Genomic DNA, 41,218 nt, shown 5'->3' with positions numbered 1-41,218 from the left:
AGCGCCGACCCCGGTTGGGGTCGGCGCTCGGCGTCCGGTGGGAAGTGATCATCGCTCGCAGAGGGTCGCGTCGAGGGCGTCGACGACGATCCGATACTGCTTCATCAACCGCTCGTTGTCGTCGGGCGACACGACCGCCCACGGCAGCGAGGTGACGGCGATGGTGACGGCCGTGCCGTCGGGACCGACCGCGTTGCGCGTCTGGGTTCCGGGGATGTCGCCGCCATGGCCCCAGGCCACGCCGCCGCAACTCAGCGGGTAGCTCTGCAGGCCCAGCCCGTAGCCCGCTCCCGGCCACAGCTCGTCGCCGGCCGGAACCGTGGTCTGCATCTCGGCGAGGGTCTCCTCGTTCAGGAGTTCACCGTCGAGCAGGGCCTTCATGAAGACGTTGAGCTCGTGCGGCGTCGAGACGAGCGCACCGGCGGACCAGGCGAACGAGGTGTCGAGGGCCGTGATGTCCAGGAGGTCGCCGACGGTCTTCGCGTGGTACCCGTGGGGGTGCTCACCGCGCAGCTCGCGTTCGCCCGGCGCCGGGAAGTACGTGTGCTCGAGGTCGAGCGGCTTGACGATGCGCTCGTCGATCTGCTGGGCGAGCGCCCGGTCGGTGACGCTCTCGACCATGAGCCCCAGCACGAGGTAGTTCGTGTTGCTGTACGCCCACCGCTCCCCCGGCGCGAACACGGCCGGCTTGGCGAGGGCGATGTCGAGCATGTCGCGGGGCGAGGTGTACCGCTCCTGTGCCGCGAACGCGTCGGCGGCGATCTGGTCGGCGTACTCGGGGAGCCCCGCCGTGTGCTGGAGCAGCTGACGGACCGAGATGCGGGTGCCGTCGATGCCGTCGCCGGTGATGAGCCCAGGGAGGTAGGAGTCGATCGGGGTGTCGAGCGCGACCTTCCCCTCCTGGACGAGCTGCAGGACGACGGTCGAGACGAACATCTTCGTGTTACTCGCGATCCGCACCTCGCCGTCGACCGGGGCCGGCTCGTCGGTCGCGAGGTCGCCGATGCCGGCCGCGACGTCGATCGCCTCGCCGTCCGGCCCGATCACTGATGCGAGTGCCGCGGGGTAGCCGGCGTCGACGAGCGACTGCATCCGGTCCTGCAGCGGGCCGGATTCCGAGCCGGTGCCGGCGGTCTGCTCCGTGGCGCTGGAACAGGCGCTCAGGGAGACGGTTCCGGCGAGCAGCGCGGCGGCGGCCGAGACGGCGATGATCGTGCGGTGACGGGTCTGGTGCTGCGTCTTGGTCTGCGTGTGGGTCTGGGTCTGGTCGTTCATGTGGGTGATTCCTTTCAGATGTCGCGGCGCGAGAGCGCAGCGGATGCGGCCACGGTGAGGGCCGCGGTGAGGGCCACGAGGGCGAGGATGACGACGATCGGTCCGAGCCCGTCCGTTCCGCCGTGGATGACGCCCTGGGCGAGGGCGACGGGCAGGAACTGGGTCCAGACCGGCACGATGCCGCCGGTGATCAGCTGGATCGAGGAGACGACGATCGGTTCGAGGATGAGGATCGCGATCATCGTCAGAACGCCGGCGAGCTGGGTGCGGACGATGAGTCCGACCGCGAGTCCGATGACCGACAGGGCGGTGACGGCGAGGACACCGAGCCCGAACCGTGCTGCGAGGTCCGGGAGTCCGAGGACGAACGGCGTCCCGGTCGCTGCCAGGGTGATCACGAGCGTGACCAGGCTGACGAGGGCGAGTACGACACCGAGAGCGGCGCCGACGACTGCGACGGCGCCCGCCTTGGCTGCGACGATGCGGAACCGCTTCGGCGAGGCGAGGACAGCGCCGACGATGCCGCCGTAGCGGTCGTCACTCGTGCCGGCGAGCACGCCGAGCAAGGTGATCGCCAGGAGTGCGACGCCGATGGAGCCGCTGCCCATCGACGCACCGAGGGGGTTGAGCGCGTCGAGTTGGACGGCGCGGGAGGCGAGGTCCAGGACGGGGAAGTCGCTCCCGAGAGCGTCGAGGCCAGGGCCGATGTCGCCGTCGGCGAGGGCGGGCATGAGCGTGACGAAGGCGAGTTGCGTGACGATGAGTCCCACGACGGCGACCGCCGCGGTGACCTTCGTCGCGGTCGTGGTGACGAGACCGATGAGTTCAGCGCGGAACATCAGCGCACCTGCCCGTTGTTGGTGAGCTGGGCGGTTCCGGTGACCTGGAGGTAGTACGCCTCGAGGTCGCCGCCCGATGCGGCGAGGATGTCGCCCATCGACGACTCGGCCACGACGCGCCCGTCGGTGATGACGACCACGTCGTCCGCGATGTCTTGGACGTCGGAGAGGAGGTGGGACGACAGCAGCACCGTTCCACCCGCGTCGGCGAACGCACGCAGCCGGAGTCGCAACCACTGCATGCCCGCAGGGTCCAGGCCGTTCGACGGCTCGTCGAGGATGAGCACGGCCGGCTCGCCGAGGAGCGCTGCCGCGATCGCGATGCGCTGACGCATCCCGAGCGAGTACCCGCCGGCGGGGCGGTCGGCGTCGCGTGCCATGCCTACTTCGGTGAGGACCGCGTCGATGCGGGAGGCGTCGACCCCGATCCGTGCGGCGGCGATGCGGAGGTGCTGCCGCCCGGTGCGAGCCGGGTGGAGTCCGCCCGCGTCGAGGACGGCGCCGACGGTGCGCGCCGGCTGCTCGAGCTCGCGGTACGGGCGACCGAGGATGAGGCCGTCCCCCGCGTCAGGACGGGCGAGTCCCAGCAGCAGGCGGATGGTGGTGGTCTTCCCGGCGCCGTTGGGGCCGAGGAGTCCGACGACCCGGCCGGGGCGGCGGTGAAGGACACGTCATCGACGCGGGGGCGACCGTGGAAGGTCTTGCGGAGGCCGCGAGCCTCGATGGGATGAGTGGAGAGGTTCATGGATCCAGCCTCGGCGCAAGCAGTTCCGGGCACCCCCGCCTGCCGCACAGTCCCGGGCTGGCCGAACGGACAGTGATCGACGACCTCTAGGCTGCTGGCATGGACACGGCTGCTCGGATGCATGATCGACGTCACCGTCTCGCGCCGCGCGCGACCGTCGTGGCCACGGTGGTCGTCGTGGTCGCCGGTTTGCTCGCCGGCTGCGCGTCGTCACCGTCGCCGGACCGGACGACGGCGGCATCCGCCGCGGCATCGGACTCCGCCACCCGCTCGGGCACCGGTGAGATCCGGCACGAGCTCGGCCCACTCACCGACCGCTTCCCGCAGCTCGCCACCGCGCTCTCGGCGACCTGGATGTCGGGGACCATGGGCGACGAGCGGGTTCCGGGCCCGAGCACGTACTGGATCGACGCGGTCGTCGTCCTGGACGAGGCCGGGTTTGCGGAACTGCTGGCGCTCGCCCCAGGGGAGGCGGGCTCGGGCGCGAAGGCGGAGCTCCCGGACCTCGATCCCGGACTCGACGACGCGCTGCCGCCAGGACCGTTCGTGCGTTCGTCCGCTCTCGACGACGCCTTCTCGCAGGACGGCCGCTCGACGCAGGTGTTCCTCGACGATGCGACCAGCTCGGTGATCCTCACGAGTCGGTTCCAGTAGCGGCGGCGTTGCCGCGTCCGCGGGCTCGCACGTTCTGCGGAGAATGACCACCGCTTCACAATCGCGGGCTCGCGGGTTTGACTGGACGCATGTCCGAACCAGCTGACACCACCGTCCCCGAGAACTCCGACGACCGCATCGCGGTGCTCTTCGACATCGACGGGACGCTCGTCGACTCGAACTACCTGCACGTCGACGCCTGGGATCGCGCGTTCGCCGATGCCGGCAGGCCGGTCGACGCGTGGCGGATCCATCGCTCGATCGGCAAGGACGGCGGTGAGCTGCTCGAATCGCTGCTCGACGGGTCCGACGAGGTCGAGCAGTACGGCGAGCGGGCGAAGGAGTTGCACAGCGAGTACTACCTTCAGAACACCTCCCGGCTGCGGGTGATCGGCGGTGCGCGCGAGCTGCTCGGCGAGTTGGCAGGCCGCGGGATCGCAGTCGTGCTGGCGACCTCGGCTCCGGAGAACGAGCTCGAGATCCTGCGGGAGCTGCTCGACGTCGACGATGCGATCTTCGCGGCGACCTCGTCCGGCGACGTCGAGACCGCCAAGCCGGAGCCCGACATCGTCGAGGTCGCACTCGATCGCGCGGGCGTGCCGGCGTCGCGGGCGGTCATGGTCGGCGATGCCGTCTGGGACATCGAGGCGGCCGCGCGGGCCGGTGTGGAGTGCATCGGGGTGCGCAGCGGTGGGTTCGGCGAACAGGAGCTCCGTGACGCCGGTGCGGTCGCGGTCTACGGTGACGTCGCCGAGCTGCTCGCGAACCTCGACGACAGCCCGATCGGCAAGCTCGCAGGCTGACTGGGGGTGTGAGCGCGGGCTTGAGCGCGGCTCAGCTCCGCGTGGCGCGGCTGCGGAACCAGCGGGCGAGTTCCTGCAACGCGCGCATGGTGGCGGTCGGGTCGTCGCGGTCGAGGTCGTCGAAAGTGTCGCGGTAGCCGTCGAGGTCTGCGGTGGAGCCGGTGTCGGCGCGTTCGAAGCCCATGGTCCAGGCGGCGAACTGGCGTTCGCGGATGGGCTCCTCGAACATCACGCGGATGCCGGTGTGGCGTGGGTCGGCCGCGAGGGTGTCCATGAGCTCACGGACGGCGGGCTCCGGTCCTTCGAGGACCTGGAGGAACCGGCTGTCGCGGTAGACGAGCATGCCGGTGAGCTGTGCGCGGGCGTTGTTCTCGCGGCAGACGGCGAGCAGGGCGGTGAGGTCGTCGTCGCTGAACGGCTGTGTCGCCGTGCTCGCGTACACGAGTGACAGCATCTGGTCTTCGTCGGTGCCCACGTTTGGAGCCTACCCGGCGGGGTGCGGAGGTGGTCCCGGAAGCAGCTCCCCGCGCTGCGTGCCCTCAACCCGAGTGCCCTTCGACAAGCTCAGGGACCGAAACGTTCTGGGCACACCTCTTCCGGTCACTGAGCCTGTTCTCCCCGGTCACTGAGCCTGTCGAAGTGCCCACGAACACGCCCCATCGTTCCGGGCACACCCCTCCCGGTCACTGAGGCAGCGCAACCCGAGTGCCCTTCGACAAGCTCAAGGACCGAAATGCATCCGAGCACACCTCTCCCGGTCACTGAGCCTGTCGAAGTGCGCACCAGGACCCCTCATCGTTCCGGGCACACCTCTCCCGGTCACTGAGGCAGCGCAACCCGAGTGCCCTTCGACAAGCTCAGGGACCGAAACGGTTCCGGGCACACCTCTCCCGGTCACTGAGCTTGTCGAAGTGCCCACGAGGAACCCTCAACGCTCCGGGCACACCTCTCCCCGGTCACTGAGGCAGCGCAACCCGAGTGCCCTTCGACAAGCTCAGGGATCGAAACGGTTCCGGGCACACCTCTCCCGGTCACTGAGCCTGTCGAAGAGCCCACGAGGAACCCTTCGACAGGCTCAGGGACCGGCGGGAGTCAGAATGGGGCAGGGTCCGGTTTCGTTCGATGGTGTTTGCCGTCGGGTGTCGTCCACTCGAGGACCCCGCCGGGCCCGTGGTCGAGGTTCCATCCGGGGAGGTGCTTCATGCGATGGTGATGCCGGCAGAGGCAGGCGAGGTTCCCGACATCTGTGGTCCCGCCGTCCTCCCACGCGACCGAATGGTCGAGGTCGCAGGCCCTGGCGCGCCGCCCGCACCCAGGTGCCCGACAGGTGCCGTCCCGCAACCGCACCGCCCGTTGCAGATCGGCCGGAACCCGGTACCGATTCCGCCCGACCGACAAGACCGCGCCGGTCTCGGGTTGGACGAGGATCCGCGTGAAGCTGGGGGCGTTGACCGCGATACGTGCGGCGGTCTCCGGGTCGATCGGGCCGTAGCCATCGAGCATGCCGGGTGCGTCGGAGACGCCGGCCATGGTGAGCGCCGGGACGGTGATCTGCACGGTCGGCTTGATGTGCTCCTGCACCTCGATGGGGTGCGGCAGGACTGGGCTGGACATCACGTCTTCCGGGGTTGTGCCGGTGAGTGCGAGCGCCGCGAGGGCGTCGGCTTGCAGTTGTGCGCAGGTGCGGGTGTCGCCGGCCTTGCGTGACTCGGCCGCGGCCGCCTCGACGCGCTCGACGATGCCCTGCGCGATCGGTGCCGTCGGGAACAGGTGCACCCACGCCATGCCGTCCGCCGCGGGCTCGAACTCGACCCGACGGTCAGCCTCCGAACGGGTTGCGCGTGCGGTGATCGATTCCGGGTGGAGGCGCTCGCGCAGAACGCGGGCACGCTTCCGGAGGTACGCATTGGTGGATTGTTCGGCGACCGGCAGGACCTCGGCGAGGAACACCGCTCGCCCTGCGGTCGGGACGTCGCAGAGCTGGTCCGTGATGGTCTGCGCATGCCGCGCCGAGATACGACCGGCCTCCAGCGAGGCAAGCACAGCCGGCGCTTCGTTCACGAGCAGTTCGGCGTCGTTCGTCGCCCGCTGCACGGTCCGCTCGGGCGTGCGGGTCGCCATCGCGAGGGCTGCGCAGGTCGACCGGCGCGAGAGCGCCTGCCGTTCCGCCGGCGGGAAGATCGCCGGAACCGTGACGTCTGCGAAGGCGTCCGCGTAGGCGGCAGAGCGAGCGAGCAACCGAGCCTCCTCGGCGTCCAGGTTGGCGCGACGCCGCTGGATGTCCGCGTAATGGTCCGAGAACTCCGCGAGGCGCGCGGCGTACTCGTCGCTCGCGCGGATCGCGGTGGTGGTGGTGGTGGTGGTGGTGGTCTCGGCCATGACTCCAGTCCACCATGGACCACTGACATTTCAGATGCTGAGTGGTCTCGGATGTGGAAGTCTCTCCGCGTGCCCTTCGACAGGCTCAGGGACCGGATGGGGTTGCTCGGGGACCGGAGTGAGTGCGGGTGCACCTCTCCCGGTCACTGAGCTTGTCGAAGTGCCTACGAGTGTCCTTCGACAGGCTCAGGGACCGGATGGGTGTCGCTGGTCTTGGACGCTTCCTCGTGCGCCCTTCGACAGGCTCAGGGACCGGATGGGGTTGCTCGGGGACCGGAGTGAGTGCGGGTGCACCTCTCCCGGTCACTGAGCTTGTCGAAGTGCCTACGAGTGCCCTTCGACAGGCTCAGGGACCGGATGGATGTCGGTGGTCTTGGACGCTTCCTCGGGTGCCCTTCGACAAGCTCAGGGACCGGAGAGGGTCACCCGGAGACCGGAGTGAATGCGGGTGCACCTCTCCCGGTCACTGAGCTTGTCGAAGTGCCTGCGAGTGCCCTTCGACAGGCTCAGGGACCGGCGAGGGTTGCTCAGGGACCGGCGAGGGTTGCTCAGGGACCGGCGAGGGTTGCTCAGGGACGGGCGAGGGTTGCTCGGGGACCGGAGGGACTCCGCGGCTCCCAGTCCACTCACCGGCCCATGAGCGCCTTCACGACCGCGATCGCGGCAGGCCCGTCGAGCGACGGATGACCCGCCCACTGCCCACCGGTGACGGATATCTCCGTCTCCGGCAGCACCACCGTCGTGACGATCACCGCGGCGACTCCGGTCTCGACCGTCGCGCTGTAAGCGGTCCCTCCGGCAGCCTCGATGGTCGTATCCGGGATCGGCGTGAGCGCGGCGGCGGCGAGCTCATCGGCCGACAGCGCCTCGCTCGATTCGGGCGAGACGACGACCTCCACCGACCGGATGTCCGCCGCATCGATCGTCCCCTCCGGCGCCTCCCAGCCGCAGACGGTCCCGTACTCGTCCGCCCCGTTGTCCTCTCGTGCCACGAGTCCCTCGATGTACGGCGCGACGGCCGCCTCCACCGCCGCGCAGTCGACCTGCAGGGACGATCCGTCTCCCGAGCCCCCGCTCGACGACTCCGCCGGCACCGACGCAGCGGGCGATGCACTGCCGGCGGAGCCGCCAGCGGGCCCACTCCCACCAGTGCACGCCGTCAGCGCGAGCACGATCGTTCCGGAGACGAGAAGCGGCAGTCCTGCCCGCTGCAACAGACGCATGATGTCGACGATATGGGTTCCGGAGTAGTGTCCGGAAGAGACCGACGGGAGCAGCGCGATGAAACCGACGACCCGCACCGACAGCGATCACGGCGACCACACCGTCGACCACACCAGCGACCGCGACTGCGTCATCGCGGGTGGCGGCCCGGCCGGCATGGTGCTCGGCTACCTCCTCGCCCGGGCCGGCCTCAGCGTGACCGTGCTCGAGAAACACGCCGACTTCTTCCGCGACTTCCGCGGCGACACGATCCACCCGTCGACCATCACGTTGCTCGGCGAGCTCGGCCTGCGCGAGCGGTTCCTGCGGCTGCCGCTCAACCGGTTGCAGACGATGGACGCCGTGATCGACGGCCTGCGGATGACCATGGTCGACTTCCGCACCCTGCCAGCACCCGACCGGTTCCTCGTCCTCGCGCCGCAATGGGACTTCCTGAACTTCCTCGCTGAGGAGGCCGCCGCACTGCCGAACTTCGAGCTCCGCCTCCGCACCGAGGCGACCGGCCTGATCGTGGAGCAGGGCCGGGTCCGCGGCCTGCGCGCGACCACGACGACCGCCGACGCCCCAGCGACCGAAACCGACCCAGCGACCAGCACCTCCACCGACATCGAGATCCGAGCCACCCTCACGGTCGCGGCGGATGGACGCACCTCTGCCCTCCGCGACGCGGCCGGACTCATCCCCGACGAGAGCGGCGTCCCGATCGACGTCCTGTGGTTCAGCCTGCCGAAGCCGGCCGACCCGCCACCCCCGACCCTCGCCTACCTCTCGCCGCGCGGCATGGTGCTCACGATCGACCGGGGTGACCGGTACCAGTCCGGCATGGTCATCCGGAAGGGCGGCGCGGAGCGGCTCAGAGCCGAGGGTATACCGGCGCTTCGCCAGAGGATCGTGGATGCCGCACCCGTCCTGCGTCCGGTGGTCGACACCCTGACCGACTGGGACCAGGTCAAGCTCCTCTCGGTCCAGCTCAACCGCCTCGACCGCTGGTACCGCCCGGGCTTCATCGCCATCGGCGACGCCGCGCACGCGATGTCACCGATGTTCGGTGTCGGGGTCAACTATGCGATCCAGGATGCGGTCGCCCTGTCCAACGCGATCGCCGGCCACCTCGCCGAGGGGGACGCACCATCCCACGTCCTCGCTGCCGTCCAACGTCGACGCGAGCAGCCGGTCAGGATCATGCAGCGCGTCCAGCGGGCAGGGCATCGGGTGATCTCCCGCACGACCACGGGCGCCCACATCGCGCCGCGGTGGGTGATCCGGCTGATGCGGCTCGCCAGCCCCGTCGTCCGACCGCTTGCGGCGAGGTTCATCGGGATCGGGATCAGGCCCGAGCACGTCACCAGCCCGAGGCGCGAAGCGTAGAAGAAGCGGGCACGGAGCCTCAACCTCCGACGAGGGGACGGCCGCTTGTCGGTAACGTGGACGCCGCAGACGCGACCTGAGCGTCTGCGCCGGCGCTGCTCCTCAACCTGGCGCCGGCGCGGCTGTGGGGCGCCGCTTCCGCCGCGCCCCACACCCCCCACCCGCATTCCCGACCGATGCGCATCACTCGTAGCGGAGCGACTCCACCGGATCGGCCTTGGCGGCACGGGCGGCGGGCAGCGTTCCGGCGAGGAACGCGATCACCATGACGACCAGGACGATGATCCCGAGTGACACCGGGTCGAACGCGATGAGGTCGAGGCCCGGCAGGTCGGCGAGGAGCGATCCGGACAGCGCGGCACTGATGCCGGTACCGGCGAGCACCGCGACACCGACGCCGATCGCACTGCCGAGGAAGCCGATGAACGCGGCCTCGAGGCTGAACAACCCGAAGACCTTGCCGCTACCCATCCCCATGGCCTTCATCAGACCGATCTCGCGGGTGCGCTCCTGCACGGACATGAGGAGGGTGTTCACGATCCCGAAGCTGGCCGCGAGGAGGGCGATGATCGCGAAGGCGTTGAGGACGAGGACGATCCCGTCGATCACCGTCTTGATGGTGCCGAGTTGGTCTGCGACGGTCGTGCCGGTGTAGCCCGCATCGGCCAGGCGGTCCTTCAGCGCCGTGACCTGCTCGTCGGTGGCGTCCGCGCTGAACCGGATGGACGCCTGCGCGTACCGCTCGACCTGGTCGGACGGGACGCCGATGTTCTGGGTCTCGTAGAGGAGGTCGGTGAGCGCGGCGTTCGGCACGATCGAGGCACCGGTGGGCGAGGCGAGGCTCTCCTCGGCGACTCCGACGACGGTCGCGTCCACGGTGTGCTGCGTGCGCTGCGCATCCGTGATCGCGACCGTGACCGTCTGCCCGACCGCGTCGGCGTCGCTTCCGAAGCCGAGCGGCTCCACATAGGAGGTGGGGAGCACGAGCTGGAGTGTGTCGGTGTCGTCGTCGGGCTGTGCACCGTCCAGCAGCGTGACGCTCTGCCCGGAGATGAGTCCACCGACACCGACGACGTACTTCGTGCCGCCGCCCGCCTCGATGTAGTCGGTCGAGATCGACTTCACGGCCTGCACGTCGAGGACCCCGTCGATCCCGCCGAGCTCGTCGAGATCGGTCGGTGTCAGTGCGACGACGGTCGATCCCGGCGCGCCGGCACCGGTGGAGGCGACCGCGTCCGGGTCGTACTCCTTCGGTCCGCTCGTGCCCGCACCAAGACCGCCGCCGGTGTCGGCCGTCTTGGTGACGGTCATCGTGTCGGACGCACCGACGCTCGACACCGTGTCGTCGATGTAGGCGTTGATGCCGGTGCCGAGCCCGTTCGTCAGGGTGAGCGTGAACGCTCCGACGAAGATCGCCAGGATGGTCAGGATGGTCCGGGTCTTGGACCGGAACGTGTTCGCGACGGCGGTCCCGATGAGGTCGACGGTTCTCATGCGGCCACCGCCTCGTCCTCGACGAGCAGTCCGTCGCGGATGAGGATCCGCCGATCGCAGCGTGCCGCCAACTCCTCGTCGTGCGTGACGACGATGAGGGTGATGCCGCTCTCCCGGTTGAGGGAGAAGAGGATGTCCTCCACGACGGCGCCGGTCGCCGTGTCGAGGTTGCCGGTCGGCTCGTCGGCGAAGATGATCCGTGGGTTGTTGACGAGCGCGCGGGCGATCACCGTCCGCTGCTTCTGCCCGCCCGAGAGGTTCACCGCGCGGTTCCGCGCCTTGTCCTCGAGCTGGAGCTGCGCGAGTGCGGCGAGCGCCCGGCGACGTCGGTCACCACGGCGGACGCCGGCGATCTTCATGGGGAGCAGGACGTTCTCGAGCACCGTCGCGTTGGCGGTGAGGAAGAACTGCTGGAACACGAACCCGAAGGTCTTGTTCCTGGTCGTGTTGAGGCGGCGACCGCGGAGGGTGCTCGTGTCGACCCCCTCGAGTTCGACGGTGCCGGAACTCGGTGCGTCGAGGAGCGCGAGCACGTGCATGAGCGTGGACTTGCCGGAGCCGCTCTTCCCGACGATCGCGACGCTCTCGCCGGCGTGGATGTCGAAGCTCACCCCCTTCAGCGCGTCGAACCGGTTCTGACCGCGACCGTAGGAACGCCGGACGTCCCGGACCGAGATGATCGGCGGCGCTGTGGTGCTCTGCATGGTGTCTCCTCGTCTGGGGCCGGGTGCTCCGGCACCAGTCCAGACTCGCGGCGACGACCGTCCGACGCGTCCCCCACCGGCGGACACCCGTGTACCGCGTCCGTGGTACCGCGGAATGCCACGTGTGGAGGAGTCGCCGGGCGCCGGTTCCCGGCAGACTGGGCCCATGACCTCCGCGACGCAGGATCACCGGGTGCGCGATCCGCATCCGAGACCCCCGGTGTGGGTGGGCGATGTGGTCGCCGCGGTCCTCATCATCGCCTCGGCGTTCATCCCGTTCCCCAACGCCGAGTTCCGGCCGGGCAGCCCGCTCGTCGTCGCCCTGGTCGTCGCGCCTGCGCTCCTGCTCCCGCTCCGTCGACGCTGGCCCATCCCGGTGCTCGCGGCCGCCATCGCCTGTTACGGTGCGGCGGCGATCACGGGGACCCTCGCTCCCGGCGTCGTGATCGCGGCCGCCATCGCGATGTTCGGGGTGGCCGTGCGCTCCGCGCGGCGGACGACCCTCATCACGGCCGTCGCGACGATGGTCGCCGTCGCCCTCCTCAGCCTCCTCGCGTCGATCGGCAGCTTCGATCCGCGCACGGTGCAGTTCGCGGTGCTGATCGCGTTCGCCGCCGCAGCCGGAGACGGGACGCGGTCACGCCGCGCATACATCCTGGCGATCACCGAACGCGCGGAACGGGCCGAACAGACCCGTGAGGCCGAGGCAAGGCGCCGGGTGACCGAGGAGCGGCTCCGGATCGCGCGCGACCTCCATGACACCGTCGCCCATCAGATCTCGGTGATCAGTCTGAACGCCGGGGTGGCGTCGAGCTCCCTGGAGTCGCGGCCGGAGAAGGCGAAGGAGGCGCTCGTCTCGATCCGCCGGGCGTCGCGGACGGTGCTCGGCGAGATCGGTGATCTGCTCGAGGTCCTGCGCAGCGACAGCGACGGCGCTGGCGCGGGCTCCCGGGGAACGCTGCCGCAGCCGGGACTCGACCGACTCGACGCATTGATCGCCGAGTTCACCGCCGCGGGCCTCGACATCACGACACGGATCGACCCCGACGCACCGGAGCTGTCGACCGCCACAGACATGGTCGCGTACCGCGTCCTCCAGGAGGGGCTGACGAACGCGCTGAAGCACGGTCCTGAGCGTCGTGCGCACGTGCTCGTGGAGGGCGAGAACGGGAGGATCGTCGTCAGCGTGAGCAACCCGACGACACCCGGGGTCTCGGGTGAGCAGGCCGACGCGGCGCCGACCACCGGGCACGGACTCCTCGGTATCCGCGAGCGCGTCGCCGCCGTTCGCGGGACCGTCGACGTCGGCGCGACCCCGGGCGGCTGGCGGCTGTCCGCGAGCCTCCCGACCGGCGAGCCGACGCACCCCGGTCCGACACACCCGACCCCGACGCACCCCGAGGAGTCCCCCGCATGACCACCGTGCTCGTCGTCGACGACCAGTCGCTCATCCGCCAGGCCGTCGCCGACATCCTCTCGTCGGAGTCGGACCTCGAGGTCGTGGGCGAAGCCGTCGACGGCGCACAGGCGGTGTCGCTCGCGCAGGAGTTGCGACCGGACGTCGTGCTCATGGACATCCGCATGCCCGTGCTCGACGGCATCGGTGCGACCTCGGCGATCTGCGCGGACCCCGAGCTCGCGGACACCCGGGTCCTCATCCTCACCACGTTCGAGGAGGACGAGAACCTCATCGCGACCCTGCGGGCCGGGGCGAGCGGCTTCATCGGCAAGGGCTCGGAACCGGAGGAGATCGTCCGCGCCGTGCGCGCGGTGCACGCCGGAGACGCACTCCTGTCCCCCGCGGCGACCCGAAGTCTCATCACGAAGTACGTCGTCGCCGCGGACGAACCGATGAGCCCGCGCCAGGTCCCCACCGAGCTGGCGCTGCTCACCGAGCGGGAACTCGAGGTGCTGCTCCTCGTGGCCCGCGGACGGTCGAACCAGCAGATCGCCGACGACCTCGTCATCTCACCGCACACCTCGAAGACCCACGTGAACCGCATCATGACGAAGGTCGCCGCCCACGATCGCGCCCAGCTCGTCATCCTCGCGTACGAGAGCGGCCTGCTGCGGCCGGGCGCCGACGACTGAACCGGTACTGTCGTCCTGTCCACGACGCCGTCCGGCGCGCGGGCCCAGCAGACGAGGAAGTGCGATGGCCGGATCCCCCACAGCCCGACAGGCGGCGAGCACGCTGCCGGCCCTCACGTCCGGGCCGCACCGCCGCCACCTCGGCCTGATCTCGATCGTCGCCTGTTTCGGCGGATTACTCTTCGGCTACGACACCGGCGTGATCAACGGGGCGCTGCGTCCGATGACCGCGGAACTCGGGCTCACGCCCATCACCGAGGGCATCGTCACGAGTTCACTCGTCTTCGCGGCCGCCGTCGGTGCACTGCTCGGCGGTCGGGTGTCGGACGCATGGGGCCGGCGGCGGAGCATCATCGTGCTGGCGGTGCTCTTCTTCGTCGGGACGCTCGTGGTCGTCTGCTCGCCGAACGTCGAGCTCCTCGTCGCCGGTCGCGTCCTCCTCGGACTGGCCGTCGGCGGTGCCTCCGCCGTCGTCCCGGTCTACCTGGCGGAGCTCGCGCCCTACGAGATCCGTGGGTCGATCACCGGCCGGAACGAGGTCGCGATCGTCCTCGGACAGTTGTCGGCGTTCGTGATCAACGCGGTCATCGGCACCGTGTTCAGCGAGCACACGAGCGTGTGGCGCATCATGTTCGCCGTCTGCGCCCTCCCGGCGGTCGCGCTGTTCGTCGGCATGCTGCGGATGCCCGAGTCACCGCGGTGGCTCGTCGACCACGGTCGCCGCCAGGACGCCCTCGACGTGCTGCGGACCGTCCGCTCCGACGACCGCGCCGTCGCCGAACTCGCGGAGGTGGAGGCGTCCATCACCGCGCAGCGCGACGAACACCGGATCGGGCTCGGGGCCGTCCTCCGCAACCCCTGGCTCGTGCGCATCCTGCTCGTCGGTGTCGGCGTCGGGATCGCCCAGCAGCTCACCGGGATCAACTCGATCATGTACTACGGGCAGACCGTGCTCGTGGAGTCGGGCTTCGACGAGAGCGCCGCGCTCATCGCCAACATCGCGCCCGGCATCATCGCCGTCGTCGGTGGCTTCATCGCCCTCACCTACATGGACCGACTCGACCGACGGAAGACGTTCGTCATCGGCTTCTCGCTCACGACCGCGTGCCATCTGCTCATCGGCTTCTCGTCGATGGTGCTCGAGCCTGGCGACCCGATGCGTCCCTGGGTCATCCTGGTCCTCGTGGTCGTGTTCGTCGGCTCGATGCAGACGTTCCTCAACGTGGCGGTCTGGGTCTACCTCGCCGAGGTCTTCCCGCTCCAGATGCGCGGCCTCGGCATGGGTGTCTCGATCTTCATGCTCTGGGTCGCCAACGGGTTCCTGGCGCTGTACTTCCCGTCCCTGGTCGACGGCCTCGGCATCACCGGGACCTTCTTCCTGTTCGCGGGTGTCGGCGCGCTCGCGCTCCTGTTCGTCGCCACCCAGGTACCCGAGACGCGTGGGCGGAGCCTCGAGGCGCTCGGCGAGGACGTGTCGACCGGCGCCATCTTCACCCGGAAGCGGTGACCTCCGACTACCCGGTGAGGTGGTCGATCAGGATCTTGGTGCCGATGAGGATCAGGATGACCCCTCCGGCGATCTCCGCCGGCTTGCCGAAGCGCTGACCGACGCGACGGCCGATGAAGACGCCCAGGAACGCGAGCACGAACGTCGTCAGTCCGATGAGGACGACGGCTTCGACGATGGAGCCGGGCAGGAACGCGAGCGTGATGCCGATGGCCAGCGCGTCGATGCTCGTGGCGAGCGCGAGGATGAGGAGTCGCCGGACGTCGATGCGGTCGGAGTCGACCTCGGTGTCCTCGTGGCTCGAGAACGCCTCCCAGAGCATCTTGCCGCCGACGAGGGCGAGCAGTCCGAAGGCGACCCAGTGGTCGACCTCCGTGATGTACCGCGCGAACTGCGTGCCGAGGAACCAGCCGACGAGCGGCATGACCGCTTGGAACAGGCCGAAGGTCCCGGCGATCACGAGCGCGTGACGCACGTTGAACCGCCGCATGTGCAGGCCCTTGGTGAGGGCGACGGCGAAGGCGTCGGCGGAGACGCCGAGCGCGATGAGGAGCAGCGGCCAGAACGTCATGTCGCGGGGTCTTCCTGTGATGCGTCCTGGACGCGGAGATGCGTTCGGGCGCCGTGCCGCGAGGACCCGTCAACGTTGCCAGCGTGGCGCTGCGGCGGCAAGCCGAGACGTCCGATTGCCAGCGTTTCGCCTCGCCTAACGCGGCTGTTCGGGCGACCGCGAGGCTTGCTTGATACAGCGTTTCGTGTACTGTCGTTCGCGTGACCGACACCATGACGCCGACCGCGACCCTGACGCACACCGCCGCGCTCGCGAGGCTGGGGCACGCCCTGTCGGACGAGACCCGGGCCCGGATCCTCCTGACCCTGCGCGAGGCACCGGCCTTCCCCTCCGACCTCGCGGACGCACTCGGCGTCTCCCGACAGGTCATGTCGAACCAGCTCGCCTGTCTCCGCGGCTGCGGCCTCGTCGAAGGCGTCAAGGAAGGACGCAACACCTGGTACCGCCTGGCGGACAGCCACCTGGCGCCGGCGCTCGACGACCTCCTCCGGCTCGTCCTGGTCGTCGATCCCGCCTGCTGCTCGGGTGAGAGCTGCAGCTGCGCATGAGCGCCGTCGGCCTGCCGAGCCCTCGTCTCCGAGCCCAGCTGAGCCCCGCCAGACGCGCGACGCTGCAGCGCCGCATCCGCTGGATCGTCGCGGCGACCATCGCCTACAACGTCGTCGAGGCCGTCATCGCCCTGTCCGCCGGGACCGTCGCCTCATCGGCGGCGCTCGTCGGCTTCGGTCTCGACTCGATCGTCGAGGTCCTGTCCGCCGCCGCGGTCGCCTGGCAGTTCTCGAGCCCCGATCCCCATCGCCGGGAACGGATCGCCCTCCGGGTGATCGCCCTGTCGTTCTTCGGCCTCGCCGCGTTCGTGAGCGTCGACGCCGCCCGCTCGCTACTCGGATTCGCCGAGGTCCAGCACTCGACCGTCGGCATCGTCCTCGCGGCGGTCAGCGTCGTGATCATGCCGGCGTTCTCACTCTTCGAGCGCCGGACCGGCAAGGAACTCGGATCCGCCTCCGCCGTCGCGGACTCGAAGCAGACGCTCATCTGCTCCTACCTGTCGGCCGCGGTCCTCATCGGGCTGGTCCTCAACAGCACCCTCGGTTGGGCCTGGGCGGACGGTGTCGCCGCCCTCGTCATCGCCGGCTTCGCGGTCCGCGAGGGTGTCGAAGCCTGGCGTGGAGACGCGTGCAAGCGGCCGGTCTCATCGCTCACCTCGGAGAACACGGACACCTGCGACTGCTGCTGAGCGCGCGCACCCTCCCACATGGCCGGGATACGCTGCTGGCATGCCTGCCGCCGACGACGCACCCGACGCTCCCGAGATCGAAGCCCTCCTCGCCGCAGCCGCGAACGACCGCTCGAACGCACCCGCGTTCCTGACGGCGCTCCTCGAGAGCACCGTCATCGTGGCGGGGACCGTGACCGACGACGGCATGGCGACCCTGGCGGACCTCCTCGACTCGGACGGCAGCTCGGTGCAGCCGTTCTACACCTCGAAGGCGCGCTTCCAGGAGACACTCCAGGTCGTCCCGTCGTTCGAACAGCACCTCCTCGCCCTCCCCTGCCGCGTCCTGTGGCAGATGACCCGAGGTGCGAGGCTGGTCCTGAACCCGCATTCCACGCACGGCAAGGAGTTCCTCCCGGGCGAGATCGCCCAGCTGCTCGACGGCGAGGCGGTGCTCACACCACGCGTGGTCGAGCGCGAGACCGAGGTCATGGTGGGACAGCCGGCTCGCGTCCCACCGGGGATGACCGAGACCCTGACCGCGGTCCTCGCCGAGCACAGCGAGGTCGACGAAGCGGTCCTGGGCTGGAAGGTCACCCCGCAGGAGGGCGGCACGTTCGACGAGTGCTACCTCCTCGTCATCGTCGGCACCCCGACCGCCCGTGAGACGATCAGCGGTCCCCTCGCACGGGCCCTCGCGACGTACTCGGCGAGCGTGCCGATCGACGTCATGTACGTGGCGCCGGGCGCGAAGCATCTCCTGAGTGGTGTCCCGCCGTTCCATCGCCGCAAGCGAGGGCTGTTCAGGCGACGATGAGCAGTGGGCTGAGTCGAACGGTGCCCGCGATCGCACGTGGCGCACGCGTCCTCACGATCGCCGCGCTGCTGGGCGTCCTCGCGGCGTGTAGCGCGCCGCCGTCGGGGGTGCCCACCGGGACTCCGACCGGATCCCCACCGAATGCATCGGCGGCGCTCCCACCCGCGCCGACGTCCACCTTTCCGGGGCTCGCCTGCGACGCGCTCGTCCCCGACACGGAGGTCGCATCCTTCCTGGGCGCCGCAGCCGCGCCGCAACCGCTCACCGTCGACGACGCCCCGGTCCTGCAGGACGGCGGGACCGTCTGCGCCTGGGCCGACGAAGCGGCCGACACCTCATTGACCGTCCGAATCGTCGGAGACGGCGTCGACCACTGGGCCACCTTCAACCACTGGTACGAGCACACCGACTGGAGCGACAGCGTCGGCGAGATCAACGGGACGATGTGCTCGGACGGCGCCTGCTCCGTCCACGCCCTCGACGGCGAGCGGTTCCTCGAGGTCGATGCGGCGGGGGTCGACGACCCGGCAGGGACGCGCACAGAGGAACTGGCTCGCGCAGCGCTCGCGGCAGCCCCGGTTCCGGCGCCCGCCGCACCCCCGTCGTCGGCGCCCACCTCGCGCTCGTGCGCCACGGCGCTGCCGGTGGATACCGCGGCGGCACACCTCGGCGCAGCCGCCACCGGCGCGAGCTACGTGAGCACCGCGACACCGAGCTACCACCTCGTGCAGGACTCGCTCCAGCGGGTCGGCGAACTCGACTGCCGACTGCTGTCCGCGGACTCCCGCGAGCTCGTCCGGTTCACGGTGCTCCCCGGAGGCGCGTGGGTGCTTCGCGAGGACAGTCCGGTCGGCGCCGTGGATGCGGCTGGGAGCGAGCACTCGGCGCACGCTCGACGTGGCGACGACTGGGTGCGCCTGCAGGCCCCCGGGGCGAGCGAGGAGACGACTCAGGCCCTGCTGGCCGAGCTGCTCAGCTGAGGTCGACGTGCGCTAGAACACCGGCCGGTCCGCGATGGACACGAGGACCGCGGCGATCACGGTCACGGCGGTCAGCGCGATGGCGACGACCCACTGCATCCGAGGCACCGCGCGTCGGATCACGAGGATCAGGTGGACGAGCAGCGCGAGCACCGCCACCGCGGCGATCACGGTGCCGACCACCGCCGGCTCGAACACCGCGACCTGTTCCGTCGCGATGCCGTCGGCACCCGGCGCCTGGTACCAGATCATCGTGGTCTGCGTCGCCGCGACCAACAGGCCGAGTGCGGCGATCACGAGCAGGGCGGACGCTCCGAGGATGCGTTGGACGCGGGACATGCCCCCAGTATGCCGACCGCAGGTCGCACACGGGCGAACGCCCCACCCACGGATCGTGGGCGGGGCGTTCGGTTCGTTCGATTCGGACGAGTGTGGATCCCGGGTCAGTGTCGATCGCAGCTCAGGCGTTGATCGACTGCGGGTGGTCGGTCGTGGAGTCGACGGCGATCTTCCGCGGCTTCGCACGCTCGCTCACCGGGATGATCACGGAGAGCACACCGCTGTCGTAGGACGCGGTGATGCCGTCGAGGTCGACTCCCTCGCCGAGGGTGAACTGCCGCAGGAAGTGGCCGCCACCGCGCTCGCGTGCGAGCCAGCGGACACCCTCGCGGCTGTCGGCCGTGCGCTGGGCACGGATGGTGAGCTGACCACCGTCGACGTCGACGTCGATGGATCCGGGGTCGATGCCGGGGAGGTCGGCGACCATCATGTACCGGTCGCCGTCACGGAAGAGGTCCACCGGCATGGGCCGGGGTGCGCGCACGGAGTCCAGTACGGAGGCCGCGAAGCGGTCGAGCTGGCTGATGGGGTCGAGGGTCATTGCCATGGGTGTTCTCCTTCCCTGTCGCCCGATGACGGATCGGGCTCATTGATTGTCAGTGCCCGGAAGTCTCAGATCCGGGGGTTCGGATCTGTACTTCGTGGTGTAGATTTTTTATACATCCGAAACCTGATCCAGTGCAACCCGTTCAAAGGAAATCTCAAGCATGGCCGATCGTGACGGCGCGACACCCGTGTACGGCATCGCCGTCGCAGCCCAGCTCGCCGGCGTCCCGGAGGCGTCCCTGCGGCTCTTCGAGAGCAAAGGCCTCCTCACCCCGTCCCGGACCGAAGGCGGCACCCGTCGCTACAGCGAGGACGACATCGAGCGACTCAAGCGCGTCACCGATCTCCGGGACAACGGGGTCAACCTCGCCGGTATCGCTCGCGTGCTGGACCTCGAGGACATCAACCAGGGGCTCCGCGACCAGCTCGACGCCGACCAGGACTGAGCGTCGGGTCGATCCCACCGCCGGCAGGTGGCAGCATGGAGGGATGAGCCTGCAGCGAAGCACTCCGTCCGCCCAGCACGTCGACGCCGCCGGGATCGAGGCGTTCATCACGGCCCTCGAGCACACGCCGAACGTCGAACCGCACAGCCTGATGCTCCTGCGCGGCGGGAACGTCGTCGCCGAGGGCTGGTGGGCGCCGTACTCGGCTGATCGGGTGCACCTGCTGTACTCGCTGAGCAAGAGCTTCACCTCGACCGCCGTCGGCCTCGCCGTCGAGGAGGGTCTGCTCGGACTCGACGACACGATCATCAGCCACTTCCCGGAGCTCGACGCCGAGATCACCGACCCCCGCAGCCGCGCCATGCGCGTGCGACACGTGCTCGCGATGGCGAGCGGCCACCGCGAGGAGACGATCATGCGGGCCGCTGCGATCGACCCGACGAACCTCGTCCGCGGCTTCCTGCTCCTCCCGCCCGACGAGGACCCGGGAACCGTCTTCGCGTACAACCAGCCCTGCACCTACACGGCCGCGGCGATCGTCCAGCGCGTCACGGGCGGGACGCTCACCGACTACCTGCGACCGCGGTTGCTCGAGCCACTGGGTATCGGCGAGTTCGACTGGCAGCAGGACGACGAGGGCTTCGAGCTCGGGTACAGCGGCCTGCACGCGACGACGGAAGCGATCGCCGCACTCGGTCAGCTCTATCTGCAGGGCGGCGAGTGGGATGGTCGACAGTTGCTGCCGGCCGCCTGGGTCGCCGAGGCGACACGATCCCACATCGCGAACGGCGACGACCCGGAGTCGGACTGGGCACAGGGGTACGGGTTCCAGTTCTGGATGGCCCGCCACGGGTTCCGCGGCGACGGCGCTTACGGTCAGTACTGCGTCGTCCTGCCGGAGCACGACGTCGTCCTGGCGATCACCGGGCAGAGTCTCGACATGCAGGCCGTGCTGAACGCCGCGTGGGAGCACCTGCTGCCGGCCTTCGGGACCGGCGAGGCCTCCGACGCGGAGCGCGGCGCGAGCACAACCGCTGATCAGGCGTTGCTCGAACGCCTGGCAGGGCTCGCCCTGCCGCCGCTCGACGCCTCGGACGAGACCGGCGCGGCTAGGTCCCTGCGCGAGCTCGCCGGACGGACGTTCGCGGCCGCCGCCGATACCGGCCTGGCACAGCTGACGGTACTCGAAGTGATGGCGGGCGAGGGTGACGACATCGTGCTGGTCGTGCACGAGGGCGACGACCGGGTGGAGTTCATCCCCGGTGTCGGCGCCTGGCGGATGCACGGACCGATCACGGCGAGTGCCGCCTGGGGCACCGGCGGCGAGGACGGAGCGCGGGTCCTCCGCGTCGATGCGATCTTCATCGAGACACCCCACCGCATGCACGTCGAGATCGACCCGGCGGCCGGCACCTTCGACGCCTGGTGGGAGACGACGCCGCTCCGGACCTCCCGTCTCGCCGAGGTGCAGCGGCCCAGCGCGGTCGTCGCAGGCGGGGGCAAGTCGTCCTGGTGAGCTGACGCTCGGGGACCGGAGCGTGCTCAGGGACCGGAATGTCTCCGGTGAACCTCTCCCGGCCACCGAGGCGCCCCAACCGAACTGCCCTTCGACAAGCTCAGGGACCGGAACATCCCCGGTGAACCTCTCCCGGCCACCGAGGCGCCCCAACCGAACTGCCCTTCGACAGGCTCAGGGACCGGAACATCCCCGGTGAACCTCTCCCGGCCACCGAGGCACCCCAACCGAACTGCCCTTCGACAAGCTCAGGGACCGGAACATCTCCGGTGAACCTCTCCCGGTCACTGAGCCTGTCGAAGTGCCCACGAGGACACCTCGTCCTTCCGCATGCAGATCGACGGCGGCATACCCCCACTACGCTCTGACCAGCGCCGTCACGACGAGGAGACCGCATGAGAGCCGTACGCATCACCGCACCGGACGAGGCCACCGTCCTCGATCGCCCGGATCCACAGGCCGGACCGGGTGAGGTCCTCATCCACATCGAGCGCGCAGGACTCTGCGGCACCGATGTCGCGCTCTTCCGAGGGACCATGCCGTACCTCGCCGACGGCCGCACGACCCTGCCGCTCCAACCCGGCCACGAGTGGGCCGGTCGGGTGGTCTCGGTGGGCGAGGGTGTCACCTCGACTGCAGCGGGAGACCTCGTCACCGGCGACACCTTCATCGGGTGCGGCGTCTGCACGCTCTGCACCTCGGGCCGACACCACCTCTGTCCCGACCATCTCGAACTCGGCGTCCTCGGGCAACTGGACGGCGCCCTCGCGGAACTCCTCGTCGTCCCCGAACGCGCGGTCCATCGCCTCCCGGCCGGGGTCGACGCGGACCTCGGCGCGATGGTCGAGCCCGCCTCCTGCTCACTCCGTGGCGTCCGGCTCACGGCGGTGGGCCCCGGCGACCGCGTGCTCGTCTGGGGCGCCGGAACCCTCGGCATGTTCGCCGCGCTCTTCGCCGCCGACGCCGGAGCCGGCGTGGCCGTCGCCGCACGGCGCGACTCCGACCGGAACTTCGTGGCCGGGTTCGGCCTCGAGACCCGCGACCCGGCCGACCTCGGCGACGAGCGGTTCGACGTGATCATCGAGGCGACGGGTTCGGCCGAGGTCACCCGTCGCCTGCTCGACAACGCCACCGCCGGCGTCCGCATCGCACTCCTCGGCGTGCCCGGCGGCGACGTCGGCCTCCCGTCCGGCAGACTCATCGCCCTCGACGCCACCGTCCACGCGGTCCTCGGCGGCTCAGCCGACATCGACGAGGCTGCGCGGCGGTTCGCGACCATGGGCGACACGGTCCGCCGATTGATCGGCTCCGTGATCACCCTCGACGACGTGCCACGGGTGCTCGCCGAGGGACTCCCCCGCGCGGCCGGCGGCGGACCGAAGACACAGATCCGCTTCTGAATCGCGCGGGGCCGGGACCGGCTCAGATCAGCCGAGACCGTTCATGCGGGAGCGGGCGAGGCCGACGACACCCACGAACGCACCTCCCAGCAGCAGGGCGATCGCGAGCGCGAACGGGGCCGCGTCGGCGCCGGTCCGCACCAGCGTGTCTTCACTCGCTCGATGTGACGACCCTGCACTGATGGCGGTCGCAGTCGAGGTCGCGGGCTCCACCTGCTGCCCGCCCGGAAGCGCAGGACCCTCGGGTACCCGGGGGTTCTCGGGGATCTCGGGCGCGACCGGCTCCGATGGGGCGACGACGGTGACGACGAGGTCCGTCGCAGCACCGGCGAGTCCACCGGCACGGGCTCGGACCGTCACCGTGTGTGTTCCCTCGGCGAGCGACTCGGTGGGCCGGAAGACCCAGGTCTCCTCGATCGTCGCCTCAGCGGTCCCGATCGGAACACCGTCGACCTCGATCCCGACCTCCGTGCCGACGGGCGCGGTCCCGCTCAGCGTCGCATCGGGCGCGAGAACGCCGTCGGCCGGCGCAGTGATGGTCGCGGCGCCGGGCGTGAGCTCGAGCTCGAACGGCGTGGTGGACGCGATCCGACCGTTCTGGACGAAGCCCATGGTGCCTCCGCGGAGGGTGCCGTAGGGGGCATCGGCGTCCACCGCCAGGTCGACGGTCTGCACGCCGTCCCAGACGCTCCTCTCCGTGCCACAGTCGGCGGTCGAACCGTCGGGGCCGATGACGCAGTCCGGCGCACCGATTCCCACGATGGTCGTCCGATCGGGTGCCGTGAACCGCATGACCCCTGACGTACCGCCATTGACCGGCACCTCCACGGTGAGTGCCTGCCCCGCCGCAGCCTGGGCGAGGTGCGGTGGGAGCACCTCGACGGCGAAGGGTGTCGACGCGACCACGGTCCCGCGCACCTCGAACGCGATCGAACCGCCGGTCAGCGTCCCGGCTGGAGCGTCGGGGTCGACGCGCATCGTCGCCATCAGCTCGGACGTCCAGACCTTCGCGTCCGTACCGCAGCGGACCTGGGTGGCGTAGCGCGTGTCGCAGCCGCCGGTCGTCACGATGCCGATCGTCGCATGCTCCGGAGCGGTCACGACGAGGGTGCCGGTCTCGCCGGTGGTGAACGACATGACGAGGCCCTCACCAGCCCGGGCGTCACCGATGGGGTCGATGACCGCCGCCGCCGAGGCGGACTGCGGTGCGGCGAGGACGAGCAAGGACAGGGCGGTGGTCGTTGCGAGCGCCCACGCGCTCGGTCGGAGACCGCGTCTCCGCGTCGGACGGTCGTTGTGGTCATGCATGGTGATGCTCCGATCTGGCGGTGTTCGGGTTGGTGGCGACCACGAGCGCGGTCACGTCGGATGGATCAGGCGATGGGGTCGAGCACCGAGGCTCGGGCGAGGCGAGCGAGGACGGCGACGATGACGAACTGGACGGCGAACAGGGCTGCCGTCAGCACCAGGGCGGTCACCGCGGTGGCTTCACCCTCCAACGGAGAGACGCCGGGGAGGAAGCCGATGCCGAACACGATCAACGCGTCGAGGAGGAAGGTGGACGACACGAGCGCCATCAGGACGCGGGCGTCGTCGGATCGGTGTGGGTTCCGGACGTTCGAGGACATACAGGTAAAATATCATATGTTGGATAGAAACTGAAGTATGAGTTCATCAGGAACGAGAGTCGCTCGCGTTCAGCGCCCCCCGATCTTCCCGAACGCGTGAGGCCATGACCGGCTCGAAGCCACGACCGACGTCGATCCCGCCGGGACGACCACGCAGCGGGGTCAGACCGAGGCGCGCTCCACGAGCTCGCACGGGATCGTCGTCATCTCCGGGACATCGTCGCCGGCGATGAGGCGGTGCAGCGTCTGCACGAGCAGCGCACCCTTCTCCGCGGTGTGCAGATCGACCGTCGTCAACGCGGGATAGGCGTCCACCGCGAACACGTTGTTGTCGACCGATGTCATGGCGATCCGCGTCGGCACCGCGATCCCGCGGTCGCGCAGCACGCCGAGCGCGCCCGTCGCCATCTGGGCAGATGCCGCGAACACCGCATCGACCTGCCGGCCGTTTGCGAGGAGCCGTTCCATCGCCCGCGCGCCGCTCGTCGGTGTGAAGTCACCCTCCTCCTCCGGTCCCGGCTCGAGTCCCGCCTCGAGGAGGGCGCGCCGCCACCCGGCACGGCGGTCGATACCGGCCGCGGTGTCGAGCGGTCCGGTGATCGTGGCGATGCGGGACCGACCGGCCTCCACCAGACGCCGGGTCGCCAGGGCGCCCGCCTCCACGTTGTCGACGTCGACGACGTGCCCAGGTGGCGTCGTCTCCTCGAGCGCCCGCACCCCGAACACGACCGGGAGGGACGTCGACAGCTTCGCGTACGCCTGCATGCTCGTGTGATGCGAGAGGACGAGCGCGCCGTCCACGTTGCCGCCGGTGAGGAACCGACGGGTCTTGTCCGGGTCGACGTCGGATTCGATCAGCAGGGTCAGCGTGTAGTCGGTCGACGACGCGTACATCGCAGCACCCTGGATGACCTCGGCGAAGTAGGGATCGGCGAAGAACTCGGCGGTGCGTTGCGGGATGACCATCGCGATCGTCTGCGCACGCCGACGCACGAGGCTGCGTGCCGCGCGGTTCGGGACGTAGTGCAGCTGCTCGACGGCGGCGGTCACCGACGCGACCGCCTCCGGCGTCACCTGGGAGGACCCGTTGATGACGCGGGAGGCGGTGGACTTGGAGACGCCCGCGAGCGCTGCCACCGCGATGAGCGTGGGGACGGTGGAGTCCGTCTCGGTGTCGATGGTGTGTCTCCTCAGTCGTGCCGGTGTGAAGACACTGTATGCGGCGCAGGCGTCATCCCTTGACCGCGCCCTGCATGATGCCCGCCACGAGCTGCTTCCCCGCGAGGACGAAGAGGATCAACAGTGGGATCACCGAGAGCACCGCGCCGGCGAGCACGAGCGAGTGGTCCGGGGTCTGTCCGCCGCTCGCACTCAGGGCCGCGAGCGCCGTCTGCACACTCGGGTTCCGCGGACCGAGGACGAGGAGTGGCCAGAGGAAGTCGGTCCACGCGGCCATGAAGGTGAAGAGCGCGAGGACGGCCATCGCCGGGCGGGCGGCCGGCAGCGCGACATGCCAGAAGGTGCCCCACATCGACGCGCCGTCGACGCGCGCGGCCTCGATGAGCTCGTCGGGGATGACGTCGACGAGGTACTGGCGCATGAAGAACACACCGAACGCGGTCACGAGCCCCGGCAGGATCACCGCCTGGAGCGTTCCCACCCACTCCCACTCGGCCATGAGCATGAACAACGGGATGATGCCGAGCTGCGTGGGGATGGCCATCGTGGCGATCACCGCGAGCAGCAGCCCGTTGCTGGCCCGGAACTTCAGCTTCGCGAAGGAGTAGCCGGCGAGGGTCGAGAAGAACACCACCGAGACCGTGATCGCGCCCGAGATGATGACGCTGTTCGCGAGCGCCTGCAGGAACGGCGCGGTCTCGAACACCTTCGCCGCGTTGCCGAGGAAGTTCGGGCCGGGGAGGACGGCGGGCGGCACGAGGTTCGTGTCGGAGGACTGCCGACTCGAGATGACGAACGACCACCACAACGGGAACGCCGAGATGGCGAAGAACGCGATCAGGATGGCGTAGGTGAGGATGCCCGGCCGCTCGTGGTCCTTGCCCTTGCGGTATCGCGGGGCCTCCGTGGTCGCGGCCGGTTCGGTCCGCGTGCGTTCCATCAGGGTGCTCATGCTCGTCCGCCTCGCTGGTCGGTGGTGCTCGTGGTCTTCGAACGCGAGCGGGCCGGGCTGGTGCTGACGGACCGCGTCGTGATGAGGGTGTCGCGCACCTTCGGGATCCGCACCGGACGTGCGTCGTTCGTCCGGATGGCCCTGGTGATCGCGAAGTTGATCAGGCCCGCGAGGATGATCACGAGGAACAGGATCCAGGCGGTGGCGGATGCTCGACCGAAGTCCCGCCTCGGGAAGGCGAGCTCGTACAGGTACAGGACGATCGTCTGGAACTGCCGGTCGGATCCGCCGTTGCTCCGGGGGTCGAACAGCTTCGGTTCCGTGAAGATCTGCAGCCCGCCGATCGTCGAGGTGATGACGACGAAGATGAGCGTCGGACGGATCATCGGGATCGTGATCGACCAGAACCGTCGGAGCTTGTTCGCGCCGTCCAGCGCGGCGGACTCGTAGACGTCCCGTGGGATCGCCTGCATCGCTGCGAGGAGGATGAGGGCGTTGTAGCCGGTCCACCGCCAGTTCACCATGCTCGCGATGGCGACGTGCGAGGGGAAGACGTCGAACGCCCACCGGATCGGGTCGAGCCCGAAAAGCTCGAGGAGGCCGGCGACCGGTCCGTGGTACTGGTTGAAGATCTGCAGGAAGATGACTGCGACGGCGACCGGCGCCACGATGTACGGCAGCAGGATGCTCATCCGCCAGAACGTGCGACCGCGGAGCGTCTGGTCCAGGAGGGCGGCGATCAGCGTCGCGATGACGAGCTGCGGCACCGCCGAGAGCAGGAAGATGCTGACGGTGTTGCCGAACGCGTTCCAGAAGAACGGGTCCGAGAGGACGGAGACGTAGTTGTCGAGTCCGACGAAGTCCCCCTGGCCCTTCAACAGATGCCACTCGTACAGCGACACGTTGAAGGTGTAGACGATCGGGAAGATGCCGATGAGGGCGAAGAGGATGAAGAACGGCGCGATGTACAGGTACGGCGAGGCGCGGTAGTCGAAGCGGTTCAGCTTCTGTCGGAACGTCAACGCGGCAGGTGGCCGGCGGACGGTTGCGGTGCTGGTCATGGCTCTGCCAATCCGGGAGAGGGAGCGGGAGGGGTACCGGGGCGTCCGCGTGCGAACGGACGCCCCGGCGAGCTGCGTCGGAGCGGAGGTCAGCCGACGAGCTGGTCGAGCAGCTTGAGCGCCTCGTTCCAGGCGGTGTCACCGTCGGTGATCTCGCCCTGGCTCACCCGGTCGAGGATCGGACCGAACACGTTGTCCTGGATGTTGGAGTCCTCAGGACCCTTCACCTGGGCCACGACCCCCTCCGACCGCGCGGCGAAGATCTCGCCCACCGGTGCGTCGTTGAAGAACGGGTTGGTGGAGTCCTTCACGAGCTCCTGGCCGTCGAGCGTGCTCGGGAACGGACCGGCGAGTTCGAACGATGCGGCCTGCGCCTCAGGGGATGCGAGCCAGAGGGCGAGCTCGGCCGCCTCCTCCTTGTGCTCGGAGTTCTCGGCGACGCCGAGGAACGCACCGCCCCAGTTGGCCGCGCCGCCGGGCATCACGTCGGCGAAGTCCCAACCGCTGTCGGTCGTGCCCTCGTCGTAGTAGCCCTGCACGATGCCGAGCATCCAGCTCGGGCACATGTAGGTCGCGAACTTGCCTTCCTTGGCCTCCGGGCCGACGTCCCAGCCGGGAAGACCGGCACCGAGCCCGGCCTGTTCGGCCTCGACGATCTTCGCGAACTGCTCCTTCAGCATGTCGTTGCCCTCGATGTTCAGGGTCTCGCCATCGGCCTTGTAGTAGCCCTCCTCCTGCTGGTTCACGAAGGAGTTCCAGAAGAACCGGGGGCTGTGATAGAACGCCTTCCCGGTGGCACCGACGTACTCCTCACCGACCTCGAAGAAGCGGTCCCAGGTCGCGTCCTCCCCGCCGAAGTACGCGGCGACTTCGCTGCGCTCACTCGGCAGACCGGCTGCCGCGAACAGGTCACCGCGGTAGCAGATGCCCTGCGGTCCGATGTCGAGACCGGCGCCGATCACGCGCCCGTCGGCGTCCGTGCCCTGCTCGTACTTCCAGTCCAGCCAGGTGTCCTTGACGTCCTCGATGCCGTAGTCACGGAGGTCGACGAACGAGTCGCTGACCTCGGAGATGGTTCCGAGCCAGCCCTCCTCGATGGCCACGACGTCGCTGAGGCCGGTTCCGGCGGCGATCTTGGCGTAGGCGTCGTCGCGCGCAGCTCCACCACCCTCCAGGTTGGTGGCCTCGATGGTGATGTTGGGGTGCTCCTCCATGTACTTCTCGTAGTTGGCGTCGACGCCCATGGTGCCGAACGTGGTGACCGAGAGGGTGATCTTCTCGTCTCCGCCACTGCCGGCGGGGGAACTGCACCCCGAGGCCAGGACGGCGAGGATCGATGCCCCCGCGATGGATGCGGCGGTGATGCCGCGGCGTTTGCTGTTCACAGTCACTCCTTTGTGTGTGCGCTTCGGTGTCGGCCGGCCACCCATCCGGGATCCGCGGCGCGACGCCGTGGGAACGTTCCCACGGGCATGCAGGACACACTAAGCGCTGGCTTGGACGAGGTCAAGAGAGCGCTCTCATTTGTTGTGGAACGGGTGCACGATCGTGAACGGTCGGTGACGTCGTGGCCATCGGGCGGGTCCCCCGTTCCGATTCGATCGGATTCATGATCGACTCATTGCCATGACCGGCTTCGATTCAGGCTTCCTCGACCTCGCCGACCCGCTGCAACTCCCGGCACCGGCCGAACCCGCCGGGCTGGCGCGCCTCCGCCGTCTCGACTACACGCACTTCACCGTGCTCCTCGACCCCGACCGCCGCTTGGCAGCCGCGACCGCCGTCGACATCGACGGCGCCGCCCTCCTCGACCTCGGGCGCGGCGACGACTGGCACCTCGACGACCGCGTCCCGGTCGAGGAGCAGGCCGGCCCGGAGCTCTACGCCCGCAACGACCTCGACCGCGGCCACCTCGTACGCCGGAGGGACCCGGTCTGGGGGCCCGTCGAGATCGCCCGGCAGGCCAACGTCGACACCTTCTGCTACACGAACGCCGCCCCGCAGGCTGCGGACTTCAACCAGTCACTCGAGCTCTGGAACGGTCTGGAGGACCTCGTCCTCGAGTACGCCTCGGCCGGACGCCGGCGGCTGTCGGTCTTCACCGGGCCGGTGTTCGCCGACACGGACCCGCTGTACCGCGGCGTACAGATCCCGCGCCGGTTCTGGAAGGTGGCGGCGTGGTCGAACGACGGAGCGCTCGCGGCGAGCGGCTACCTCCTCGACCAGTCGGCGCAGCTCGACGACCTCGACCTCGGCCGGACCAGTGCGATCGACGACACGCAAGACGCCACCACCGTGCCCCCACTCGGCCCGTTCCGGACCTTCCAGCTGCCGATCCTCGACCTCGCGAGCGTCACCGGTCTCGACTTCGGGTCCCTCGCCTCCGCCGACGTCCTCGAGCCGGCTCCCGCGACGGTGCGCCCAGACACCGACACCTGGATCGAGCTGAGCAGCCCGTCCGACCTGCGGTTCTGAGGCAGGTCCGGAACCTCGACCCAGACCCCTACCGACGCTCGAGCGCCGCGCCGATGACCCGGAGGCTCTCGATGAGCACCGCAACCTGCTCATGGCTGAGGCCGGCGAGCATCGCGTTCTCGTCGTCCACCAGTCGACGCATCGCCTCGTCGACCCGCTGCTGACCGAGGGTCGTGAGGACGACGATCTTGCTCCGGCCGTCGGCCTCGTTCTTCTGTCGGGCGACGAGCGAGCGTGCGGCCAGACGGTCGAGCTGACTCGCGAGGTTGCCGCTCGTGATGCCCAGTCGGGTGGCGAGCATGGACGGCGTCAGCCCGTCCGCTCCGTGCTGGCGGAGGATGGAGAGGAACTCGAACTCCCACGGCCGCAGGTTGCTCGCGGCAAACGACAGTCGTCGGACCTCCTGGAGGTGCGGCACGAGCCGACGGAGACGGGACACCACGTCGAGCGGTGCGAAGTCCACGTCGGGCAGTGCGTTCGCCCAGGCGTCGATGACGATGTCGACGTCGTCGTCATCACCCTTCGCCATCGCCTGCCTCCCTCGCGTCCTGCCTGCACCAACGCTACCGTGGGCCGCCGTCGATCCAGACGGTGGGCGGTTCCATCCGCGCTGTGCTATCGCGTACGTCAAGCGGTCAGCGGACGGAGAGCGCCGACAGGCCGTCGATGAGGAGGCCGACCCCGAAGGCGAACGCCTGTGCCTGATCCTCCTGGCCGAGCGGATCCGTCGCACCGTCGGCCAGCACGCCGACGCTGTCGTACTGCATCCGTTGCTGCTCGTGCGACACGTGCCCGAGGATGAAGTGGAGCAGCACCGTGCCCGCACGACGACTCGTCGCATCGTCGAAGCCGGCCACCGACACCGCGTCCGTCAGCCGCGTGAGCGCACGTCCGGAACCGAGCCCGAGCGCGTAGGTGCTCGACACCACCTCGGCCCCGTCGCGATAGGCGAGGAGGGCGTCACGCAGCGCCTCCGCCTCCACGCGCGTCCGCTCGCGCCAGTCGGAGCCGGCCTCGGACACGGCGTCGCCCGGTGCCGGGTGGGCGTCGACGATCCGGTCGGCGAGCTCGGCGATCAGGGTCTGCTTGTTCTCGAAGTGCCAGTACAGCGCGCTCGGCTGGACGTCGAGCGACGCGGCGAGGCGGCGCATCGTGAGGTCGGCCAGGCCGTGATCGTCGAGGATGCGGAGGGCCACCTGAGCGACGTCGTCGCGCCGATGGCGACGCACTGTTGCGGGACCGGACATGAGCACCACTATAGTGAACGCTGTTCAGGTGAACACCGTTCAGGTGCGATCCACCGGCCCCAGGCGAACCGACCAACCCGACGAAGGACCCAGCATGAGCAGACTCCGGATCGACGCGACCGACATCGCACGCATCGCCGTGTTCGCCGCCATCGTGGCCGCCCTCGGCCTGCCCGGCGCGTTCTCGGTGCTCGGTGCGGTGCCCATCACGGCGCAGACCCTCGGCGTCATGCTCGCTGGCGCGGTCCTCGGCCCGTGGCGCGGCATGCTCTCCATGCTGGTGCTGCTGGCCCTCGTCGCCATCGGCCTGCCCCTCCTGTCCGGCGGTCGCGGCGGGATCGGCGTCTTCGTCGGACCGAGTGCCGGGTACCTCCTCGGCTGGATCGTCGGCGTCTTCGTGATCGGGCTCATCGTGCACGCCGGCGGGCGTCGGCTGCGCTGGTGGCGCACCGCGCTCGGCGTCTTCATCGGCGGCATCGGCGTCATCTACGCGTTCGGCATCCCGGTGCAGTCGCTCGTCACGCGCCTGCCGCTCGGCGAGACCGCCCTGCAGAGCCTCGTCTTCGTGCCCGGCGACCTCGTGAAGGTCGTGCTCGCGACGGTCATCACGATGACGCTCGCCCGCGCCTACCCGCGCGCGTTCCGCAACGCGGCCGGCGCCGGCTCCACGCGTCCCGGCGAGCCCGCCCGGATCGGATGACCGTGCATCCAGGGCACCTCGTCCCGCTGCGCGGCGGGGCGCCGACCGACCTCGTCCGTCGGGCGCTCGAGGTGCGGGCGGCCGGCGGCGTGCCACTGATCGGCGACGACCGGTGGAGCGAGTCGTACTGGCGTTCCGTCCGCGACCGCACCACCGCGGCCGGTCCACAGCCGGCCCAGGGCTGGGCGACGCTGACCTCCGGCACCACGGGCGAGCCGCGCATCGTGCTCCGGACCGCCGAGTCGTGGGCGGACTCCTTCCCGGCCGTGCGCACGCTGCTGGACCTCGGGCCGGACGACGTCCTGGCGCTGTCGTCGCCGCCCGCGTCGTCGCTGTCGCTGTTCTCGGTCGCCCATGCGGCCGCCGTCGGTTGCTCGCTCGCCCTCCCGACCACCCACGCGCTCACCCCCGACGACACCCGTGACGCGACCCGGTTCCACGGGACCCCGAACGGCCTCCGGGCGCTGCTCGACGGCGAGGTGCCACCCCGCCTGCGGGTGGCGTTGATCGGAGGCGCCGCACTCGACCCCGGACTCCGCGCCAGGGCGGAGGGCCTCGGCATCCGTGTCGTGTCCTACTACGGTGCCGCCGAGCTCTCCTTCGTGGCGGTCGACGATGGCGCCGATCCGAATCGACCGGGCCTCCGCGCCTTCCCCGGCGTCGAGCTCGAGGTCCGGGACGACGACGTCCTCTGGGTCCGATCGCCGTTCATCGCGACCGGGTACCTCGGGGGCTCGGGACCGCTCCGACGCGACGGCGACTGGTCCACCGTCGGCGACCGCGCACGGATCGACGACGGGATCGTCACGCTCCTCGGCCGATCCGACGACGCGATCCTCACGGCCGCGGCGACCGTCATCCCCGCCGACGTCGAGGAGGCCCTGCGCCGACTCCACGAGGTGGACGACGCCGTCGTGCTCGGTCTGCCGAACGCCGGGGTCGGATCGCTCGTGACGGCCGTGTTGGAACTGCACCCGGGCTCGCGTCCGACCCGCGCGATGCTCCGCGACGCCCTCGCTCCGCTGTTGCCGCCGACCCATCGGCCCCGACGCTGGTTCGTCGTCGACGAGCTGCCCCGGACCGTCACCGGCAAGGCCGCCCGCGCGGAGCTCGCCGACCGTCTCGCGGCAGGGACGGTGGCGTCCCTTGACTGAGTCGCACGCCCTCCCGCGCATCGTCGCGGCCCGCCGGACACCGATCGCGACGCGCGGGCGCGCCCTCGCCGCGCTCACGGTCGAGCAACTGGCGGTCCCCGTCGTCCGCGCCGTGCACGATGACGCGACGCACGTGCTGGGTCTGCCGCCGGTGGTCGCGGACGTCGTCCTCGGCAACTGCATGGGGCCTGGCGGCAACCCTGCCCGTGTCGCGGCACTCGGGGCCGGACTCGGCTTCACCGTGCCCGGGCTCACCGTCGATCGGCAGTGCGGCAGCGGCCTCGCGGCGATCATCGAGGCGTCCACGGCGATCAGCGCCGGCGACCATCGGCCACGGATCGCCGGCGGTGTCGAGAGCGCGTCGACCGCGCCGACCCGTTCCGTCGACGGCGTCGCCTACGCACGCGCACCGTTCGCACCGGCGGGATGGCACGACCCCGACATGACCCGCGCCGCGGAGGACCTCGCCGAGCACGACGGGATCTCCCGCGAACGCCAGGACGCCTACGCGGCGCGGAGCACGCACCGTGCGGCGAGCGCCGTCGCCGCCGGACGGTTCACCGACGAGCTCGTGCCGCTGGTCGGGGCGGCGGAGCAGGACGATGCGCCGCGCCGCGGGATCGAGCGTCTGCTCCCCCGGTTCACGCCGCTCTTCACCGACGGCTCCCTCACCGCAGGCAACACCTGCCGGGTGAGCGACGGAGCCGCCGCCGTGCTCGTCGTGCCCGGAGGGCCCGCCCACGGGAGCACGACGCCCGGTCTCGCCGTCCGGGCGCACGCCGTCGTCGGCTGCGACCCGGCACTCCCGGGGATCGGGGCCGCGCCGGCGATCCTCGACGCCCTCGACCGGGCCGGCGTGGACCTCGCGCAGGTCGCCGCGTTCGAGATCGTGGAGGCGTTCGCGGCCCAGACGCTCGCCGTGCTCGACCGGCTCGGTGTCGCCGAGGACGACGAGCGTCTCTGCGCCGACGGTGGCGCCCTCGCGCTCGGTCACCCGTGGGGCGCAAGCGGTGCGGTGGCCGTGGTCCGCCTGTTCTCGCGGCTCGTCCGCGGCGGGGCTCCGGCGGGCACGATCGGGGTGGCGGCGGCCTCGGTCGGTGGCGGTCTCGGCGTCGCCGCGGTGTTCGAGGTCGTGCGATGATCGGGGACATCGACCAGTCATCCGCCATCCGTCTCGACGGCGTCACCGCACGTCTCGGCGACACCGTCGCTCTCGACGACGTGACGCTCCACCTCGACGACGCGCGCATCGCGGTCATCGGGGCGAACGGCTCAGGCAAGTCCACCTTCGCCCGGCTCGTCGGGGGCCTCACGCGAGCGACCGCCGGCAGTGTCCAGGTCCACGGCGTCGACGCCGCGAAGGACACGGCGACGCTTCGACGACTCGTCAGCATCGTGTTCAGCAACCCGGACGCACAGATCGTCATGCCGACGGTGGCGGAGGACGTCGCGTTCTCCCTCCGCGGCACGAAGGCATCGAAGGCCGACATCGCCGCGCAGGTCGCCGACGCGCTCGACGAGTTCGGTCTGACGGCGCTCGCCGACCGGTCCGCCTACGAACTCTCCGGTGGCCAGAAGCAGCTGTTGGCGCTCTGCGGGGCCGTGATCCGGCGGCCGGCGCTGCTCATCGCCGATGAACCCACCGCCTACCTCGACGCCCGCAACAGCGCCGCCGTCGCCGACCACCTCCTGCATCCCGAGGCGGGCCATCAGCTCCTCCTCGTCACCCACGACCTGGAACTCGCCGCCCGCTGCGACACCGCGCTGCTCTTCGACGGCGGGCGGGTCGTCGCGCAGGGTGGACCCGAGGACGTGATCGCGGCCTACCGCGCGAGTCTGCGGTCGTGACGGCGTGATCACCCTCTACCGCCCTGGCTCCGGCTGGCTCCATCGCGCGCCGGCCGGCCCGAAGGCGCTTGGCATCCTCGTCGTGGTGCTCGCGATCTCGCTCCTGCCGACGAGTTGGTGGACCGCGGGCATCGCCACCACGGTGACCGTCCTCGCCTACCTCGTCTCGGGCCTCGGCCTCGGCGAGCTCGGACGGCAGCTCCTGCTCATCCGCTGGATCATCACGATCACGGTGGCCGGCCAACTGCTGTTCCTCGACGTCGAGTCCGCGGTGTCGAACACGTCCCGGATCGTCGCCGCCATCCTGCTCGCGGCGCTCCTCGTGCTGAGCACGCGCGTCGCCGACCTGCTCGACGCCTTCGAGCGCGTCCTCCGGCCCCTGGGTCGCTTCGGTGTCGACCCCTCCCGCATCGCCCTGATGCTCGCCGTCGCGATCAACACGGTGCCGGTCCTCGCCCGCTTGGCGACGAGCGTCCGGGAGGCGCAGCGGGCGCGTGGGGCCGGGTCCAACCTGGTGACCTTCGTCGTGCCGTTCCTCGTGGTGTCGCTGAAGCACGCCGACGAGCTCGGTGAGGCCCTCACCGCTCGGGGCGTCCGGTGAGCGGCGGCGACACCGCGCGCGTCCTCGGCAAGACGGTCGACGACGAGACGCGCTGCGTCCACTACGCGACCCCACTCGACGTCATCGCGATCCGCTTCGCCTGCTGCGGCGAGTACTACCCGTGCCACCTGTGCCACGCGGAGTGCGCCGACCACCCGGCCGAGCAGTGGCCGCGCGGGCAGCGCGACCGGGAGGCGATCCTGTGCGGCGTGTGCTCGACGGAACTGACGATCGAGCGCTACCTGGAGGTCGACGCCTGCCCGAACTGCGACGCCCGGTTCAATCCGGGCTGCCGCCTGCACTCGGCGTACTACTTCCAGCCGTGACCGTAGACGCTCACTGCATCGAGCCCACGGTGCACGCTCGGGAATCGCGCGGTCGGCAGAATTCGGTGTTACACCGAAACGCTCAGTGTTACACTGAATTATGCCCACGAAGCACGCTCGCACGAACCTCACCCACACGCCGCAGGTGAAACACGCACTCGAGGTCGCTCGGATGCACTGGCCGGACGAGGATCGTGAGAGCGCCTTGCTGTTGAACCTCTTGGATGCAGGGGCGAAGGCGCTTGAAGCCGGCGAGCAGTCCACCACGGAGCGCCGTCGCGCGCGCATCCTCGACACAGCGGGCAGGTACACCGGACTGTATGAAGCCGATTACTTGGATCAGGTCCGCGAAGGCTGGGCCGAGTGATCGTCCTCGATGCGGGCGTTCTGATCGGTTTCCTCGATGGGTCGGATGCTCACCACGGCGCCGCTGTCGCCCTGCTCGAAGAACACCCCACCGGCTACCTCGTTCACCCACTCACCGCTGCCGAGATCCTCGTGGGGCCCGCAAAACGCAATATCGAGGATCAGGTTTGGCACGACCTGAGAGGCATTGGCGTCGAGGTGGCCGAACTCGGCTCCGACGAACCGCTCGCCCTGGCCCGACTGCGAGCACAGTGGGGGCTGAAGATGCCCGATACGTGCGTTCTCGCCACGGCAGAGAAGTACGATGTCTCCCTCGCGACCTTCGACCGTCAATTGGCCGGCATCGCGAGCCGCGCCGGCCGCCTGATCCCTGATCTCGGGTCGTGACACCGCAGCGCTGCGCGAGGCGCTCCAGCCACACTCTTCCGGAAGCCACTCCCACACGTTGCGGTACCACCCTGCAGGGCTCTGATCGGATGCACGCACCTACCTCGGCGCTTGCTCGGATCCAGCCGTGACCGCCCGCCGGTAGACGCGGTTGCGGGCGGCGAGGATCGCGGCACCGATAGCGGCGGCGATGAGCGAGCCGGCGAGCACACCGACCTTGACGTGGTCGTCGGACTCGCTGCCGACACCGAAGGACAGTTCACCGACGAGCAGCGACACCGTGAATCCGATGCCCGCGACGAACGCCATGCCGACGAGGTCGACCCAGCGGATCGACGGGTCGAGGCCGAGGCCGGGCAGTCGGGTGACGAGGAACGTCGTCACCAGGATGCCGATCGGCTTGCCGAGGACGAGCCCGGCGATGATCCCGAGCGCGATGGTGTCCTGGAATGACTCGACGAGCCCGGAGATCCCGCCGATGACCACGCCCGCGGAGAAGAAGGCGAAGATCGGGACGGCGACCGCCGTGGAGACGACGCTCCAGCGATCGGCGAAGTGCGCCGCGAGGCCTTCGTAGACCGGGCGCCCCTCGGCGGTGGTCCCCACCTGGACGCGGGCGCGCTTGGTCGAGAAGACGGGCACCATGAAGCCGAGCAGCACGCCGGCGACGGTCGCATGGATACCGGAGGCATGGATGAGCGCCCAGGTGCACAGACCGAGCGGGATGAGCACCCACCAGGCCCGGACGCCGCGCTGGACGAGCACGGCGAAGACGGCGAGCGGCACCGCGGCGAGCGCCAGCGGCAGGAACTCGATGTGGTCGGTGTAGAAGATCGCGATGATGCTGATGGCGATGAGGTCGTCCACCACGGCGAGCGTGAGCAGGAAGGTCCGCAGTGCCGGCGGCAGGAACTTGCCGACCACCGCGATCACCGCGACGGCGAACGCGATGTCCGTGGCGGCCGGGATCGCCCATCCCTGCAATGCGTCGGGCCCGGCGCTCAGGTTCACGAGGACGTAGATGACGGCGGGCACGGCCACTCCGCCGACCGCGGCGGCGATGGGGAGTACCGCGGTCTTGGGGTTCCGGAGCTTGCCGGCGACGAACTCCTCCTTGAGCTCCAGACCGACGACGAAGAAGAAGATCGCGAGGAGTCCGTCGGCCGCCCAGGCACCGACGGAGAGGTTCAGATGGAGCGCCTCCGGACCGAAGGTGAAGTCCCGGACGCTCAGGTAGAACTCGGAGGCGCCGGTGTTGGCGAGCACGAGCGCGAGTGCGGTGGCGACGACGAGGAGGGCACCACCGACGGTGTCCTGTTGGAGCGTCTGGTGGATGCCTCGCCAGATCGAGTGCGGGGCCTGGTCGGCCGGCAGGTCGTGGCAGCGGTGCGCGTCGGGCATGCGGATCCTTCGGGTGAGGGTTCGGTCGAGCAGCAGAGCGATCTCGATCGATCGCCCGCCGACCAGACTTCCCGGCGCACCAGCCTCCATTCTAGGCGATCGGGTGGGGGATCGGCCGGGAACCGTGCGCAGGCGGCCTGCGCAGTGCTTGGATGCATCCATGAGCTCCTCACCACCGACCGGCGGCCACCCGGACGAACCGCACCGCGGTGACCTCGCGGGCCGCTTGAACTGGCTCCGTGCGGGTGTGCTCGGCGCGAACGACGGCATCGTCTCCGTCGCGTCCCTCGTCGTCGGAGTCGCCGGTGCCACGACCGACAGCGCCCCGCTCCTCGCAGCGGGTGTCGCGGGGCTCGTCGGTGGCGCGATCTCCATGGCCCTCGGCGAGTACGTGTCGGTGAGCAGCCAGCGGGACAGCCAGCGGGCCCTCATCGCGAAGGAGCGGCGGGAGCTCTCCGACGACCCCGAGGCGGAGCTCGCGGAACTCGCCGGGATCTACGAGGCGAAGGGGCTCCAGCCGACGACCGCGAGGCGGGTCGCCGAGGAGCTGACCGCGCACGACCCGCTCACGGCACACCTCGAGGCCGAACTCGGCATCACCGAGGACGCGGTCGTCAGCCCGTGGGCGGCCGCCGGCGCGTCGGCGCTCGCCTTCACGATCGGGGCGCTGCTCCCCCTGCTCGCGATCCTGCTGCCGCCACCCGAGGTGCGCGTCCCGATCACCTTCGTCGTCGTGCTCATCGCGCTGGCGCTCACCGGCTTCACGAGCGCGAGGATCGGCGGCAACCCCGCGCTCCGCCCGACCGTCAGGGTCGTGGTCGGTGGAGCGCTCGCCCTCGCCGTCACCTTCGCCATCGGCACCCTGCTCGGCACGAGCGGCGTGGTCTGATGGCCAGGGTCCTGGCTGTCGGGGACGAACCGACGACGGGTGTGCTGGTGCAGCGGTCCGGGGAGTTCTCTGGGAGTCTGCTGGAGCCCCGCCCGGACGTGGAGCTCCCGGGTGTAGAAGTGAAGGGCGTCCACCAGGTCGCCCTGTCGGATTCGATCAGTGCGGATCGACAGCCCGAAGAACATGTGAGGAGCACCATATGAGCGCAGCAGACAAGATCAAGAACGCCGCCGAAGACCTCGCGGGCAAGGCCAAAGAGGCCGTCGGCAAGGCGACCGACAACGACAAGCTCGTCGCGGAGGGCAAGGCCGACCAGGCCAAGTCCGACGTGAAGCAGGCCGGTGAGAACGTGAAGGACGCGTTCAAGAACTGACCTCCCGATCACACGAACGCCGGTGCCCCGCTCGGGTCACCGGCGTTCGTCTGTCTGCGGGGGGGCCGACTCGGCTCACCGCCCCCGGAGAAACCCCGCCAACCCGGTGGACCTCCCCCGGTCCCTGAGCCTGTCGAAGGGCCCACGGGTGAACCCCACGAGTCCGGCATGCCTCCTCCGCTCCCTGAGCCTGTCGAAGGGCCCACGAGCAACTTCCACAGCCGTCCCGACTCAGCATCTGGAATGTCAGTGGTCCATGGTGGACTGGTTCCATGACCGAGACCACCCTCACCGCGATCCGCGTCGGCGACGAGTACGCCGCGCAGCTCGCGGAGTTCTCGGACGAATGGGCAGAGCTCCACCGGCAACAAGCCGTCCTCGACGCCCGCAAAGCGCGCCTCCTGGCCCGCTCCGCCGCCTATGCGGACGCGTTCGCCGACGCCACGGTCCCGGCGATCTTCCCGCCGGCCGAACGGCAGGACCTCTCCCGCCGCTCCACTTGCGCGGCCCTTGCGATGGCGACGCGAACGCCGGAACGGACGATCCAGCGTGCGACCAACGACGCCGAACGTCTCGTGAACGACGCACCGGCCGTGCTGGCGTCGCTCGAAGCGGGCCGCATCTCGGCGCGGCACGCACAGGTGATCACCGACCAGCTCTGCGACGTCCCACCCGCGGGCCGGGCCGCGTTCCTCGAAGCAGTCCTCCCCGTGGCGGAGCGCATGACCGCCGCCAGGCTCAAGGGCCGCGCCCGAGTGCTGCGCGAGCGACTCCACCCCGAGTCGATCACCGCACGCGCGGTCCGCTCCGAGGCCGACCGCCGCGTCGAGTTCGAGCCGGCCGCCGACGGCATGGCATGGGTGCACCTGTTCACCACCGCGCCCATCGCGCAGGGCATCACCGAGCGGGTCGAGGCGGCGGCGGCGGAGTCGCGCGCAGCTGGTGACACTCGCACCTGCGCCCAGCTGCAGGCGGACGCCCTCGCGGCGCTCGCGCTCACCGGCGTGACCCCGGAAGACGTGATGTTCAGCCCAGTGCTGCCGCACCCGATCGAAGTGCAGGAGCACATCAAGCCAACCGTGCAGATCACGGTCCCGGCACTGAGCATGGCCGGCGTCTCCGACGCCCCGGCCACCCTCGACGGGTACGGGCCGATCGACCCGGAGACCGCAGCCCGTATCACGGTGAACGCACCCAGCTTCACCCGGATCCTCGTCCAGCCCGAGACCGGCGCGTTGCTCTCCGTCGGGCGGAATCAGTACCGAGTTCCGGCCGACCTGCAACGCGCGGTGCGGCTTCGGGACGGCACCTGTCGTGCACCCGGTTGCGGCAGGCGCGCCAGAGCCTGCGACCTTGATCATTCGGTCGCCTGGGACGACGGCGGGACGACAGATGTCGGGAACCTCGCCTGCCTCTGCCGACATCACCACCGGATGAAGCATCTGCCCGGATGGAACCTCGACCACGGACCCGGCGGGGTGCTCGACTGGACAACGCCCGATGGGAAACGCCACCGGACCGAACCGGATCCCGCGCCGTTCTGACCCCCGCCGGCCCCTGAGCTGCGCCGCGCTGAGCCTGTCGACGTGTCGAAGGGTTCCTCATGGGCACTTCGACAAGCTCAGTGACCGGGGGAGGTGTACCCGGAACGATTCGGTCCCTGAGCCTGTCGAAGGGCACTCCGGTTGCGCCACCTCCGTGACCGGGAGAGGTTCAC

The 41,218-nt window shown here is 70.0% G+C and carries 45 protein-coding genes; 25 read left to right on the top strand and 20 right to left on the bottom strand.

Going from position 1 to position 41,218, the window contains the following annotated elements:
• Window positions 1-48: 48 nt before the first annotated feature.
• The 3 genes from IFU11_RS18730 to IFU11_RS18720 are packed head-to-tail and all read right to left on the bottom strand — an operon-like array spanning window position 49 to window position 2,713.
• Window positions 49-1,275 carry a serine hydrolase domain-containing protein gene (locus IFU11_RS18730; RefSeq protein WP_192019921.1) on the bottom strand — a complete coding sequence of 409 codons (1,227 nt, stop codon included), beginning with the start codon at window positions 1,273-1,275 and terminating at the stop codon, window positions 49-51.
• A gap of 14 nt (window positions 1,276-1,289) precedes the next feature.
• Complete coding sequence (locus IFU11_RS18725; RefSeq protein ID WP_192019920.1) at window positions 1,290-2,114, bottom strand: hypothetical protein; 825 nt, start codon at window positions 2,112-2,114, stop codon at window positions 1,290-1,292.
• Window positions 2,114-2,713 (bottom strand): ATP-binding cassette domain-containing protein, encoded by a 600-nt coding sequence (locus IFU11_RS18720; RefSeq protein WP_371742836.1) that lies wholly within the window; start codon window positions 2,711-2,713, stop codon window positions 2,114-2,116. The genes IFU11_RS18725 and IFU11_RS18720 overlap by 1 nt, the downstream gene beginning before the upstream one ends.
• Window positions 2,714-2,958: 245 nt before the next feature.
• On the opposite strand from IFU11_RS18720, the gene IFU11_RS18715 reads away from it, so the two are divergent.
• Window positions 2,959-3,513, top strand: coding sequence for a hypothetical protein (locus IFU11_RS18715; protein WP_192019919.1), 555 nt, complete (start codon window positions 2,959-2,961; stop codon window positions 3,511-3,513).
• A gap of 89 nt (window positions 3,514-3,602) precedes the next feature.
• Window positions 3,603-4,316 carry an HAD family hydrolase gene (locus IFU11_RS18710; protein ID WP_159877050.1) on the top strand — a complete coding sequence of 238 codons (714 nt, stop codon included), beginning with the start codon at window positions 3,603-3,605 and terminating at the stop codon, window positions 4,314-4,316.
• A gap of 31 nt (window positions 4,317-4,347) precedes the next feature.
• Here the strand turns inward: IFU11_RS18710 and IFU11_RS18705 are convergent, their stop codons facing one another.
• The 3 genes from IFU11_RS18705 to IFU11_RS18695 form a co-directional block, all read right to left on the bottom strand.
• Window positions 4,348-4,791 carry a BLUF domain-containing protein gene (locus IFU11_RS18705; RefSeq protein WP_371742835.1) on the bottom strand — a complete coding sequence of 148 codons (444 nt, stop codon included), beginning with the start codon at window positions 4,789-4,791 and terminating at the stop codon, window positions 4,348-4,350.
• A 617-nt stretch (window positions 4,792-5,408) separates the two neighbouring features.
• Window positions 5,409-6,695 carry an HNH endonuclease signature motif containing protein gene (locus tag IFU11_RS18700; RefSeq protein ID WP_192019918.1) on the bottom strand — a complete coding sequence of 429 codons (1,287 nt, stop codon included), beginning with the start codon at window positions 6,693-6,695 and terminating at the stop codon, window positions 5,409-5,411.
• A 626-nt stretch (window positions 6,696-7,321) separates the two neighbouring features.
• Window positions 7,322-7,918, bottom strand: coding sequence for a hypothetical protein (locus tag IFU11_RS18695; RefSeq protein ID WP_192019917.1), 597 nt, complete (start codon window positions 7,916-7,918; stop codon window positions 7,322-7,324).
• Between the two features lie 58 nt (window positions 7,919-7,976).
• Here IFU11_RS18695 and IFU11_RS18690 point away from each other — a divergent pair, with 58 nt between their 5' ends.
• The gene (locus IFU11_RS18690) at window positions 7,977-9,287 is read left to right on the top strand and encodes an FAD-dependent oxidoreductase (protein WP_191940171.1); all 1,311 of its coding nucleotides are present in this window, start codon (window positions 7,977-7,979) and stop codon (window positions 9,285-9,287) included.
• Between the two features lie 183 nt (window positions 9,288-9,470).
• Here IFU11_RS18690 and IFU11_RS18685 read toward each other — a convergent pair whose 3' ends face one another.
• Window positions 9,471-10,781: an ABC transporter permease gene (locus tag IFU11_RS18685; RefSeq protein WP_191940170.1), complete on the bottom strand. Its 1,311-nt coding sequence runs from the start codon at window positions 10,779-10,781 to the stop codon at window positions 9,471-9,473.
• Window positions 10,778-11,485 (bottom strand): ABC transporter ATP-binding protein, encoded by a 708-nt coding sequence (locus tag IFU11_RS18680; RefSeq protein ID WP_085511157.1) that lies wholly within the window; start codon window positions 11,483-11,485, stop codon window positions 10,778-10,780. The genes IFU11_RS18685 and IFU11_RS18680 overlap by 4 nt, the downstream gene beginning before the upstream one ends.
• A 166-nt stretch (window positions 11,486-11,651) precedes the next feature.
• Between IFU11_RS18680 and IFU11_RS18675 the strand changes: the two genes are divergently transcribed.
• The 3 genes from IFU11_RS18675 to IFU11_RS18665 all read left to right on the top strand — a co-directional run bounded on the left by IFU11_RS18675 (window position 11,652) and on the right by IFU11_RS18665 (window position 15,083).
• Complete coding sequence (locus IFU11_RS18675) at window positions 11,652-12,902, top strand: sensor histidine kinase (protein WP_192019916.1); 1,251 nt, start codon at window positions 11,652-11,654, stop codon at window positions 12,900-12,902.
• Window positions 12,899-13,576 carry a response regulator gene (locus IFU11_RS18670; protein WP_192019915.1) on the top strand — a complete coding sequence of 226 codons (678 nt, stop codon included), beginning with the start codon at window positions 12,899-12,901 and terminating at the stop codon, window positions 13,574-13,576. Before IFU11_RS18675 ends, IFU11_RS18670 begins: the two co-directional genes overlap by 4 nt.
• 64 nt (window positions 13,577-13,640) lie before the next feature.
• Complete coding sequence (locus IFU11_RS18665) at window positions 13,641-15,083, top strand: sugar porter family MFS transporter (RefSeq protein ID WP_192019914.1); 1,443 nt, start codon at window positions 13,641-13,643, stop codon at window positions 15,081-15,083.
• Between the two features lie 7 nt (window positions 15,084-15,090).
• On the opposite strand, the gene IFU11_RS18660 is transcribed toward IFU11_RS18665, so the two are convergent.
• Entirely contained in the window at window positions 15,091-15,654 is a 564-nt protein-coding gene (locus tag IFU11_RS18660) for a manganese efflux pump MntP (RefSeq protein WP_192019913.1), read from the bottom strand.
• A 212-nt stretch (window positions 15,655-15,866) separates the two neighbouring features.
• On the opposite strand from IFU11_RS18660, the gene IFU11_RS18655 reads away from it, so the two are divergent.
• From IFU11_RS18655 to IFU11_RS18640, 4 genes are read left to right on the top strand one after another with little or no spacing between them, the layout of a single operon-like run.
• Window positions 15,867-16,202, top strand: a complete 336-nt coding sequence (locus tag IFU11_RS18655) for an ArsR/SmtB family transcription factor (protein WP_192019924.1) — start codon at window positions 15,867-15,869, stop codon at window positions 16,200-16,202.
• Window positions 16,199-16,891, top strand: a complete 693-nt coding sequence (locus tag IFU11_RS18650; protein WP_192019912.1) for a cation diffusion facilitator family transporter — start codon at window positions 16,199-16,201, stop codon at window positions 16,889-16,891. Before IFU11_RS18655 ends, IFU11_RS18650 begins: the two co-directional genes overlap by 4 nt.
• Window positions 16,892-16,931: 40 nt before the next feature.
• Window positions 16,932-17,687, top strand: coding sequence for an enhanced serine sensitivity protein SseB C-terminal domain-containing protein (locus tag IFU11_RS18645; RefSeq protein WP_192019911.1), 756 nt, complete (start codon window positions 16,932-16,934; stop codon window positions 17,685-17,687).
• Between the two features lie 20 nt (window positions 17,688-17,707).
• The gene (locus IFU11_RS18640; protein WP_192019910.1) at window positions 17,708-18,667 is read left to right on the top strand and encodes a hypothetical protein; all 960 of its coding nucleotides are present in this window, start codon (window positions 17,708-17,710) and stop codon (window positions 18,665-18,667) included.
• Window positions 18,668-18,679: 12 nt separating this feature from the next.
• Here IFU11_RS18640 and IFU11_RS18635 read toward each other — a convergent pair whose 3' ends face one another.
• Window positions 18,680-19,006 (bottom strand): hypothetical protein, encoded by a 327-nt coding sequence (locus IFU11_RS18635; RefSeq protein ID WP_192019909.1) that lies wholly within the window; start codon window positions 19,004-19,006, stop codon window positions 18,680-18,682.
• 121 nt (window positions 19,007-19,127) lie between these two features.
• The gene (locus IFU11_RS18630) at window positions 19,128-19,553 is read right to left on the bottom strand and encodes an Hsp20/alpha crystallin family protein (protein WP_192019908.1); all 426 of its coding nucleotides are present in this window, start codon (window positions 19,551-19,553) and stop codon (window positions 19,128-19,130) included.
• 160 nt (window positions 19,554-19,713) lie between these two features.
• Here IFU11_RS18630 and IFU11_RS18625 point away from each other — a divergent pair, with 160 nt between their 5' ends.
• The 3 genes from IFU11_RS18625 (at window position 19,714) to IFU11_RS18615 (ending at window position 22,914) form a co-directional block, all read left to right on the top strand.
• Window positions 19,714-19,998 carry a MerR family transcriptional regulator gene (locus IFU11_RS18625; protein WP_192019907.1) on the top strand — a complete coding sequence of 95 codons (285 nt, stop codon included), beginning with the start codon at window positions 19,714-19,716 and terminating at the stop codon, window positions 19,996-19,998.
• A 43-nt stretch (window positions 19,999-20,041) separates the two neighbouring features.
• Entirely contained in the window at window positions 20,042-21,514 is a 1,473-nt protein-coding gene (locus IFU11_RS18620) for a serine hydrolase domain-containing protein (RefSeq protein WP_192019906.1), read from the top strand.
• A 395-nt stretch (window positions 21,515-21,909) separates the two neighbouring features.
• On the top strand, window positions 21,910-22,914 hold the full coding sequence (locus IFU11_RS18615) for a zinc-dependent alcohol dehydrogenase (RefSeq protein WP_192019905.1): 1,005 nt from the start codon (window positions 21,910-21,912) through the stop codon (window positions 22,912-22,914).
• 27 nt (window positions 22,915-22,941) lie between these two features.
• Here IFU11_RS18615 and IFU11_RS18610 read toward each other — a convergent pair whose 3' ends face one another.
• The 6 genes from IFU11_RS18610 to IFU11_RS18585 all read right to left on the bottom strand — a co-directional run bounded on the left by IFU11_RS18610 (window position 22,942) and on the right by IFU11_RS18585 (window position 29,125).
• Complete coding sequence (locus IFU11_RS18610) at window positions 22,942-24,222, bottom strand: hypothetical protein (RefSeq protein ID WP_192019904.1); 1,281 nt, start codon at window positions 24,220-24,222, stop codon at window positions 22,942-22,944.
• Window positions 24,223-24,287: 65 nt separating this feature from the next.
• Complete coding sequence (locus IFU11_RS18605) at window positions 24,288-24,542, bottom strand: hypothetical protein (protein ID WP_192019903.1); 255 nt, start codon at window positions 24,540-24,542, stop codon at window positions 24,288-24,290.
• A gap of 162 nt (window positions 24,543-24,704) precedes the next feature.
• Window positions 24,705-25,679: a LacI family DNA-binding transcriptional regulator gene (locus tag IFU11_RS18600; RefSeq protein ID WP_371742834.1), complete on the bottom strand. Its 975-nt coding sequence runs from the start codon at window positions 25,677-25,679 to the stop codon at window positions 24,705-24,707.
• Between the two features lie 94 nt (window positions 25,680-25,773).
• Complete coding sequence (locus tag IFU11_RS18595; RefSeq protein WP_229939317.1) at window positions 25,774-26,673, bottom strand: carbohydrate ABC transporter permease; 900 nt, start codon at window positions 26,671-26,673, stop codon at window positions 25,774-25,776.
• On the bottom strand, window positions 26,670-27,734 hold the full coding sequence (locus IFU11_RS18590) for a carbohydrate ABC transporter permease (RefSeq protein WP_192019902.1): 1,065 nt from the start codon (window positions 27,732-27,734) through the stop codon (window positions 26,670-26,672). The genes IFU11_RS18595 and IFU11_RS18590 overlap by 4 nt, the downstream gene beginning before the upstream one ends.
• An 89-nt stretch (window positions 27,735-27,823) precedes the next feature.
• Window positions 27,824-29,125 (bottom strand): ABC transporter substrate-binding protein, encoded by a 1,302-nt coding sequence (locus IFU11_RS18585; RefSeq protein WP_371742833.1) that lies wholly within the window; start codon window positions 29,123-29,125, stop codon window positions 27,824-27,826.
• Window positions 29,126-29,360: 235 nt separating this feature from the next.
• On the opposite strand from IFU11_RS18585, the gene IFU11_RS18580 reads away from it, so the two are divergent.
• A complete protein-coding gene (locus IFU11_RS18580) occupies window positions 29,361-30,209 on the top strand; it encodes a DNA/RNA non-specific endonuclease (protein ID WP_192019900.1) in 849 nt (282 codons plus the stop codon).
• A gap of 28 nt (window positions 30,210-30,237) precedes the next feature.
• Here the strand turns inward: IFU11_RS18580 and IFU11_RS18575 are convergent, their stop codons facing one another.
• Both IFU11_RS18575 and IFU11_RS18570 read right to left on the bottom strand, forming a co-directional pair.
• Window positions 30,238-30,738 carry a MarR family winged helix-turn-helix transcriptional regulator gene (locus IFU11_RS18575; protein WP_064295883.1) on the bottom strand — a complete coding sequence of 167 codons (501 nt, stop codon included), beginning with the start codon at window positions 30,736-30,738 and terminating at the stop codon, window positions 30,238-30,240.
• A gap of 106 nt (window positions 30,739-30,844) precedes the next feature.
• Window positions 30,845-31,456 (bottom strand): TetR/AcrR family transcriptional regulator C-terminal domain-containing protein, encoded by a 612-nt coding sequence (locus IFU11_RS18570; protein ID WP_192019899.1) that lies wholly within the window; start codon window positions 31,454-31,456, stop codon window positions 30,845-30,847.
• 94 nt (window positions 31,457-31,550) lie between these two features.
• On the opposite strand from IFU11_RS18570, the gene IFU11_RS18565 reads away from it, so the two are divergent.
• The 8 genes from IFU11_RS18565 (at window position 31,551) to IFU11_RS18530 (ending at window position 36,838) form a co-directional block, all read left to right on the top strand.
• Window positions 31,551-32,156, top strand: coding sequence for a biotin transporter BioY (locus IFU11_RS18565; RefSeq protein ID WP_137242662.1), 606 nt, complete (start codon window positions 31,551-31,553; stop codon window positions 32,154-32,156).
• A complete protein-coding gene (locus tag IFU11_RS18560) occupies window positions 32,153-33,310 on the top strand; it encodes a class I adenylate-forming enzyme family protein (RefSeq protein ID WP_192019898.1) in 1,158 nt (385 codons plus the stop codon). Before IFU11_RS18565 ends, IFU11_RS18560 begins: the two co-directional genes overlap by 4 nt.
• On the top strand, window positions 33,303-34,451 hold the full coding sequence (locus IFU11_RS18555) for a thiolase family protein (RefSeq protein WP_192019897.1): 1,149 nt from the start codon (window positions 33,303-33,305) through the stop codon (window positions 34,449-34,451). The genes IFU11_RS18560 and IFU11_RS18555 overlap by 8 nt, the downstream gene beginning before the upstream one ends.
• Entirely contained in the window at window positions 34,448-35,158 is a 711-nt protein-coding gene (locus tag IFU11_RS18550; protein ID WP_192019896.1) for an energy-coupling factor ABC transporter ATP-binding protein, read from the top strand. Before IFU11_RS18555 ends, IFU11_RS18550 begins: the two co-directional genes overlap by 4 nt.
• A 4-nt stretch (window positions 35,159-35,162) precedes the next feature.
• Window positions 35,163-35,759, top strand: coding sequence for an energy-coupling factor transporter transmembrane component T family protein (locus IFU11_RS18545; protein WP_137242666.1), 597 nt, complete (start codon window positions 35,163-35,165; stop codon window positions 35,757-35,759).
• Window positions 35,756-36,085, top strand: coding sequence for a CHY zinc finger protein (locus IFU11_RS18540; RefSeq protein WP_137242667.1), 330 nt, complete (start codon window positions 35,756-35,758; stop codon window positions 36,083-36,085). Before IFU11_RS18545 ends, IFU11_RS18540 begins: the two co-directional genes overlap by 4 nt.
• Window positions 36,086-36,230: 145 nt before the next feature.
• Window positions 36,231-36,452 carry a hypothetical protein gene (locus tag IFU11_RS18535; protein ID WP_137242668.1) on the top strand — a complete coding sequence of 74 codons (222 nt, stop codon included), beginning with the start codon at window positions 36,231-36,233 and terminating at the stop codon, window positions 36,450-36,452.
• A complete protein-coding gene (locus IFU11_RS18530) occupies window positions 36,449-36,838 on the top strand; it encodes a type II toxin-antitoxin system VapC family toxin (RefSeq protein ID WP_161578572.1) in 390 nt (129 codons plus the stop codon). Before IFU11_RS18535 ends, IFU11_RS18530 begins: the two co-directional genes overlap by 4 nt.
• A 99-nt stretch (window positions 36,839-36,937) precedes the next feature.
• Here the strand turns inward: IFU11_RS18530 and nhaA are convergent, their stop codons facing one another.
• The gene (gene nhaA / locus IFU11_RS18525) at window positions 36,938-38,239 is read right to left on the bottom strand and encodes a Na+/H+ antiporter NhaA (protein ID WP_137242669.1); all 1,302 of its coding nucleotides are present in this window, start codon (window positions 38,237-38,239) and stop codon (window positions 36,938-36,940) included.
• A 160-nt stretch (window positions 38,240-38,399) separates the two neighbouring features.
• Here nhaA and IFU11_RS18520 point away from each other — a divergent pair, with 160 nt between their 5' ends.
• From IFU11_RS18520 to IFU11_RS18510, 3 genes are all read left to right on the top strand, one after another.
• The gene (locus tag IFU11_RS18520) at window positions 38,400-39,128 is read left to right on the top strand and encodes a VIT1/CCC1 transporter family protein (RefSeq protein ID WP_137242670.1); all 729 of its coding nucleotides are present in this window, start codon (window positions 38,400-38,402) and stop codon (window positions 39,126-39,128) included.
• 199 nt (window positions 39,129-39,327) lie between these two features.
• The gene (locus tag IFU11_RS18515) at window positions 39,328-39,501 is read left to right on the top strand and encodes a CsbD family protein (RefSeq protein ID WP_086472763.1); all 174 of its coding nucleotides are present in this window, start codon (window positions 39,328-39,330) and stop codon (window positions 39,499-39,501) included.
• A 272-nt stretch (window positions 39,502-39,773) separates the two neighbouring features.
• On the top strand, window positions 39,774-41,045 hold the full coding sequence (locus tag IFU11_RS18510) for an HNH endonuclease signature motif containing protein (RefSeq protein WP_192019895.1): 1,272 nt from the start codon (window positions 39,774-39,776) through the stop codon (window positions 41,043-41,045).
• The last annotated feature ends 173 nt before the right edge of the window (window positions 41,046-41,218 follow it).

The sequence above is a fragment of the Plantibacter sp. CFBP 8804 genome (assembly GCF_014841225.1).
In the GTDB taxonomy this organism is placed as follows: domain Bacteria; phylum Actinomycetota; class Actinomycetes; order Actinomycetales; family Microbacteriaceae; genus Plantibacter; species Plantibacter auratus.
This window is presented reverse-complemented; position numbering and strand designations above follow the sequence as displayed.

Excerpts from the sequence above, each read along its gene's own strand:
- IFU11_RS18595 (WP_229939317.1), bottom strand. The coding sequence starts at position 26,673 with ATGAGCACCCTGATGGAACGCACGCGGACCGAACCGGCCGCGACCACG.
- IFU11_RS18725 (WP_192019920.1), bottom strand. The coding sequence starts at position 2,114 with ATGTTCCGCGCTGAACTCATCGGTCTCGTCACCACGACCGCGACGAAG.
- IFU11_RS18625 (WP_192019907.1), top strand. The coding sequence starts at position 19,714 with ATGGCCGATCGTGACGGCGCGACACCCGTGTACGGCATCGCCGTCGCA.
- IFU11_RS18560 (WP_192019898.1), top strand. The coding sequence starts at position 32,153 with ATGACCGTGCATCCAGGGCACCTCGTCCCGCTGCGCGGCGGGGCGCCG.
- IFU11_RS18510 (WP_192019895.1), top strand. The coding sequence starts at position 39,774 with ATGACCGAGACCACCCTCACCGCGATCCGCGTCGGCGACGAGTACGCC.
- IFU11_RS18550 (WP_192019896.1), top strand. The coding sequence starts at position 34,448 with ATGATCGGGGACATCGACCAGTCATCCGCCATCCGTCTCGACGGCGTC.
- IFU11_RS18615 (WP_192019905.1), top strand. The coding sequence starts at position 21,910 with ATGAGAGCCGTACGCATCACCGCACCGGACGAGGCCACCGTCCTCGAT.
- IFU11_RS18575 (WP_064295883.1), bottom strand. The coding sequence starts at position 30,738 with ATGGCGAAGGGTGATGACGACGACGTCGACATCGTCATCGACGCCTGG.
- IFU11_RS18680 (WP_085511157.1), bottom strand. The coding sequence starts at position 11,485 with ATGCAGAGCACCACAGCGCCGCCGATCATCTCGGTCCGGGACGTCCGG.
- IFU11_RS18620 (WP_192019906.1), top strand. The coding sequence starts at position 20,042 with ATGAGCCTGCAGCGAAGCACTCCGTCCGCCCAGCACGTCGACGCCGCC.
- IFU11_RS18655 (WP_192019924.1), top strand. The coding sequence starts at position 15,867 with ATGACGCCGACCGCGACCCTGACGCACACCGCCGCGCTCGCGAGGCTG.
- IFU11_RS18645 (WP_192019911.1), top strand. The coding sequence starts at position 16,932 with ATGCCTGCCGCCGACGACGCACCCGACGCTCCCGAGATCGAAGCCCTC.
- IFU11_RS18665 (WP_192019914.1), top strand. The coding sequence starts at position 13,641 with ATGGCCGGATCCCCCACAGCCCGACAGGCGGCGAGCACGCTGCCGGCC.
- IFU11_RS18605 (WP_192019903.1), bottom strand. The coding sequence starts at position 24,542 with ATGTCCTCGAACGTCCGGAACCCACACCGATCCGACGACGCCCGCGTC.
- IFU11_RS18685 (WP_191940170.1), bottom strand. The coding sequence starts at position 10,781 with ATGAGAACCGTCGACCTCATCGGGACCGCCGTCGCGAACACGTTCCGG.
- IFU11_RS18580 (WP_192019900.1), top strand. The coding sequence starts at position 29,361 with ATGACCGGCTTCGATTCAGGCTTCCTCGACCTCGCCGACCCGCTGCAA.
- IFU11_RS18635 (WP_192019909.1), bottom strand. The coding sequence starts at position 19,006 with ATGTCCCGCGTCCAACGCATCCTCGGAGCGTCCGCCCTGCTCGTGATC.
- IFU11_RS18650 (WP_192019912.1), top strand. The coding sequence starts at position 16,199 with ATGAGCGCCGTCGGCCTGCCGAGCCCTCGTCTCCGAGCCCAGCTGAGC.
- IFU11_RS18660 (WP_192019913.1), bottom strand. The coding sequence starts at position 15,654 with ATGACGTTCTGGCCGCTGCTCCTCATCGCGCTCGGCGTCTCCGCCGAC.
- IFU11_RS18515 (WP_086472763.1), top strand. The coding sequence starts at position 39,328 with ATGAGCGCAGCAGACAAGATCAAGAACGCCGCCGAAGACCTCGCGGGC.
- IFU11_RS18710 (WP_159877050.1), top strand. The coding sequence starts at position 3,603 with ATGTCCGAACCAGCTGACACCACCGTCCCCGAGAACTCCGACGACCGC.
- IFU11_RS18610 (WP_192019904.1), bottom strand. The coding sequence starts at position 24,222 with ATGCATGACCACAACGACCGTCCGACGCGGAGACGCGGTCTCCGACCG.
- IFU11_RS18730 (WP_192019921.1), bottom strand. The coding sequence starts at position 1,275 with ATGAACGACCAGACCCAGACCCACACGCAGACCAAGACGCAGCACCAG.
- IFU11_RS18520 (WP_137242670.1), top strand. The coding sequence starts at position 38,400 with ATGAGCTCCTCACCACCGACCGGCGGCCACCCGGACGAACCGCACCGC.
- IFU11_RS18670 (WP_192019915.1), top strand. The coding sequence starts at position 12,899 with ATGACCACCGTGCTCGTCGTCGACGACCAGTCGCTCATCCGCCAGGCC.
- IFU11_RS18715 (WP_192019919.1), top strand. The coding sequence starts at position 2,959 with ATGGACACGGCTGCTCGGATGCATGATCGACGTCACCGTCTCGCGCCG.
- IFU11_RS18565 (WP_137242662.1), top strand. The coding sequence starts at position 31,551 with ATGAGCAGACTCCGGATCGACGCGACCGACATCGCACGCATCGCCGTG.
- IFU11_RS18690 (WP_191940171.1), top strand. The coding sequence starts at position 7,977 with ATGAAACCGACGACCCGCACCGACAGCGATCACGGCGACCACACCGTC.
- nhaA (WP_137242669.1), bottom strand. The coding sequence starts at position 38,239 with ATGCCCGACGCGCACCGCTGCCACGACCTGCCGGCCGACCAGGCCCCG.
- IFU11_RS18675 (WP_192019916.1), top strand. The coding sequence starts at position 11,652 with ATGACCTCCGCGACGCAGGATCACCGGGTGCGCGATCCGCATCCGAGA.
- IFU11_RS18695 (WP_192019917.1), bottom strand. The coding sequence starts at position 7,918 with ATGCGTCTGTTGCAGCGGGCAGGACTGCCGCTTCTCGTCTCCGGAACG.
- IFU11_RS18590 (WP_192019902.1), bottom strand. The coding sequence starts at position 27,734 with ATGACCAGCACCGCAACCGTCCGCCGGCCACCTGCCGCGTTGACGTTC.
- IFU11_RS18630 (WP_192019908.1), bottom strand. The coding sequence starts at position 19,553 with ATGGCAATGACCCTCGACCCCATCAGCCAGCTCGACCGCTTCGCGGCC.
- IFU11_RS18570 (WP_192019899.1), bottom strand. The coding sequence starts at position 31,456 with ATGTCCGGTCCCGCAACAGTGCGTCGCCATCGGCGCGACGACGTCGCT.
- IFU11_RS18700 (WP_192019918.1), bottom strand. The coding sequence starts at position 6,695 with ATGGCCGAGACCACCACCACCACCACCACCACCACCGCGATCCGCGCG.